General features: G+C 42.5%; 52 protein-coding genes and 2 riboswitches. Of the genes, 9 read left to right on the top strand and 43 right to left on the bottom strand.

Going from position 1 to position 57671, the window contains the following annotated elements:
- Window positions 1-223 precede the first annotated feature (223 nt).
- The 8 genes from ACSLGF_RS14500 to ACSLGF_RS14465 all read right to left on the bottom strand — a co-directional run bounded on the left by ACSLGF_RS14500 (window position 224) and on the right by ACSLGF_RS14465 (window position 6385).
- Entirely contained in the window at window positions 224-355 is a 132-nt protein-coding gene (locus ACSLGF_RS14500) for a hypothetical protein (protein ID WP_456006631.1), read from the bottom strand.
- On the bottom strand, window positions 345-1478 hold the full coding sequence (locus ACSLGF_RS14495) for a response regulator aspartate phosphatase (protein WP_456006628.1): 1134 nt from the start codon (window positions 1476-1478) through the stop codon (window positions 345-347). Before ACSLGF_RS14495 ends, ACSLGF_RS14500 begins: the two co-directional genes overlap by 11 nt.
- 246 nt (window positions 1479-1724) lie before the next feature.
- On the bottom strand, window positions 1725-2033 hold the full coding sequence (locus ACSLGF_RS14490; protein WP_456006622.1) for a hypothetical protein: 309 nt from the start codon (window positions 2031-2033) through the stop codon (window positions 1725-1727).
- A 79-nt stretch (window positions 2034-2112) separates the two neighbouring features.
- Window positions 2113-2358 carry a hypothetical protein gene (locus ACSLGF_RS14485; protein ID WP_456006619.1) on the bottom strand — a complete coding sequence of 82 codons (246 nt, stop codon included), beginning with the start codon at window positions 2356-2358 and terminating at the stop codon, window positions 2113-2115.
- Window positions 2359-2665: 307 nt separating this feature from the next.
- Window positions 2666-3310: a hypothetical protein gene (locus ACSLGF_RS14480; protein WP_456006616.1), complete on the bottom strand. Its 645-nt coding sequence runs from the start codon at window positions 3308-3310 to the stop codon at window positions 2666-2668.
- A 93-nt stretch (window positions 3311-3403) separates the two neighbouring features.
- Window positions 3404-3811: a recombinase family protein gene (locus tag ACSLGF_RS14475; protein WP_456006688.1), complete on the bottom strand. Its 408-nt coding sequence runs from the start codon at window positions 3809-3811 to the stop codon at window positions 3404-3406.
- Between the two features lie 221 nt (window positions 3812-4032).
- Window positions 4033-5415, bottom strand: coding sequence for a 23S rRNA (uracil(1939)-C(5))-methyltransferase RlmD (rlmD, locus tag ACSLGF_RS14470; protein WP_456006614.1), 1383 nt, complete (start codon window positions 5413-5415; stop codon window positions 4033-4035).
- A gap of 61 nt (window positions 5416-5476) precedes the next feature.
- Window positions 5477-6385, bottom strand: coding sequence for a diacylglycerol kinase (locus ACSLGF_RS14465; RefSeq protein ID WP_456006611.1), 909 nt, complete (start codon window positions 6383-6385; stop codon window positions 5477-5479).
- Window positions 6386-6565: 180 nt separating this feature from the next.
- Between ACSLGF_RS14465 and ACSLGF_RS14460 the strand changes: the two genes are divergently transcribed.
- Window positions 6566-7519: a nucleoside hydrolase gene (locus tag ACSLGF_RS14460; protein ID WP_099727351.1), complete on the top strand. Its 954-nt coding sequence runs from the start codon at window positions 6566-6568 to the stop codon at window positions 7517-7519.
- Window positions 7520-7549: 30 nt separating this feature from the next.
- Here ACSLGF_RS14460 and ACSLGF_RS14455 read toward each other — a convergent pair whose 3' ends face one another.
- The gene (locus tag ACSLGF_RS14455; RefSeq protein WP_456006608.1) at window positions 7550-10768 is read right to left on the bottom strand and encodes an efflux RND transporter permease subunit; all 3219 of its coding nucleotides are present in this window, start codon (window positions 10766-10768) and stop codon (window positions 7550-7552) included.
- A 131-nt stretch (window positions 10769-10899) separates the two neighbouring features.
- Between ACSLGF_RS14455 and ACSLGF_RS14450 the strand changes: the two genes are divergently transcribed.
- Window positions 10900-11745, top strand: a complete 846-nt coding sequence (locus ACSLGF_RS14450; protein WP_099727353.1) for a TetR/AcrR family transcriptional regulator — start codon at window positions 10900-10902, stop codon at window positions 11743-11745.
- Window positions 11746-11924: 179 nt separating this feature from the next.
- On the opposite strand, the gene gatB is transcribed toward ACSLGF_RS14450, so the two are convergent.
- The 3 genes from gatB to gatC are packed head-to-tail and all read right to left on the bottom strand — an operon-like array spanning window position 11925 to window position 15131.
- Window positions 11925-13355, bottom strand: coding sequence for an Asp-tRNA(Asn)/Glu-tRNA(Gln) amidotransferase subunit GatB (gene gatB / locus ACSLGF_RS14445; RefSeq protein ID WP_456006605.1), 1431 nt, complete (start codon window positions 13353-13355; stop codon window positions 11925-11927).
- A 13-nt stretch (window positions 13356-13368) separates the two neighbouring features.
- Window positions 13369-14826, bottom strand: coding sequence for an Asp-tRNA(Asn)/Glu-tRNA(Gln) amidotransferase subunit GatA (gene gatA, locus ACSLGF_RS14440; RefSeq protein ID WP_456006603.1), 1458 nt, complete (start codon window positions 14824-14826; stop codon window positions 13369-13371).
- A 14-nt stretch (window positions 14827-14840) separates the two neighbouring features.
- A complete protein-coding gene (gene gatC / locus ACSLGF_RS14435) occupies window positions 14841-15131 on the bottom strand; it encodes an Asp-tRNA(Asn)/Glu-tRNA(Gln) amidotransferase subunit GatC (RefSeq protein WP_191097643.1) in 291 nt (96 codons plus the stop codon).
- A 411-nt stretch (window positions 15132-15542) separates the two neighbouring features.
- Here gatC and putP point away from each other — a divergent pair, with 411 nt between their 5' ends.
- Window positions 15543-17024 (top strand): sodium/proline symporter PutP, encoded by a 1482-nt coding sequence (gene putP, locus ACSLGF_RS14430; RefSeq protein ID WP_456006601.1) that lies wholly within the window; start codon window positions 15543-15545, stop codon window positions 17022-17024.
- Window positions 17025-17193: 169 nt separating this feature from the next.
- Window positions 17194-17886, top strand: a complete 693-nt coding sequence (locus tag ACSLGF_RS14425; RefSeq protein WP_024424547.1) for an MgtC/SapB family protein — start codon at window positions 17194-17196, stop codon at window positions 17884-17886.
- Window positions 17887-18118: 232 nt separating this feature from the next.
- Here ACSLGF_RS14425 and ACSLGF_RS14420 read toward each other — a convergent pair whose 3' ends face one another.
- From ACSLGF_RS14420 to pcrB, 5 genes are all read right to left on the bottom strand, one after another.
- Window positions 18119-19126, bottom strand: coding sequence for a phosphotransferase enzyme family protein (locus tag ACSLGF_RS14420; RefSeq protein WP_456006599.1), 1008 nt, complete (start codon window positions 19124-19126; stop codon window positions 18119-18121).
- Window positions 19127-19254: 128 nt separating this feature from the next.
- Complete coding sequence (locus ACSLGF_RS14415) at window positions 19255-20442, bottom strand: CamS family sex pheromone protein (protein ID WP_456006597.1); 1188 nt, start codon at window positions 20440-20442, stop codon at window positions 19255-19257.
- 15 nt (window positions 20443-20457) lie between these two features.
- Window positions 20458-22464, bottom strand: coding sequence for an NAD-dependent DNA ligase LigA (gene ligA, locus ACSLGF_RS14410; protein WP_456006595.1), 2007 nt, complete (start codon window positions 22462-22464; stop codon window positions 20458-20460).
- 44 nt (window positions 22465-22508) lie between these two features.
- Window positions 22509-24731 (bottom strand): DNA helicase PcrA, encoded by a 2223-nt coding sequence (gene pcrA / locus ACSLGF_RS14405; protein ID WP_456006593.1) that lies wholly within the window; start codon window positions 24729-24731, stop codon window positions 22509-22511.
- A gap of 63 nt (window positions 24732-24794) precedes the next feature.
- Window positions 24795-25481 carry a heptaprenylglyceryl phosphate synthase gene (pcrB, locus tag ACSLGF_RS14400; protein WP_456006591.1) on the bottom strand — a complete coding sequence of 229 codons (687 nt, stop codon included), beginning with the start codon at window positions 25479-25481 and terminating at the stop codon, window positions 24795-24797.
- A 291-nt stretch (window positions 25482-25772) separates the two neighbouring features.
- On the opposite strand from pcrB, the gene ACSLGF_RS14395 reads away from it, so the two are divergent.
- Window positions 25773-26123, top strand: a complete 351-nt coding sequence (locus tag ACSLGF_RS14395; protein ID WP_456006588.1) for a DUF2283 domain-containing protein — start codon at window positions 25773-25775, stop codon at window positions 26121-26123.
- Between the two features lie 47 nt (window positions 26124-26170).
- Here ACSLGF_RS14395 and ACSLGF_RS14390 read toward each other — a convergent pair whose 3' ends face one another.
- The gene (locus ACSLGF_RS14390) at window positions 26171-26401 is read right to left on the bottom strand and encodes a hypothetical protein (RefSeq protein ID WP_456006586.1); all 231 of its coding nucleotides are present in this window, start codon (window positions 26399-26401) and stop codon (window positions 26171-26173) included.
- 137 nt (window positions 26402-26538) lie between these two features.
- On the opposite strand from ACSLGF_RS14390, the gene ACSLGF_RS14385 reads away from it, so the two are divergent.
- On the top strand, window positions 26539-28119 hold the full coding sequence (locus ACSLGF_RS14385) for an FMN-binding glutamate synthase family protein (protein ID WP_456006584.1): 1581 nt from the start codon (window positions 26539-26541) through the stop codon (window positions 28117-28119).
- A 248-nt stretch (window positions 28120-28367) separates the two neighbouring features.
- Here the strand turns inward: ACSLGF_RS14385 and ACSLGF_RS14380 are convergent, their stop codons facing one another.
- Together ACSLGF_RS14380 and ACSLGF_RS14375 are read right to left on the bottom strand one after the other, a co-directional pair.
- Window positions 28368-28682 (bottom strand): YerC/YecD family TrpR-related protein, encoded by a 315-nt coding sequence (locus tag ACSLGF_RS14380; protein ID WP_099727379.1) that lies wholly within the window; start codon window positions 28680-28682, stop codon window positions 28368-28370.
- Window positions 28683-29236: 554 nt separating this feature from the next.
- Window positions 29237-30979, bottom strand: a complete 1743-nt coding sequence (locus ACSLGF_RS14375; protein ID WP_456006581.1) for an adenine deaminase C-terminal domain-containing protein — start codon at window positions 30977-30979, stop codon at window positions 29237-29239.
- Between the two features lie 126 nt (window positions 30980-31105).
- On the opposite strand from ACSLGF_RS14375, the gene ACSLGF_RS14370 reads away from it, so the two are divergent.
- Window positions 31106-31327, top strand: a complete 222-nt coding sequence (locus ACSLGF_RS14370) for a YgaP family membrane protein (protein ID WP_034320223.1) — start codon at window positions 31106-31108, stop codon at window positions 31325-31327.
- Between the two features lie 33 nt (window positions 31328-31360).
- Here ACSLGF_RS14370 and ACSLGF_RS14365 read toward each other — a convergent pair whose 3' ends face one another.
- The 4 genes from ACSLGF_RS14365 to ACSLGF_RS14350 are packed head-to-tail and all read right to left on the bottom strand — an operon-like array spanning window position 31361 to window position 35345.
- Window positions 31361-32626 (bottom strand): peptidase, encoded by a 1266-nt coding sequence (locus tag ACSLGF_RS14365; protein ID WP_456006579.1) that lies wholly within the window; start codon window positions 32624-32626, stop codon window positions 31361-31363.
- Window positions 32627-32640: 14 nt separating this feature from the next.
- Window positions 32641-33306: a 3-oxoacid CoA-transferase subunit B gene (locus ACSLGF_RS14360; RefSeq protein WP_456006577.1), complete on the bottom strand. Its 666-nt coding sequence runs from the start codon at window positions 33304-33306 to the stop codon at window positions 32641-32643.
- Entirely contained in the window at window positions 33282-33968 is a 687-nt protein-coding gene (locus tag ACSLGF_RS14355) for a CoA transferase subunit A (protein WP_456006575.1), read from the bottom strand. The genes ACSLGF_RS14360 and ACSLGF_RS14355 overlap by 25 nt, the downstream gene beginning before the upstream one ends.
- Before the next feature lie 12 nt (window positions 33969-33980).
- Window positions 33981-35345 (bottom strand): aspartate aminotransferase family protein, encoded by a 1365-nt coding sequence (locus ACSLGF_RS14350; protein WP_456006573.1) that lies wholly within the window; start codon window positions 35343-35345, stop codon window positions 33981-33983.
- 191 nt (window positions 35346-35536) lie between these two features.
- On the opposite strand from ACSLGF_RS14350, the gene ACSLGF_RS14345 reads away from it, so the two are divergent.
- The gene (locus tag ACSLGF_RS14345) at window positions 35537-37195 is read left to right on the top strand and encodes a PucR family transcriptional regulator (protein WP_456006571.1); all 1659 of its coding nucleotides are present in this window, start codon (window positions 35537-35539) and stop codon (window positions 37193-37195) included.
- On the opposite strand, the gene ablB is transcribed toward ACSLGF_RS14345, so the two are convergent.
- The 19 genes from ablB to ACSLGF_RS14250 all read right to left on the bottom strand — a co-directional run bounded on the left by ablB (window position 37190) and on the right by ACSLGF_RS14250 (window position 56263).
- A complete protein-coding gene (ablB, locus tag ACSLGF_RS14340; protein ID WP_456006569.1) occupies window positions 37190-38035 on the bottom strand; it encodes a putative beta-lysine N-acetyltransferase in 846 nt (281 codons plus the stop codon). The two genes, ACSLGF_RS14345 and ablB, sit on opposite strands and share 6 nt — an antisense overlap.
- 15 nt (window positions 38036-38050) lie before the next feature.
- Window positions 38051-38245, bottom strand: a complete 195-nt coding sequence (locus tag ACSLGF_RS14335) for a hypothetical protein (protein WP_456006567.1) — start codon at window positions 38243-38245, stop codon at window positions 38051-38053.
- Between the two features lie 117 nt (window positions 38246-38362).
- Window positions 38363-39637 (bottom strand): phosphoribosylamine--glycine ligase, encoded by a 1275-nt coding sequence (gene purD / locus ACSLGF_RS14330; protein ID WP_456006565.1) that lies wholly within the window; start codon window positions 39635-39637, stop codon window positions 38363-38365.
- Window positions 39638-39649: 12 nt separating this feature from the next.
- Window positions 39650-41188, bottom strand: a complete 1539-nt coding sequence (gene purH / locus ACSLGF_RS14325; protein ID WP_456006563.1) for a bifunctional phosphoribosylaminoimidazolecarboxamide formyltransferase/IMP cyclohydrolase — start codon at window positions 41186-41188, stop codon at window positions 39650-39652.
- Window positions 41189-41203: 15 nt separating this feature from the next.
- Window positions 41204-41773, bottom strand: coding sequence for a phosphoribosylglycinamide formyltransferase (gene purN / locus ACSLGF_RS14320; RefSeq protein WP_456006561.1), 570 nt, complete (start codon window positions 41771-41773; stop codon window positions 41204-41206).
- Window positions 41770-42810 (bottom strand): phosphoribosylformylglycinamidine cyclo-ligase, encoded by a 1041-nt coding sequence (purM, locus tag ACSLGF_RS14315; RefSeq protein ID WP_456006558.1) that lies wholly within the window; start codon window positions 42808-42810, stop codon window positions 41770-41772. Before purM ends, purN begins: the two co-directional genes overlap by 4 nt.
- Window positions 42811-42905: 95 nt before the next feature.
- Complete coding sequence (gene purF / locus ACSLGF_RS14310) at window positions 42906-44336, bottom strand: amidophosphoribosyltransferase (RefSeq protein WP_099727392.1); 1431 nt, start codon at window positions 44334-44336, stop codon at window positions 42906-42908.
- Window positions 44312-46543 carry a phosphoribosylformylglycinamidine synthase subunit PurL gene (gene purL / locus ACSLGF_RS14305; protein ID WP_456006556.1) on the bottom strand — a complete coding sequence of 744 codons (2232 nt, stop codon included), beginning with the start codon at window positions 46541-46543 and terminating at the stop codon, window positions 44312-44314. Before purL ends, purF begins: the two co-directional genes overlap by 25 nt.
- Window positions 46527-47210, bottom strand: coding sequence for a phosphoribosylformylglycinamidine synthase subunit PurQ (gene purQ, locus ACSLGF_RS14300; RefSeq protein ID WP_456006554.1), 684 nt, complete (start codon window positions 47208-47210; stop codon window positions 46527-46529). Before purQ ends, purL begins: the two co-directional genes overlap by 17 nt.
- Complete coding sequence (purS, locus tag ACSLGF_RS14295) at window positions 47207-47461, bottom strand: phosphoribosylformylglycinamidine synthase subunit PurS (protein WP_003214349.1); 255 nt, start codon at window positions 47459-47461, stop codon at window positions 47207-47209. The genes purQ and purS overlap by 4 nt, the downstream gene beginning before the upstream one ends.
- Window positions 47454-48176, bottom strand: a complete 723-nt coding sequence (gene purC / locus ACSLGF_RS14290) for a phosphoribosylaminoimidazolesuccinocarboxamide synthase (RefSeq protein WP_456006552.1) — start codon at window positions 48174-48176, stop codon at window positions 47454-47456. Before purC ends, purS begins: the two co-directional genes overlap by 8 nt.
- Before the next feature lie 71 nt (window positions 48177-48247).
- Window positions 48248-49543 carry an adenylosuccinate lyase gene (gene purB, locus ACSLGF_RS14285; RefSeq protein ID WP_099727396.1) on the bottom strand — a complete coding sequence of 432 codons (1296 nt, stop codon included), beginning with the start codon at window positions 49541-49543 and terminating at the stop codon, window positions 48248-48250.
- Complete coding sequence (purK, locus tag ACSLGF_RS14280; protein ID WP_456006549.1) at window positions 49540-50682, bottom strand: 5-(carboxyamino)imidazole ribonucleotide synthase; 1143 nt, start codon at window positions 50680-50682, stop codon at window positions 49540-49542. Before purK ends, purB begins: the two co-directional genes overlap by 4 nt.
- Window positions 50675-51163, bottom strand: coding sequence for a 5-(carboxyamino)imidazole ribonucleotide mutase (gene purE, locus ACSLGF_RS14275; protein WP_050945777.1), 489 nt, complete (start codon window positions 51161-51163; stop codon window positions 50675-50677). Before purE ends, purK begins: the two co-directional genes overlap by 8 nt.
- Before the next feature lie 171 nt (window positions 51164-51334).
- Window positions 51335-51436, bottom strand: a riboswitch (purine riboswitch).
- Window positions 51437-51515: 79 nt separating this feature from the next.
- Window positions 51516-51716: an NETI motif-containing protein gene (locus tag ACSLGF_RS14270; RefSeq protein ID WP_099727399.1), complete on the bottom strand. Its 201-nt coding sequence runs from the start codon at window positions 51714-51716 to the stop codon at window positions 51516-51518.
- The gene (locus ACSLGF_RS14265) at window positions 51713-52267 is read right to left on the bottom strand and encodes a DUF2179 domain-containing protein (protein WP_456006547.1); all 555 of its coding nucleotides are present in this window, start codon (window positions 52265-52267) and stop codon (window positions 51713-51715) included. The genes ACSLGF_RS14270 and ACSLGF_RS14265 overlap by 4 nt, the downstream gene beginning before the upstream one ends.
- A 406-nt stretch (window positions 52268-52673) precedes the next feature.
- On the bottom strand, window positions 52674-53465 hold the full coding sequence (locus ACSLGF_RS14260) for a hypothetical protein (protein ID WP_456006545.1): 792 nt from the start codon (window positions 53463-53465) through the stop codon (window positions 52674-52676).
- Between the two features lie 214 nt (window positions 53466-53679).
- Window positions 53680-55005, bottom strand: coding sequence for an NCS2 family permease (locus ACSLGF_RS14255; RefSeq protein WP_456006543.1), 1326 nt, complete (start codon window positions 55003-55005; stop codon window positions 53680-53682).
- Window positions 55006-55149: 144 nt separating this feature from the next.
- Window positions 55150-55251: riboswitch (purine riboswitch) on the bottom strand.
- 115 nt (window positions 55252-55366) lie between these two features.
- Window positions 55367-56263: a LysR family transcriptional regulator gene (locus tag ACSLGF_RS14250; RefSeq protein ID WP_456006541.1), complete on the bottom strand. Its 897-nt coding sequence runs from the start codon at window positions 56261-56263 to the stop codon at window positions 55367-55369.
- A gap of 101 nt (window positions 56264-56364) precedes the next feature.
- Between ACSLGF_RS14250 and ACSLGF_RS14245 the strand changes: the two genes are divergently transcribed.
- A complete protein-coding gene (locus tag ACSLGF_RS14245) occupies window positions 56365-57552 on the top strand; it encodes an MFS transporter (protein ID WP_456006539.1) in 1188 nt (395 codons plus the stop codon).
- The last annotated feature ends 119 nt before the right edge of the window (window positions 57553-57671 follow it).

Genomic DNA, 57671 nt, shown 5'->3' with positions numbered 1-57671 from the left:
GAATGATCTTGAAAGGAAGCTATACAGGATCATCTATAATAAATATGAGTAGGTTCAGAAAAAAAACCTCGATGGAAGACCTAAAAATAATAAAGGTAAAGACGAACAATCTATAAGAAAAGTAGTTAAAAATCTTGTGTCAAGAAATGAACTGGCATGGGATAAAGAGAAAAAGGAATGGCGGTTCAAATAAAAAAGAAGCCCCCGAAAAGGGCTTTTTTAATTAAGCAAAATAACCGATACTTGTTGTATGCCCCCGTTGGGCTTCATTATGAGTTTGATTTAACGAAACATAACTAAAAGCACCTAACACACTGACAATTATTAATACGGCTGTTACTGACTTAAATTTCATAAAGACAGTCCCCTCTCTTAATTTGGTGTTGGAAATAAAGAATCTTCTCATAAAATTCGTTTGCGTGCTCTTTATCTCCTGCCTTATTATAATGCTTCGCTGCATCTTTCGATAAATCTTCAAGATTCGCATAAAAAGATTTTGATTCCAAATAAGCCATTGCTTCTTTTATACGACTAACATTGTTTTCTAAATATAATGATCTCAATATAGTGAATGTATTTATAAATATGTCATCTTTTAATTTTTCAGCTAATTCAATCCCGTTGTTTAAGGCATATATCCCTAAATCATTTTGATCAGTTTTAAAGTATGATTTTGTCAACATAACCATCGGATCAAGAATCTTATTTAAATGCTCATATCCTTGTTCTTTAAATGAGTGGATAGATTCATTGAAGTATTTAATAGCCATTAATAGTTCATCATTGTGGAAATAACTCAACCCTATATTATAAAGCGCCGATCCTTTTAATCTTTTTGTTGAGTTGTCAGCAGCTTTTTCTAGTGCGTATTCAAAATGAGGCGTTGCTTTTTCGGGGCAACCCATGTCAATATAATTTAATCCAATAACAAAAGAACACTGTATCTGCCTAACAGTATAAGTATTCTTTTCTTTGTAACAATCTATTGCTTGGGCTATATGGTGCATAGACATGTGGTTTTGCTTCATGTGGTAATAGATTTCTGCAATCTTGAAATTAAATTCGGCACGTTCAATATCATCACTTACAAGAGAAAGCTTTTTTTCTGCTCGTTTGTAGAAGGTAATGGCATTGAGGTATTCATAGTTTTCAATTTCATACATTCCATAGAAAAAATTAAAATAATAATCAAGTAATCCTGTTAACTTCTCTTGATCCTTTTTTATCTTCATTGCTAATTCTCTAATATCGGCACGCTCTTTTCCATTTTCCAATGGATTCAAATAATCCAGCATTAATTTATGTCGGAACTCCATGAGTGAGAAATATAATAATAAATCTTGGTTTTCCTCCATATTATTGAGCAAAGATTTTATTTCTTCTTTATATGCTTCGGCATCCGGTACGTTAAATCTTTGAATGTGATAATACCATTCATTAATTTTCAACCCGACATGAGAAGAAAGCACTTTCTCCATAAGACCCTACCCCTTCCTTTCTATTCCCTATAATGACATATATTATCATTTTCAGAATAATTCCACACCGAAAACAAACCGCAATTTATGTTTACATATGAAAATGACAAAAAGTCGAATCGTGGTTAAATTGAAAGGGAATTGACTAAATTAAGGGGATTTTAAGGTAATTTGGCTTGTTCACAATTCCTTTTATATGTACATTTGTAATTAAATAAAATGGAAGTAGATGGTAAATGAATAGCCCTATGACCACTTTTCGGGCATTTCCTCCAAAAAATTCAGTAGCTTAGGCTCATGAATTTCTGAAATTGCAAATTGAATGAAATCTATATCGTCAGTGCCGGGGAAACAAAATAGCTGGATACTATAATTTGATGTGTTTTCACCTAGTAAACTTGCTATTTTCAAAGCAATATCAACATTTTTATAATCAACTCGAAAAATTATTTTCCCCCCGGAAGTATGAAAGTCTTGAATTGCATTTTCAGTTTCTTTTTCTGGGTTCACCATTAAGTCGAGAAAAGTCTTTAATTTATTCGCATGTTTAATCATCTTTGTTTATTACCTCCTAAATTTTCTATGAATTATAACTCAAAAATAAACAGATAGTGTTTTATTGATTTTTAAAGCATTATAAATTTTCTATCAACTTATCCTCATCATATTTTAAATAAGAAAAATAGCTTTTTTCTTTCTCAGTCGTTGTAGAAATGTCCGTTTTTACTTCTTGGTTTTTATCAACTTTTTTATTTTTCTCAACTATACTAACCTTCTTTGGTGCTGGGATAGAATTCTGCATTTTCTCCTTATCAATATAAATCATGTTGGTATCTTCTTTATTTGGTAATTTTGGTTGGAGTGTCTTTTCATTTCCCATGTAAAACTTGCTCCAATATGATTGAGTTGGTAATGGGATATCATTATCAACTCACACTTTTTTGAGCTTATTATAAGGTACGTCTAATTCTTTTGCTGTTTTCGATATTCCTATTGACCAGAGTTTTTCATACAAATCCTTTCTAGCTATTGATAACATAATTTACTGCCTCCTAACACCCTTTATTTCATTTTATAACTACAGGAATTTCCAGTCAATTTAACACAAACAAAACTCATGCCATATTTGACATGAGCTCGTAAAATAATTAATTTAAACTCTCTTTTCACTCTATTGAGTATTAATCTTATATACCAAGATCACTTCTCATACTATCAATTAGATTTCTACGGGAAATATGAATAATATTATTTATCGGATCACTATCTTCTCCTGCATTTCGCCCCGATATAAACACATTATGAATAACCACCTCAAATTCTACAAGACGATTCCGTACCTCTTGTCCTGCATAAAGATCAAATGCTACTTTATCACCTTCACAAAAAAGCTTATACTTATCTCTAGCAACATAATATTCCTCTTTATTCTCTAATATCTTATTTTTTGCATATTCCCGATTTGATATTTGAATTTCAATATCACTTTTTCGTTCATAATCTATATTTACAGTATTTAATTGATTCTTATAATCTTCAATTTGATAATCTAGACTTCTTAGAACAGCATCATAGTATTCCATTGAATAATTTGGAGAATACTCAACATGTTTCAGAATATCATTCGGTGATGAACTTGGATAACGATTAATAATAGAAATTAATGTTTTATAAACATCACTTAAATTTTCTTTTTTGGATTGAAGTGTTTTTTGATGTGTTTCAAATTTGCTTCTAATCACTTCTATATAAACATTTACAATCAGAGCAACTATAGTCACTGTTAAAGTTGCACCTGCACTAATAAGAGCTGTTATCATTGTTTCTGACATTATAATACCTCCATGCTTTATTATCTCTTTGTTTTCGAACTATACTTACTACTAATAATAGCTGGATGGTTATTTTCAGATATATAATGTACTTCATGTTCTCCAGAGTTCAGCAATCTTACAACACATATATTTCTCATTGCTTAACATGACATCGATTGTTCTTTTGCTCCATTCCTCTTTTCCAGTAGGCGGTTTGATTCCTAGTTTTTCTAACTCTTTTTTTATGCCAATAATGCTATTATGTAAGTACAAATCAAAAATTAATCGTACATTTTCAGCTTCATCATCTTTAATAATCAACTGTCCATCTGTGTCATTTTCATAGCCATAACATTTTCGATTGTAAAGCTTAGAAGTTCCCTGGGCTGCATGGTGTTTATATCCACATTTAATATTTTCACTTCGAGATTCATTTTCTACCTGTGCAATGGATTCGATAATTGAAATCATTAATTCACTATCCGTATCAGCAGTATCTAATCCTTCTTGTTCAAAGATAACACGAATAAAATTTTAGACTAACCAACATTAAGTTCCTTTTAAGCAATGTTGGTTAGTCTAAATATATCACGCTTTATACCATTCATCTATTCTGTCAACTCAACCCTAAGTTTTAGCGTTCGGGAGCAATTGTTGCACATGGATTTACTTGATATTTTGATGTAAATAACTTCTCCCAAATAACTGAAAAACCTTATTCTTCAACACTTCAACTATCCTTACTCTTTCACCCTAGACATTGACGCTACCAACTCCACATGATTTGTATGCGGAAACATATCCACAGGCTGCACTTCCTCTGTCACATATCCACCATCTTCAAGAATACGCAAATCACGAGCAAGCGTCCCTGGGTTACAGGAAACATAAACAACACGATTTGGTTTCATCTTTAAAATCGTGTCAAGCAGTGCTTCATCACAGCCTTTTCTTGGCGGATCGACGACGAGGGTGTCTGCTTTGATGCCTTCTTTGTACCAATTCGGGATGACGGTTTCTGCTTCGCCAACTGCGAATTCAACGTTGTTGATCTCGTTTAAGGCAGCGTTTCGTTTTGCATCTTCAATCGCTTCTGGCACTATTTCAACGCCATATACTCTGCCTGCTTTTTGTGCAAGAAATAAGGAAATCGTGCCGATTCCGCAGTACGCATCGATGACGGTTTCTTCGCCTTGCAGCTCTGCATATTCAAGGGCTTTATCATAAAGAACCTTTGTTTGGGCTGGGTTCACTTGATAAAACGAGCGGGCTGAAATAGCAAATTTGATGTCGCCAATCGTGTCATAAATGTATTCTTCTCCCCATAAAACGGTCGTTTCATCACCGAAAATGACATTTGTTTTCTTTGAATTCACGTTTTGCACAATTGACCGAACGTGCGGGAAGCGTGCTATAATCTGCTCAATCACCTGCTGCTTTTGCGGAAAATCAGTCGTTCTTGTCACAAAAACAACCATCATTTCACCAGTTGCGATACCGTAGCGAACCATCACATGACGCAGCCAGCCTTTGTGCCGCTCTTCGTTGTATGCTTTTATGCCGAACGCATTGCATATGTCTTTTACTGCCTGTACCACTGCATCATTTTCCGACTGCTGGATCAAACATTTTTCCATATCAATGATTTCATGGGTACGCTGCTGATAAAACCCTGCAACAAGTCCGCCTTCTCGCTCGCCAACTGGAACTTGTGCTTTGTTTCGGTAATTCCATGGGTGTTCCATGCCGAGTACAGGATGAACTTTTACACGGCTCATATCAAGCTTGCCGATCCGCTCTAATACGTCCTTTACTTGTTTCTGTTTAAATTGCAGCTGGCCTTCATAGCTCATATGCTGAATTTGGCAGCCGCCGCACTGCTTGTAAATGGGACAAGGCGCATCTTGCCTGTGCTGACTTTCCTTTGTCAGCTCCATGAGTCGTCCAAAAGCAAATCCTTTCTTGACACGTGTGACTTTTATTTTTCCTTGTTCGTCAGGAAGGGCATTCGGTACAAAGACAGGGAATCCCTCAATTTTCGCTACACCTGCACCTTCGTGCGTTAAGTCTTCGAAGGTTACATTATAGTATTCATTCTTTTGAACTGGGGGTTTCATTTTCACCAATTTTATCACCTCATTTGCAAAGAAAAACTTGGTCGCCATAAGGAACCAAGTTCAATCTCTACCCTATTTTTTCAGCTGTTGCTTTTGGCATAATAAATTCAATATGGCGATACAGGTTTTCAAATTCACCTGGCAGCATGCCGCCGTATTCACCATCTAAATTGAGTTGCATTTTATCTTTTACATCTACTTTGACGCGATTCGCTTTTGCGTAGATGACATTGTTATCATGAATATGCTCGCCTCGAAGTGCAAGGCTGGCCACTCGAATGGCTTCTGCTAGATTGACCTTCTTTAAAATAATTAGGTCAAACATCCCATCATCTAGAATGGAATCTGGTGCTAGCTTTTCAAAGCCTCCTACTGAGTTTGTTAGTGAAACAAGAAACAGCATGATTTCTCCATGAAATAATTTGCCGTCATATTCAATTTCGACTTCTGTCGGGCGGATGGAAGGTAGCATCTCCATGCCTTTTAAATAATAAGCAAGCTGTCCAAGCATTGTCTTCAGCTTACTAGGCACCTCATATGTCAGCTCTGTTAACCGGCCGCCGCCAGCAATATTAATAAAATAATGGCCATTGACTTTACCGATATCAAGCGGCTTTGCTACACCATCAATCATGGCATCTGTTGCTTTTAAAATATCTTCTCTTGGAATTCCAAGTGCTCTTGCGAAGTCATTTGTCGTTCCAACTGGAATGATTCCTAATTTTGGTCTTTTATCAAGCGGTGCTAGTCCATTGACGACTTCATTGATCGTGCCGTCTCCACCTGCTGCTACAATTAAATCAAAATCTCTCTGTGCGGCTTTTTCTGCTGCTTGTGTCGCATCTCCTGCACATGTCGTTGCATGACAAGATGTTTCATAGCCAGCTTGTTCAAATTTTTGCAAAACCTGCGGTAAATTCTTCTTGAAGAGTTCACGCCCAGATGTCGGATTGTATATAATTCGAGCACGTTTCATTCATCATCATCCTATATTCATTATGCAATCTATTTTCACCACTAACAACCTTTAATTATACTATGAGTTTTGAAAATGGCAACAGAACAACCACCTAATATTTGAAATCTCAGGCACGTTTCCCTCAACAGATAAGCATTCTGATAAGATAAAAGAAAACGATGAAAAGGATGGTATGCCATGAAAAAGCCTGTCTATTTCAATCATGACGGCGGTGTGGATGACCTTGTCTCCTTATTTCTGCTCCTTCAAATGGAGCATCTGAAAGTCATTGGGCTGTCTGTGATTCCTGCTGATTGTTATTTAGAGCCTGCGCTGAGCGCATCTCAAAAAATCATTGACCGATTTAGCCCTTATGAAATTGAAGTCGCTGCTTCAAATTCTAGAGGCGTGAATCCATTTCCAAAGGAATGGCGCATGCATGCCTTTTATGTAGACGCACTGCCGATTTTAAATGAAAAAGGCGCTGTTGATACGAAAGTATCCAAACTTCCAGCACACCTTCATCTAATTGAAACTGTTAAAAAGGCAACAGAGCCTGTCACCCTGCTCTTTACAGGACCGCTCACAGACCTAGCACGCGCTTTAGAAGAGGATCCCTCGATCTCTAATAAAATTGAGAAATTGGTGTGGATGGGCGGCACCTTCCTTGAAAAGGGCAATGTAGAAGAACCCGAGCATGATGGAACAGCAGAATGGAATGCCTTTTGGGACCCTTATGCTGTCAGCACTGTTTTCCAGGAGCGCTTTCCTATTGAAATGGTCGCACTTGAAAGCACGAATCAAGTCCCGCTTACACTTGATGTACGCCAGCGCTGGGCTTCCCTTCGCTCTCATATTGGGATTGATTTTATCGGACAGTGCTATGCCTTTTGTCCGCCACTCATTCATCACGAAACGAACTCAACTTACTACTTATGGGATGTGCTGACGACCATCACTCTTGCTTCCACCTCATTTACCCGTTCAAAGGAGATGAATGCGATCGTTTACACCGAAACACCAAAGCAAGGTCGTACCGAAGAGCATCCAGATGGAAAATCCATTCAAGTTATTGACCATGTCGATCGTGATGCCTTTTTCCAAGCGTTTGAAGAACTCATGAGAAAAGCTGTTTGTCAGATTTCCACATAAAAAAGCCCCGCCAATGAGCGGGGCTTCCTCTTACTCTTCGTCTGCGAACTTTTTCTTACGTCTAAACTTGCTTAAGGTTTCATACACGATTGGAACGATGACCAATGTGAGAAGTGTAGAACTTGTTAATCCACCAATAACGGTTACACCAAGTCCTTTTGATACGATCTGGCTTCCGCCTTCAAAACCTAATGCGAGCGGCAATAATGCACCAATCGTCGCAAGTGCAGTCATTAAGATTGGACGTAATCTTATTGTACCTGCTTCAAGTAAAGCTTCTCTTGTTGATAGACCTTCTTGTTCTTTATGAATCACTCGGTCAATCAAAACGATCGCATTTGTCACAACGATCCCGATCAGCATGAGCAATCCAATCATGGCGTTTAAGCTGATGGTTTCTTTCGCTATAAACAATCCAGCGAGTGCGCCAATAATCGTAAATGGGAGCGAGAAGAGAATCGCAAATGGTGCAAGACCTCCGCCAAATGTGATGACGAGAACGAGATACACAATGGCAATGGCTGCAAGCATTGCTAGCCCAAGCTGTGTAAAGGATTCCTGGATATCCGCACTTACGCCGCCTGTGTCAATCGTTACGCCAGATTTCAAATCAAGCTTGTCGACTTTCTTCTGAACATCTTGTGTCACACTTGATACGTTGTCTGTTGTCATGTCACCAGACACTTCTGCGTAGATTTTTCCATCACGCTTTGTCACCGTATTTGCTGTTGAGCCATCCTTCACTTTAACAACATCACCAATTCGGACTTGTTGCCCTGTCGGTGTTGTGATCTTTTTATTTTCTAAATCTTTTTTGCTCTTATATTCATCTTTTTCCGTTTGAAGCTTCACATCAAGTTCTTTGCCGTCCTCTGTTACTTTCGTCAGTGTTGTTTCACTGTTTTGAGGAGCAATCGCCTGTGCAATTTGTGAAGCAGTTAGACCTAGCTTCGCCAGTTTTTCTTGATCTGCATTAAACGTATATTCGTCATATTTCTCAGATAAGCTTGTGCTGACGTTTTTCAGGTTTTTCTCATCTTTTAAAATGTTTTCGACATCTTTTACTGTGCCTTCAATATCACTTGCTTTATCACCGTACACATAGTACGTCACCGTATTGCTTGCGCCAGCAGAAGAGAAGTTTTGTGATTTCCATTCCCCTTTAGACGCTTTGTCTTGCAGGGCTTTGACCACGCGATCTTTTTCTTTATCAAAATTCGGTGTGTCCTCATCATATTGTATAAAGAATAACGCACCGTTAGAGTTGCCTCCTACACTTGCTGTGAGTGCATTTGAAGATCCTAGTGAATATTGAACCGTGTTAACATGGTCACGTTTTATTAAGTATTCTTCTGCTTTTTTCGTTTCATCTATTGCTTGTTCTCTCGTTTGCCCTGGTTCAGGTGTATATGTCACCATCGCCGTCTTTTCTGCTTCCTGTGGTAAGAAGCTGACACCGACAAGTGGTGCTAAGAATAAGCTTCCGACAAGCATGAGAATCGCAATTCCTGATGTGATCCATTTATGGTTGAGTGTCCAATTGAGTACACGTCTATAACCGCCGGCAAGCTTGCTTGGTTTATGTTCTTTTACCTTTTTCGCTTGTCCATACAGATTCTTTTTAAATAGACTGTGTGCCATCATTGGAACAATCGTAATGGCTACTACCAGTGAAGCAAGTAAAGCAAACACAATCGTTAATGCAAATGGGATGAATAGTTCACCAATCATTCCACCCACTAGTGCTAACGGTAAGAAGACCGCAATTGTGACAATCGTCGAAGACATGATCGGGATAAACATTTCTTTTGTGGCTTCTCTGACGAGTGCTTTCCCCTTTAACGGTTCATCCTTTAACGCCATTCGCCGATAAATGTTTTCTATGACCACTATGGAGTCATCGACCACACGCCCGATGGCGACGGTCATGGCACCAAGTGTCATGATATTTAGTGTGATATCCAGTTGATTTAATATTAAAACTGCAATCAACAGAGATAGCGGAATTGAAATAACCGAGATTAATGTTGATTTGATATCTCGAAGGAACAATAGAATGATAATGATCGCAAAGATCGCTCCGATGATGGCTTTGTTCAGCATTGTGCTGACAGACTCTTTAATCGGTTCTGCTTGATCATATGTGGTACTTACTTTGATTCCTTTGTTATCTTTTTTGAATTTCTCAAGCTCTTTTGTGACTTCTTCTGCCACACTCACTGTGTTGGCGTCAGAGCCTTTTACAATTTGCAAACCGATACTGTCTTTTCCATTTGTTCTAGAAATCGATTCTGCGTCCTTCACGACTTTAATATCCGCAATCTCAGAAAGCTTGATTGTCGGCAGCTCTACAGATTGACTGCTTGCTGAACCTCCACCTGTTTGCTGCTGAGCTGCTGCTTGCTGCTGACTTGCACTTCCAGCCTGCTGCTCCGCACTTTGCGCACCTGCATTTCCTGAGCCGTTAGAAGGTGCTCCAGCGCTTCCCGCACCGCCGCTAGCACCTGGTGTGACTGGAATTCGCATGTTTTTCAAATCTTTGACGCTTAAAATATTGCCGTCCACGACAACTGATTTTTGCTTGTTACCGAATGTGTATAAACCTAATGGTACATTCACATCAGAGCCTTTGATCATGTTTTGGACGGTCTCTTCATCTAAACCGTATTCTTTCAATTTCTTTTGTTTAAAAGAAAATTCTACTTCTTTGATTTGCTGTCCTGAAGCTTCGACAGAAGATACGCCATCTAATCCTTCAAGTGAAGGAACAAGGTCACCTTCCACCTTTTTCGTCAGTTCTTCTAATGATTCTTTATCACCAGATACACTGAGTGCCAATATTGGAACCGCATTGATACTAAAGCGTGCGATTTTTGGTTTTTCTGCATTTTCCGGAAAATTGATATTAGTAATGGCATCTTCAATTTCCTTCTTTGCTTCATCCATGTCTTTGTTGTAATCGTACTCGACCTGGATCGATGAGGCATTTTCAAAGGAATTGGATGTGACCACCTTGACCCCATTGAGGTTTTGAATAGACTTCTCAATTGGATCGGTCACCTTATCTGATACTTCGTCCGGCGTTGCGCCAGGATACGTTGTAGAAACCGTAATGACTGGAGTGTTGATATTCGGGATTGATTCTTGCTTCATATTCAATCCGGCATATAGACCAGCAACTGTTACGATAATCGTCATGAGCCATACAGCGAACTTATTCTTTAATACAAAATTGATGATCGAATTCATTATGTCCTCCATTTTCCTTTATGTATTGACTGACTGGTCATTCTATATCATAATAAACGGTGATATACAATGCCGTCAACCATTTCACTTGCGTTTGACGTAACATTCTAAAGCTGAAGGGGCCTTATTTCATGAACGAAAAAAAAGAAAAAATCATTAAAGCAAGCATCCAGTTGTTTGCGAAAAAGGGTTTTTCTTCTACGACCATTCAGGAAATTGCAGATGAGTGCGGAATATCGAAAGGCGCGTTTTATTTGCATTTCAAATCAAAAGAACAGCTTTTCAATCGAGCGTTTGAATATTATATCGACACTTCTATGCAAAGTATTGAAAAGATTCGAAAAGAAAATCAACATCTTGCGCCTAGAGAGATCTTTCAGAAACAAATCGCTGAACAGTTCCAGCATTTTGCCGAGAACAAGGACTTTATCATTTTGATCCTCAGCGAGAACATTATTCCGGAAAATCAGCAAATTAAAAAGCATTCTAAAACTGTGAAAAAACAAATGAATGATGAAATACAAATTTCCCTCTTGGCTACTTATGGACAACAGATTGAACCTTATATAACTGACCTGTCAGTCATGACCCAAGGGATCATTCAATCATATGTGCAGTTACTACTTTTACAAGATCATATCCAATTATCATTTGATGAGCTCTCTTCCTTTATTCTCGATCGGTTTGATGATTTGGTTCAAGGACTGCTTCGTTCTAAGACCAAGCCGATTCTGAATCAAGCCATTTGGGAGGATGAAGCGCCGAGTGCCGTTTCTCTTCAAGAGGAGCTTCGATTGTTAAAGCTTGAGCATCTTCTTTCTGACGATACGCTCGTATCTATCGAAGTGATTGAAGAAGAACTGGCGAAAGATGAGCCTCGTAAGCCGGTCATTCAAGGGATGCTGACAAATTTAGACATGTGTGAGGACCCTGCCGTCCTAAGAGTAGTGGAACAATTGAAGCTGTTTCTTCAATAACATTACGTGCCGTTTTTCAATTTAGTTCACCTTGATCCCCTTCAAATATGTCTTTCGCTTATGCTTCATTATAAGAAAAGAATCTCCGAATTGATATACGGCGGTGGTCTGAATCTATGATACGACCCTGTCATTTCAAGCAAAAAAACCGCCTCTTCTCTGAGACGGTTTTTTGCCATTTAGCGTTTTTTGATTTCTTCGAGAAGAATCTTGTTGACCATCGGCGGGTTTGCTTGTCCCTTCGATGCTTTCATGATTTGTCCGACTAAGAAACCAATGGCGCGGTCTTTTCCATTTTTAAAGTCTTCAATGGATTGCGGGTTGTTATCAAGTGCTTCTGTGACAAGTTTGAGCAGAGCACCTTCGTCTGAAATTTGGATAAGCCCTTTTTCTTTGACGATTGTTTCTGCATCTCCCCCATTTTCGATCAGCTCTTTGAATACCTTTTTGGCAATCTTAGAGGAAATCGTTCCTTTTTCAATGAGTTTGATCATGCCAGCAAGCCCTTGAGGCGTTAGTTTTGTATCGTCCAGCTCTTTTTGAGCAGCGTTTAAGTAGGCAGATACTTCACCCATCAGCCAGTTCGATGCTTGCTTCGCTTCTGCACCTTCTGAAATGGTCGCTTCAAAGAAATCAGACATTTCTTTTGTCAGCGTCAGAACCATCGCATCGTATGCAGGCAGTCCAAGCTCATCGATGTAGCGTTTGCGGCGCTCGTCTGGAAGCTCTGGGATCGATGCTCTGACGCGCTCTTTCCATTCGTCATCAATGTACAGCTCCACCAAATCCGGTTCTGGGAAGTAGCGGTAATCATCCGAGCCTTCTTTGACACGCATAAGGATCGTTTTTTTAGACGCTTCGTCATAACGGCGTGTTTCCTGCTCGATCAGACCGCCAGAAAGCAATACTTGCTCTTGACGTTTCTCTTCGAATTCAAGGCCCTTTTGTACGAAAGCGAATGAGTTCAAGTTCTTAAGCTCTGTCTTTGTACCAAACTCTTCACGGCCGATCGGACGAAGTGAAATATTGGCATCACAGCGAAGTGAGCCTTCTTCCATCTTACAGTCAGATACGCCTGTATATTGAATAATGGATTTTAGTTTTTCTAAGTAAGCATACGCTTCTTCTGGAGTGCGAATGTCTGGCTCAGATACGATTTCAACAAGCGGTGTGCCTTGACGGTTGAAATCGACTAGTGAATATCCGTCGCCTGTGTGCGTCAGTTTACCTGCATCCTCTTCTAAATGGAGACGGGTAATACCAATTCGTTTTGTTTTGCCGTCTACTTCAATTTCAATCCAGCCGTTTTCACCGATCGGTTTATCAAATTGTGAAATTTGATAAGCCTTTGGGTTATCAGGATAGAAGTAGTTTTTACGGTCAAATTTTGTGTCTGTTGCGATCTCGCAGTTCAGCGCCATTGCCGCTTTCATCGCAAAGTTCACCGCTTCTTTGTTCAGTACAGGCAGTACGCCAGGATAACCAAGATCGATGACACTTGTTTGTGTATTGGCAGCTGCACCAAAAGGTGTCGGCGAGCTTGAGAAGATTTTTGATTGTGTTTTTAGCTCTACGTGGACTTCAAGTCCAATTACCGTTTCAAAGTTCATTCTGGTTCACCCCTTACAGTTCAGGTTTTGCTTTATGATGATCTGTTGCTTGCTCGAAAGCGTGAGCCACGCGGTAAACTGTTCCTTCGTCAAAGTGCTTGCCGATGATTTGCAGCCCTAACGGAAGACCGTTTGCAAATCCACAAGGCACACTGATTCCCGGAACACCTGCAAGGTTAACAGGGATCGTTAAAATGTCGTTTGCATACATGGTAAGAGGATCGCTTGTCTTTTCACCAATGTGAAATGCAGGAGTTGGTGTAGTTGGTCCTACAATGACATCATACTTTTCAAACACATCTTCAAAGTCTTTTTTGATCAATGTACGGACTTTTTGCGCTTTTTTATAGTACGCATCGTAATATCCTGAGCTTAGAGCGAATGTGCCAAGCATGATGCGGCGCTTCACTTCGTCGCCGAAGCCTTCAGAACGTGTATTTTTGTATAAATCAATCAGATTGTCTGCGTTATCTGTACGGTAGCCATAGCGGATGCCGTCAAAACGTGCAAGGTTCGCAGATGCTTCGGAAGAAGACAGTAAGTAGTAAGTTGCAAGCGCATATTTAGAATGCGGAAGAGACACTTCTTCCCATGTCGCACCAAGTCCTTCTAATACTTTTAGCGCTTTGAGAACAGACTCTTTTGCTTCCTCGCCAACACCTTCTCCAAGATATTCTTTCGGCACTGCAATTTTAAAACCTTTGATGTCGCCAGTTAATGAAGAAAGGAAATCTGGTACATCAACATTTGCACTTGTTGCGTCCATTTGATCGACGCCAGAAATCGCTTGAAGAACATATGCGTTGTCCTCTACATTACGCGTAATCGGCCCAATTTGATCTAATGATGAAGCAAATGCGATTAAACCGTATCTGGATACACGGCCATATGTCGGCTTAAGACCAACAACCCCGCAGAATGATGCCGGCTGGCGAATGGAACCGCCTGTATCTGATCCAAGGGAGAATGGTACTTCACCTGCTGCAACAGACGCTGCAGAACCACCGCTTGATCCACCTGGAACTGTGTTCAAATTCCATGGGTTTTTCGTTGCTTTGTAGCCAGAGTTCTCCGTAGAAGATCCCATCGCAAATTCGTCCATATTTAATTTACCGATGGTGACAGCTTCCGCCTCTCTTAGACGGTTCACAACGGTTGCATCATAAATTGGATCAAAGTTTTGCAAGATTTTGCTTGATGCTGTTGTACGTAAATCCTTCGTCACGATGTTATCTTTCACACCGATCGGCATACCGAACAATAGACCAAGCTCGTCCTTTTCACCAACTGCCTCGTCCAATTCCTTTGCATACGCACGTGCTTTCTCTTCGTCCAGTGCAAGGAATGCTTGTACTTTCCCGTCTACTTCATTGATTCGTTTATAAGACTCGTTCACTAAATCAGAAACAGACAGTTCCTTTTTATGTAAAAGCTCTTTTAATTCAGAAATTTTGTGATCAAACAGTGACATGTCTCCGGCCTCCTTTAGTCCAAAATTGATGGCACACGAATATAGCCGTCTTTATGATCAGGCGCATTTTTCATGACTGCCTCAATTGAAAGACCTTTATTCGGAACATCTTCTCTCATGACGTTTTTCATTTTTAATACGTGTGTTGTTGGTTCAACGTTTTCCGTATCTACCTCGTTTAACTGCTCTGCAAATGAAATGATGCTATCAAGCTGTTCTGTAAACATCTCAGCTTCTTCTTCTGTAATAGCAAGCCGTGCTAAATGCGCAACGTGCTTTACTTCTTCTATTGAAATTCTTGACATGCAGGTTCACCTCCAAAAATGATACGTGTTGATAGTCATGATCATAAGTCATATACACTTTATCATATCAAATTTTACTGTTCTAAAGCAACTTTACGCGGGTGCGGTGAAAGGCCGTTTCTCTTGATACGTCATTGTCATCCAACCAGTGACTAAAATATTCATTAGGCGGCTTTTATTTTTTCAGAAAATTTTTACTTTTATTTATTTTTGTAAACGCTTACACATAAAGGCTTATCACCGATCCGTGCACTTTTTCATAAAAGTGGAGAGGTTTAAGAAGGTTGATCACTTGGGTATACTCTGATAGGTTAAGTAACCATAGCAGTGAGCAGACAGACCAATCGGATGTTCTGTGTATATTTTGAATGAGGTGATGTCAAATTAATACGAAAAAGGTGATATGGAAACATGAGTATTGAAATTGGAATATCTTTATCTATTTATTTTATTGGAATGCTTTCTATTGGCTGGTATGCATTTAGAAAAACAAATGACTTAAACGATTATATGTTAGGCGGACGCGGGCTAGGTCCTTATGTGACGGCTCTATCTGCTGGCGCATCTGATATGAGTGGCTGGATGCTTATGGGACTTCCAGGCGCTATGTATACAACTGGTCTTTCATCTGGATGGCTTGCTGTTGGTTTAATTAGTGGGGCTTACTTAAATTATTTATTCTTAGCTCCTCGCTTGCGATCGTATACAGAGGTTGCTGATGATGCGATCACCATTCCAGACTTTTTTGACAAACGATTTGAAGATTCATCTACTTTATTGAAAGTTGTCTCAGCAGTCATCATTATGATTTTCTTTACGCTTTACACCTCATCAGGTATGGTATCAGGCGGACGCTTATTTGAATCAGCGTTTGGAACTCATTATATGTTTGGCTTAATCTTAACCTCTAGTATTGTCATTTTGTACACACTATTCGGCGGCTTTTTGGCAGTTAGTTTAACTGATTTTGTTCAAGGCGCCATTATGTTTTTAGCATTAGTGCTCGTGCCGATCGTTGCCTTTACTCAATTAGGTGGACCTGTTGCCACGTTCCAAGAAATTCAACAGATTGACCCTAAATTGCTTGATATTTTTAGAGGAACGAGCGTCATTGGCACTATTTCCTTCCTCGCTTGGGGACTTGGTTACTTTGGACAGCCGCACATTATTGTTCGATTTATGGCGATTACGACTGTAAAAGATTTAAAGCCAGCACGTCGTATCGGTATGAGCTGGATGATTGTGTCTGTCATTGGCTCACTATCTGTCGGTTTAGTCGGTGTAGCTTATGTTCATGAAACAAGCACCACTTTGGCAGACCCTGAAACTATCTTCATTGTGTTTTCTAAAGTGTTATTTCATCCGTATATTACTGGATTTTTACTCTCTGCCATTTTAGCTGCGATTATGAGTTCAATTTCTTCTCAGCTGCTTGTCACTGCAAGTGCAATGACAGAGGATTTATACCGTACGTTCTTTAGAAGAAAGGCTTCTGACAAAGAGCTTGTGATGATTGGACGTATGTCTGTACTAGTCGTTGCAATTGTTGCCCTTTGTCTATCTCTAAACCCAAGTGATACCATTCTTGACCTTGTCGGCTATGCTTGGGCTGGATTTGGATCTTCATTCGGACCAGTGATCTTATTATGTCTATACTGGAAGCGAATGAATCATCATGGCGCTTTAGCCGGAATGGTTGTGGGGGCTGTTGTCGTCCTAGTGTGGATTTCAACAGGCTTGAATAACACAACTGGATTGTACGAAATGGTTCCAGGTTTTATTTTAAGTGGTTTGACTGCTATTACTGTCAGCCTCTTAACGAATAAACCGTCTAAAGCTTCTAAGAAGCTTTTTAGCAAAATGGAAAATCATCTTGAAGACGAAACAAAATAACAAGAAATGAAGAGTCATCTGCCTTATGCGGATGACTCTCTTTTTCATTTAAATAAAAAGCTTTTCTTTCTTTCGAATCTGAATAAAATAAAAGTTGTGCAGCCATATGGGCTGTGAGAAGATCATATACATAATGTGAAACGTACATGAAGTGAAAGGAGCGATACGCATGTTTTGGACAATTGAATGGGATACTGTCTTAAAATTAGCCGTGGCCACCTTAATCGGGTTGATCATTGGTCTAGAACGCGAGCTTAAGAAAAAGCCGCTCGGCTTAAAAACGTGTATTGTCATTGCTGTCAGCTCCTGCGTATTAACCATCATCAGCATTGATGCAGCCTACAATTTCCCTCGAGTCTCTAAGCTTCAAATGGACCCACTCAGGTTACCGGCGCAAATTATATCTGGTGTTGGTTTTATTGGAGCAGGTGTGATTCTGCGAAAAAGCAATGATGTCATCTCAGGTCTCACGACTTCCGCGATGATCTGGGGAGCAGCAGGACTTGGGGTTGCAACAGGTGCAGGTTTTTATAAAGAAGCCTTCCTCAGTCTTTTCTTTATTCTGATCAGTGTTGAATTTTTACCATGGCTCTTCCAGCGAATCGGGCCGATTCGCCTGCAGGAAAAAGAAATCCGCATCAGAATGTCACTTTCTGATCGAAACCGGATGACAGACATTTTAAAAGAAATGAAAGCACTCAATATTCGCATTCATTCTGTTCGAATTGATGATTTAAAGGAAAAGGACTATCCGATCATGGAAGTACGCGTTCGTGTGCATAAAGACCGATATACAACCGATGTGTACTTTGATATTAAAGATCTAGAAGGCGTTGTTGGCGTGAAGTGTGATACGGTATAGGAAAACCCCCGTTTGGGACTGACCCCATAAAGTGAGACAAATAAAAAACACCTTTAAGTTGAAAATCGGGTATAGAATACCTGAAAACAATTTGGAGGTGTTTTTCTATGGGCTCAAGAGTTAGTTATTCAATTGAAATGAAACAACCAGTCACCAAAAGAGTTTCGGCAACTGGCTGTTTCATAAAGATGTTTTGATTCCTGTCTCAAAAACGGGGGTCAGTCCCGTTTTTTTATTGGGCAAGCTGATGAAAATCAAAAGGCGTGATTGGTGTTTTTTGTTCAATTTCCTTTCGAAAACGTGTCAGCATAGCCTTTTCGTCAGAAGTCATTGTTTGGAGATCAAATGCTTGATGTAAAAGCCCATAAATAAGCATATGACGGAGCATGAGAAAATCAGGTATTGTTGCCAGCCACGCGTCATCAAGCTCATTCTCCTGTCGATAGCCTTTTAGAAAATGACTCATAAATTCTGCAGTAAATTCAGCTTTATCCCCATATGGAATCACCGGATACCAAAGAACATTGTATAGCAAAATACTAATATCATTGATAAACCAGTGATATCCAATATCATCAAAATCAAATGCAATAATTTCCTCTTGATGATAATGGAAGTTTCCGTGATGTAAATCGGCATGCACCAGTCCGTAGACATCCTTAGAGATTCGGAGCTGGTGAAGCTTTTGCATCAATTCATCTTTTCTCCGCAAAACAACCGTTTGATCAGAAGGAATATATTTATCAAGCTTTAATTGCTCCTCTTCATACCATTCTTGACGCTTATAGCGAGGATCTTTCACTTGATATCGTTTTGTTGTTTGATGCATGCGCCCTGTATAGGCACCTAACGCTTCAAACAGCTTCCCATTCCAATCTCCTTCATTCACTTTTCTACCAGGTGCTTTTTCATACACACGGAGTAAAAATGCGCCTCCGGCTTGATCAGGAATGGTTTCAACGTCTTTTCCTCTTGCTGATGAAATCGGTTTTGCTACTGAGATCCCATGATGAGATAGGTACCGAAGCCAGTCCATTTCTCCTAAAATATATGTGGGTGAACGACGAATGGTATGGGTGATTTTTAATATATAATTCTCCCCGTTCATTGCCTTATATTCATACACATAATTTTCTGCATCGGCTAGAAATGTGACTTGGTCTAGCTGAAAATCATACAAGTGAGCCGCTTTCTTTAAGACTTTCTGTTCATCATATCGTGCTTTTACTTCTTTATGCATGCTGATTCTCCTTTTATCGTCTTTTTAAATATTCATGACGGTAATCAGCATTATACGAGCATCAACATACCAGCCTTTCCTCTTGGATTCTACTTCTATTTTGACAAATGTTTAGAAATACCTTTTATTTAATCATATATATGGACAGTTGGCTCTTTATCTTCAGCATTTTTCGTGATCAGGGCTTCTTGTTGATCAGAAGACGTGATGTTGATTTCTATATTTGTGCTCTTATAGTAGTCCATCACTTCACCTGTTAAATATTGCGTGAAAGCCACGACTTCCGTTTTTCCGTAGAACTGCATTGGAATTTCTACTTTCATTTTTTGCAGATTTCCGTTTTTATAGAAACCTTTTCCTACCACTCCAGTGTAATTTGGGAAGTAGTCTTCTACCTTTGTCTTGAAGCGGTCAAATCGCTCTGAATCATCTTTGTAGTTACTTTTCGCATTATCTGAAGGGAAGAATACATTCTCTTCTTCGATCGTATCCCAATTGCCGATATCAGCTGAGCCTGCTTTCACATCGGTTTTGGCGATAAAGTTTCCTGGTACAATCGACGATTTTGGCGCTTGTTTATAAAGGGCAATCATGACAGGCACTTTTTGCAAACCGTCCATTTGACGAATTCGTTTGATCACTTGCTCAGCGATTTTTTCGCCCTCTGCTAAGAGCTTCTTTGAATTTTTCGATGAATCGATAGTCACCTCTTGCTGGGGATCACCGATATTTTCACGATAATAATAGACAGAGTTCAGTGCAAGACCAATGACGACTCCACCAAGCTGTAAGCTATTTTTGTCTTTTCGAATTAAGTAATTATGCTCTAGCATCGAAGCTAAGTATATTGGACTATTTTCGTTTTTTGACTTTGTTGAACCTGAGTTTGGAAGAGCAGGGTTTAAGCCTAGGTTCTTAAAGTCTTTATCTTCTTTTTCAGCTTTTTTCAGATCACTACCTGTTTTTTTGCGCGCGAGCCAGCTGAGAACGGTATCCTCATCTAAATGCTGTCCTTCTTGGAAAAGATAGTCGTTTGTATTAAATGACTCTGTTGCCAGGCGCATGAGTCCTATTTCAAATTCATCAATATCCAAGCGTGTATTGAGACGCTCTGCTGTTAATCCTCTTGCAGCCCCTTGTTTAAACGGCAGCACCATTTTGTAATAGGAGTCAGAGATATTGTACATCGGGATGATCGCTGTTTCCTTCGTTTCATCCGTTTTTTGTGTGACCTCTTCCTCGTCCTTTCCCCCAAAAGGTGCACACGCTGACAGTACCAGTGTGAGCATTGTCATCAGCAATAACAACTTTTTCAATAGAAAACACTCCTCTTATTTCTTTAGCTCCTCGAGCATTTTAGCTTCGTCCCAAATTTCAATATTGAGTTCTTCTGCCTTTGTCAGCTTACTACCAGCTGCTTCTCCGGCAATGACTAAGTCTGTTTTTTTACTCACACTACCTGCTAATTTGCCGCCTAATGCTTCGATTGCTGCCTTTGCATCGTTTCGAGACATTTCTGCTAATTTCCCTGTAAGCACGATTGTTTTTCCTGCAAAGTAGGAATCACTTTCTTCTGCTTTCACTGGCTTTGGCCCTGTGTAGGTCATATTGACCCCAAGTTCTTTAAGTTCATTTAGCAGATCCAGTATTTCTTCTTTCTCAAAGTAAGTGACGACTGCATCGGCCATTTTTTCACCAATTTCGTCAACTTCGAGTAATTGGTCTTTTGTCGCTTGCTTTAATTGATCGATGTCCTCGAAATGCATCGCCAAGGTCTTCGCCGCTTTAGAACCAATAAATCGAATGCCGAGACCAAATAGTAAACGCTCAAGAGAGTTTTCTTTCGATTGCTCAATCGAACGCAGTAAATTATCGACAGATTTCTCGCCCATTCGTTCGAGCTGAATGAGCTCTTCTTTCGTTAATCGGTAAAGGTCTGACACACGAGACACGAGCTGTTCTTTGAAAAGCTGTGTAATGACACGCTCGCCAAGACCATCAATGTTCATCGCATTACGAGAAACAAAGTGTATGAGTCCTTCACGTATTTGTGCGGGACATTCTGGATTGATGCATCGCAGGGCGACTTCCCCTTCGATCCTCACCAGCTCACTATGACACTCTGGACATTCAGTTGGCATGTGAAACGGCTTTTCTTCCCCAGTACGTTGATCGACAAGTACGCCTGCTACTTCCGGAATAATATCGCCCGCTTTCTTCACAATCACTTGATCAAATAGGCGAATATCCTTTTCTTTGATCAAATCTTCATTGTGAAGAGAAGCACGCTGCACGGTCGTCCCTGCTACTTTTACAGGCTCAAGAATCGCTGTTGGTGTGATAACACCTGTACGCCCCACACTCAGTTCAATGTCAAGCAGCTTCGTTACGACTTCTTCTGCAGGGAACTTGTACGCAACAGCCCAGCGCGGACTTTTTGCTGTAAAGCCAAGCTCTTCCTGCTGAGCCAAGGAATCGACCTTGATGACAATTCCGTCGATTTCATAAGAAAAATCGGCACGCTTTGTTTTCAGTGTTTCGATGAGATCAATCACTTCTTCAATCGTTTGGCACATCCGTCTTTCTTTGTTGGTTTTAAAGCCAAGTTCGTCGAGAAGATCGAGTCCCGCGCTTTGCGTTTCAACACCGATTTCATCAAGCTCCGCTATACTGTAGACGAAGATATCAAGGTTTCGTTTCGCTGCAATTTTCGTATCAAGCTGACGAAGTGAGCCCGCAGCCGCATTACGCGGGTTCGCAAACGGCTCTTCTTCGTTTTGTAATCTTTTTTCATTTAATGCTTCAAAAGAAGGTTTTGGCATAAATGCCTCCCCTCTCACTTCAATCGACAGAGGACGATTGATTTTGAGCGGGATGGAGCGAATGGTTTTTAGGTTTTCTGTAATATCCTCACCCGTTGTCCCATCTCCACGTGTGGCACCTTGGACAAACACTCCATTTTCATAACGGAGAGAAACAGCGAGTCCGTCAATTTTCAGCTCGACATTGTATGCGATATCGTCACCGACTGCTTGACGAACCCGGCGGTCAAAATCAAGAAGGTCCTGTTCATTAAACGCATTCCCAAGACTGAGCATCGGTGTGCCGTGACGTACTTTTTGGAAGGCATCTAAAACAGCACCCCCTACTCTCTGTGAGGGGGAATCGGCTGCTTTTAAATCAGGGTGTTCTTCCTCTAGAGAGATCAGCTCACGCATCCGCTCATCATATTCAGCGTCAGGAACACTTGGACGATCAAGTGTATGGTATTCGTAGTTGTATTGATTCAAAATCTGGTGCAGTTCCTCGATCCGGCGTTTCGCTGCTTCTTTATCCATCTGCTTCTTCCTTTCACTTCATCCGTTTTGTAAGTCCTTTGGTTTTATTGCTTCTCGATTGGCGCAAATGCTGCGAGGAGCCGCTTAATGCCTGTAGGGCTTGGGAACGCAATATCAAGCTCTGTGCTGTCTCCGCTGCCTTTCACACTCACGACCGTTCCAACGCCCCATTTTTTATGGGCTGCTTTATCGCCCACAGCCCAGCCAATACTGCCGGCACCTGTGTTTTGAATGGTTTGAGTTTGCGGACGAGAGACAGGGCCCCGTCTTTGCGGTCTTTCTCTTGTTTGACCAAACGGTGTTTTCGTTTCTTTTTTCTCATTTAGGTTGTCCAATAAATCGGCTGGTATTTCTCTAATGAATCTTGATTCAAGGTTCATGTTCGTCCGGCCGAATAATGTTCTCATCTTAGCACTTGATAAATAAAGCTCTTCTTCAGCCCGTGTGATGCCTACGTAAGCAAGGCGGCGTTCTTCTTCCATCTCTGCATCTTCCATTAATGAACGGCTGTGCGGGAAGACACCTTCCTCCATCCCCATTAAGAAAACAACAGGGAATTCTAGACCTTTTGCTGCGTGAAGGGTCATCAAGATGACAGCATCCTGATCTTCCTCCTCATTTTCATCCAGCTTATCAATGTCTGCAACTAAAGCGAGATCTGTCAGGAAGGTCACAAGCGCTTTGTCTTCATTTTGTTCTTCAAAGTTCTTTGTGACGGATAGAAACTCATCAATATTTTCTAAGCGGCTTTGTGCTTCAATCGTTTTTTCGACCTTAAGCGCTTCACGATAGCCTGTTTTCTCGAGGATTTCTTCTGTTAATTCTGTGACAGATAAATACTCCTGCATGTTCGTCATTTGATCAATGAGCTGTTTGAACTCATCAAGCGCATTGGCTGCCCTTGCACTCAGTCCAATGAAATCCACCTGACCAAGCGCTTCAAACATCGACAGGTCATTCATCTCTGCATATGCCGCAATTTTATCAACAGATGTGGCTCCGATTCCGCGCTTTGGCACGTTGACAATTCGCGCAAAACTAATATCGTCGTCTGGGTTTGCTACAAGTCGTAAGTACGCCAAAATGTCCTTGATCTCTTTTCTGTCATAGAACTTCGTACCGCCGACAATGTTGTATTGAATGTTCGCCTTCATTAATGTTTCCTCTATGACACGGGACTGAGCATTGGTTCGATAGAGGATCGCGAAATCGGATAATTTGCGCTTTCCGCTTTGATGAAGCTGACGAATCTTTCCAGCAACAAATTGACCCTCGCCGAATTCATTATCTGCACGGTAATAGGCAATCTTCGCTCCTTCATCATTTTCTGTCCAAAGGTTTTTTGGTTTACGATTCGCATTGTTTTGTATGACCGTATTTGCGGCATGCAAAATGCGTTTAGTCGATCTGTAATTTTGCTCAAGCAGAATCACTTCACTGGACGGATAGTCTTTTTCAAAGGAAAGAATGTTTGTGATATCCGCTCCGCGCCAGCGATAGATGGACTGGTCTGAGTCACCGACGACACAAATATTTTGAAAACGCTGAGCGAGCAGCTTCACAAGCATGTACTGCGCTCTGTTTGTATCCTGATACTCATCGACATGAATGTATTGGAACTTCCTCTGGTAATGCTCTAATACTTCAGGGATGCGTTCAAACAGACGGATCGTCATCATAATCAAATCATCAAAATCGAGTGACTGGTTTTTGAGTAATCGTTTTTGATAATCTGTATAGACGTCGCTGACCACTTGATCATAGAAGTCACCGGCTGTTTTTGCGTATTCCTCTGCATCAATGAGTTCGTTTTTTGCACTGCTGATTGATCCTAAAATGCTGCGTGGGTCGAACTTTTTAGGATCAATATTTCGTTCTTTTAAAATGTTTTTAATCACGGAAAGCTGATCAGATGTGTCTAATATGGAGAAGTTGCGATTCACACCAATGCGGTCAATATCGCGTCTTAAAATTCGGACACACATGCTGTGAAACGTCGAGATCCAAATGTCATCTGCACCAGGTCCTAAAATGGCTTGGACACGTTCACGCATTTCACGTGCTGCTTTATTCGTAAATGTAATCGCTAAAATGTTCCACGGAGCGACATGCTTTTCTGCCATTAAGTACGCAATTCGATGTGTGAGCACCCGTGTTTTTCCACTGCCTGCTCCTGCCATCAGTAATAGCGGACCGTCTGTTGCTTTGACCGCTTCCTTCTGCGCGTCATTCAGCCCTTCTAATAGATGATTCGATATTTCATTCATTCCATTCACCGCCAATTCGAACTTATGTTCTATTTTAACCCGTTTCGTCTCGTTTGACTATGATCACTTTTTGACTGCGTCGACTGTCTTTAACGCTTCTTTGAAATTGTCATAAATGACGTTTCCTACAACGACCACGTCTGCATGCTGTGCAAAGTCTTTTGCCTGCTCCGCGTTCTCAATGCCGCCGCCATAAAAAAGAACCGTTTCGTGAAGCACTGCTTTTGTTTCTTTGACAAGCTCTATATCTCCAAGCGTCCCGCTGTATTCTAGATAAAAAATGGGCAGTTTCATCAAATGCTCTGCCACTCTTGCATATGCCCTTACATCATCTATATCCAACGCAGTATTTGCCTCTGTGAGCTTGGCCGCTTTACAATCTTCGTTTAAGATCACATATCCTTCTGGCACAATCTCTTCCATTGACATCAAATCACCGTATTCCTTCATCGCATCCTTATGAAGCCCAACAATCCAATCAGGATGAGAGCTGTTTAATACGGCCGGGATGAAATACAGATCGAAGCCCGGCACAATCATCTCATGTGTTGAGATTTCAAGCGCACATGGCACAAGAAACCGGCGAACCTTTGACATCAATTGGAGCACGTTGTCCTCTGTCACATTGTCACTGCCGCCAATTAATATGGCGTCCGTACCAGATTCGCAAATCGCTTCTAGCTGTTCATCGGAAATCTCTTTATTTGGATCGAGTTTAAAGACATGCTTCCACTCGGTAACATCATACATGAAAAACGTTCCTCCATTCGTTTCATTCCATTTAAATATTATAACAAAATCAGTGACCGCAAAAAACGGGTAACCTCCTTTAGCTAAAAGTTTCATTCTTTTGAAAATAGGTGAGACGAGACAGCTTGAGAGCTGATAAAAAACCCGTTTTTATGGCGATACATGCGTATCGTTATGTTTTATGACACTTCACTTGATATGAAAGTTGTGTTGTATCGTCTCATGATACTATACAATAAAGGATGCTATTGCTAGTTTTGACCAAAAACCATCTATTAAGCAGGTGACTCTATGAAAAGAAAAATCACATATGATCAAACAATAGACATCGGATACATCTATATCACCCCGCCCGCGGAGAATGTGAAGATTAACGAAACAATTGAGTTAGACATCAATGAATGTGTCAATGTAGATATCGATCAAAAGGATCGAGTGGCTGGCTTGGAGTTATTTGCAGAAGAAGCCGAGGTCCTGCGGCACGCACCAGTTCATGAGGATGAGTATTCTTTACGTTTTACGGATCAAGATGTTCTCTCAACCTATCATTTGTCAGGCATTGAATTTCAATTCTCGACGCCTGATCATAAAGGGCTGATCGGTTTTCAGATTGTTGATCCTCTTAAATATAACGTATTGTGATAGGCAAGAAAAAAACCGTTTTGATCATTCAAAACGGTTTTTTAAAACTATTGTCTCACTTCATTATAATAATGGACGGATGTCATGGCCCCTTCATCGACCATCTTGTTGTCTTGGATATCTAATGGATCGGGGTTACCGGCTTTTTCAGGAACCTTTTCATTTGATCGGAACATGCTTGCCCATTTTTTCAGATGCTGTTTATTTTTAACCGCTAATAACACAGCACCTCCAACCCCTAATCCTGCAAGTACATACGTATTTGGACGCTTATTCATATATGTTCCCTCCCCTTGTCAGCTTATTTTTAAGTTACCCCGCCTCTTCATTTCTAAACGTCACAATATGTTCAGGTGGTTTCTCTTTGAAGGAAAAGTGGAATAACAACAGCAATGAAAGAGAAAAGAGGGATGACATGACAACTACTTTAATTGTCATAGCCGCACTGCTAGTGATTTGTTTGATCGTACCCATCATTTTATTGATATGGATTTGGATAAGGGATGAAAAGCAAGAAGAACATTCTGTCCTGCGAAATTATCCGGTCATTGGAAAACTACGGTTCATTTTTGAAAAAATAGGACCTGAGCTTCGCCAATATCTCTTCCTCAATGATCGAGAAGAGCTTCCTTTTTCGAGAAGAGAATACGAGCAAGCCGTCATGTCTGGAAAGTACAACAGCCGGACGATGGGGTTTGGATCAAAACGTGATTTTGACAAGCCTGGTTATTACATTCGAAACGTCCTGTTTCCAAAACAGCGAGATGAATTGCGCATCGATCAATCCGAAAAAATAAAAACAAAAGTGTATCAGATTGATCAAGATAATTTACTGCGAAGAAGCGAACATATCAAAGAAGTCGAAGCAAAACCTTATTATCTTCATGAAGAGGATGTACAAATCATTGGAGAAAAGACGTGTCGGAAACCTTTCCATGTAAAGGGACTGATTGGTCAATCCGCCATGAGCTATGGCTCCTTAGGCGACCGGGCGATTACGGCTCTATCCTCCGGATTAAAAATGGCCGGCGGCACGTGGATGAACACAGGTGAAGGCGGACTTTCCCCTTATCACCTCAAAGGCGGCGCCGATATCATTTGCCAGATTGGTCCAGGTCTATTTGGTGTCAGAACAGAGGATGGCGCATTTTCCTTCGAAGAATTTAAGAAAAAAAGTGAACATGAAGAAGTCAAAGCCTTTGAACTTAAGCTGGCACAAGGAGCGAAAACACGCGGCGGTCACATTGACGGAGAAAAAGTCACAGAAGAAATTGCGCATATCCGTAAATTACCGCCCCACCAATCGATTGACAGCCCGAACCGATTTGAGATGTTCAACTCCATTCCTGACATGTTTGATTTCATTGAACAGCTGCGAAGTATAGGCGGAAAGCCAGTTGGAATCAAGCTTGTTGTCGGACATAAAGAAGACATTGAAGAGCTTGCCAGCTATATGAAAAAAAGCGGAAAGCACCCTGATTTCATTACAGTGGATGGCGGAGAAGGCGGCACAGGAGCTTCCTTTCATGAATTGGCGGATTCCGCAGGCCTGCCGATTTTCACCGCACTTCCAATGGTTCATCAAATATTGAAGGAATATGGTGTCAGAGATCAGGTGAAACTCTTTGCTTCTGGCAAACTTCTCTCACCTGATAAAATTGCGATTGCCCTTTCAATGGGTGCTGACTTTGTGAATATCGCAAGAGGACTCATGTTTTCAGTCGGCTGCATTCGCGCGCAAGTATGTCACACGAATAAATGCCCAGTAGGAGTCGCCACGACTGATCCAAAGCTGCAAAAGGGGTTATCGATTGAAGAAAAGAAATACCGAGTATGCAATTATATCCTGTCTCTTAGAGAAGGTTTATTTAACTTATCCGCAGCTGCTGGCATTGAATCGCCCATTCATTTTCAAGAAAAACATATTATCTTTAGACAAGAGAATGGCCAAACAAGCGAAGTGCCTATGTTCTCAGGCACACAGCCGTCTGTCTAGCTTTAAAAGGTGCGGAGACGCACCTTTTTTCATTGATATTCCTGATCAATCACGTATAAACAACATAGAGAAGTGAATGGAAATGGGGAGAAAGAGTATGCGTGAGAAAAAGGTGGTTTATGGGCGAGCTAAAGTAAAAGAACAGGGACCACTTCATCAGTCCCTGTTCGTCGTTTCACAGCGCTTTCGATAAAAAAACTGCAAACAAATCCATTTCGGAAAAAGGATTGTTTACAGTGAAGGCTGCTTTATTTTGTTTCGTCTTTTGCTTGTTGCTCTGCTACGCGGTCAAGTGCCATCGTATAGGCATCATTTCCATAGTTCAAGCAGCGTTTGACACGTGAGATGGTCGCTGTACTCGCACCTGTTTCCGTTTCGATTTTATGATACGTGTTTCCCTCACGAAGCATACGCGCTACTTCAAGACGCTGTGATAAAGATTGGATTTCATTGATGGTACACAAATCATCAAAAAATCGATAGCATTCTTCCAGGTCTTTAAGGGATAAGATGGAGTTGAATAATTGATCTAAGCTTTTGCCCCTTAATTTATCAATTTGCATCTTTATACATCTTCTCCTTTACTATTGGCACACCGCTTCGCACGACATTTTTCCGAGAAAGCGGTATCTTTCCTGACTAATTTTTTTCAACCTCAGCAATGAGCTTTGAACGAATCATGACAGTTTGGTTCTACGCTGAAAATGCCGTCAGGTTCTTTCGTAAGCCGAAGCTTCTTTATCGTAAACAAATTCGACAAGCTTTGTCATTTTCCTTGTACGACAATCTGACAAACTTGTTTGCTTCCGATATGTAGATCACTTCTGCTCGATTAGGTCTGCCCTAAAATACAGGTTGTGTGGAAAGCACGGCGAGACAACAAACAAGCGTCCCGCCTTGCTCAATCATTCAAAATATGTTGGTCGGCCAGCGTAACCGACAGATTCATTTTACAATTAGGGCACTTCACTCGTCATGTCAAAGCCCTCTGCTTTGTCAACATCCCACATAAGATCATTTTCACTTACATGGCAGCGAAGAGACACATTGCTCATTTCTGCCCTATAACAGCTGTCAGAAATGTGGCAAAGGTGATACAGCTCCACTCTGTTATATTTTAACGCATTATAGACGGAAAGAGTACAGTTTTTTTCATGACATCAAATATTCCTCTTGGTGTCACGCGAATATATGGCAAGTGTGTACTTTGGAAAAAGACGAGTGTATCAATTGGACAGTCAAATGGATATCCTCGCTCAATGAGCAGCTCGCGTAATGTTTGTACCTGCTGAAGAACAGTCTCAAACGGTTCAGCCGATGCACAGCCTGATAATTGCAGCGGTATTTCATGCAGAATTTTTCCGTTCTCTGTGAGTACGATTCCCCCGCCGATTTCTTTCATACGCTTATGTGCCAGCATCATATCATCTTTATTTTTCCCGATCACTAAAATGTCACCCGTGAGCGAAAATGAGCTGACAAAGCCTTGCACTTTGTTTGCAAAACCTTTTAGCACGGTATTCACACGCCACTCGCCTTTTCGGTCAATCAGGCTAAAGAAGCTTTGATCATGGTCACATGACAGCTGGTTCACGGAGTTATCAATTTCCACTGTATAAGGCTCCATGATGACGGCATTCCTCATTTTGACACCAAGAGGCATGGAGAATTGCAAATCGCTCATCGTCAGGTCATAGCCTAAGTCTAGTGGAACAAGCCCGCCATTTTCCCATTTTGTTTCTTGAAATTGATGCTGGTTCTCACCATCTAATTTGAGAATAACCCCTTTAGAAATAACCGTTTCAGGATTTGGGTTCATCGGATCATCTAAAATATTCAAAGAAGCCAATCGACCTGGTCCGACAACGCCTAATAAGTCATCCATTTGATAGTATTTTGCCATGTTAAATGTCGCCATATTGTACGCATCAATCGTGGGCACGCCTTCTTCAAGGGCAATTGAAATTAAACGATTAATCATGCCTTCCTCATAAAAGTGAGGGGCAGCGCCATCTGTTGTATAGAAAAAGTGGTCATAGTGCCTAAAATCGCGCTCATGTAGTTCTCTTAAAATGTTCACTAAATCTGGGCGGATGGAAGAATGCCGCAGTGAGACATAGTAGCCAAGAGACAAGCGTTTTAGCACATCATCTGCATTCATTGCTTCATGATCACTGTCCGCTCCAAACAGCTTCATTTTTGTTAGCGTTTTCTCTGAAGCGCCGGGAAAATGCCCTTCAATTCGTTTTCTCTGCTTCTTCGTTTCTTGCATGCAATATAAAATGAGATCATCACCGTCCATCAATCTTGGCCAGCTTGTTAATTCGCCGCCTTGAAGGACGTCAGGATGATCAATCCATTCCTTGCGATAGTTGATTGGAAGCATTTCATCTTCATATCTTACTTCAGTCTGAAGATCGTATCTGGACCACCAAAAATACTGAAATGGCTGCTTTTTTAATTCACATAGAGTGGAAAGCGCTTTCTTTTCATTGCTCTGCAAAAGAAGAAATAAGTTATCGCTGACCATTGTTGTTGTGCCAAATTGAGACACATATTCTGCAAGTGATTGGGGATTATAAATATGGAACGGATGCGCATGAGGCTCAATATACCCTGGCACAATGTATTTCCCTTCACAATCAATCACACGTTTGGCTGATTTATTTTGAGGAAGCTCTGCTCCGACATAAACAATTCGATCATCATGTATCCAAATATTTGCCTTCACCCATTGCTTCAAAAAAGGGTTTAGCACGAGTCCATTCGTTAAAAGGAGTGTTGGAACTATTTTTGAGTCGACTACATCGATTTGTGTGCGGATGTCATTGTTTCTCCAATTAAAAGTACGTTCGGACATTCACATACTCTCCTTCATTTGTATTAGCCCTATCGTAACATAACGAACCACGTTACGCATTAATGAAACGTTACAATTTCTTGAAATCACACTTAAAATAATTTTAAAAAAGGAGATTCACCTTCAATGAAACCTAATCTTGGCTTAATGGAAGCGCTCATTAGAATTGCCTGCGGAATGACAATATGTACTGTGGCTGGGTCCTTGTATGCTAGAAAACCATGGAGTAAAATGCTTCTTTTCAGCATCATGTTTGGCGGTATGAAACTGGCATCTGGCATTCTTCGTTTTTGTCCAGTGACATATATGTGTGAGCAGCAGGACACACATAAAGAGAAGGCTGAGTGAGACAGCCTTCTTTTTTGTGATCAATTTTTCGCATCATTCTGCTACTTCGCACCATTTCACCATCGTACCCGCGATAATTTCAGCTGCTTCGATCACATGCTCAATGTCGATGGATTCATTCGGGTAATGGGCAAGCTCCGTTGTTCCAGGTCCGAACACAATGATCGGAATACCCGCCGCCTGTGACAGTAATCCGCCATCTGTTCCCCATGGGGCGGCTTCAACCTTTGGCGGCTGCTTTAATACCTCTTCATATTGTTCCTTCAATAGACCTAGAAGCGGATGACCCGCATCGATTGACCCAGGAAGCCACCTTGCTCCAAACCATTCGACCTCTACAGGATGATCTTGGAACCATTCATCCTTTTCCCCGAGTCCCGCCATCCAATTTTCTAATTCCTCCTCTGCCTGCTCAACTGTCTCACCAGGCATCACGCCAAGTCTGCCTTCCATTATGACAAGGTCTGCTACAGAGGACGGCCAATCACCGCCTTGAATTTTCCCAATGTTGATCGGGACCGGAATGGGGATATGCTGAAACAGCGGCTCGGTGATTCGCCGATTTCTTTCTTCTTCTAGTGCCGCTATATGTGAAAGGACAATGGTGCTTTTTTCAATAGAGGAGACGCCGTGATATCTTGTTCCGCCATGAGCTGCCCTTCCTTTAATATGCAGTCTGAACCACTTAGACCCCTGCTGAATCGGAAAAATTTTCATATGACTTGGTTCCGGTATGATGGCAGCATCTGCTGTATACCCTCTCAGTATCGCTGCAAGTGTGCCTGCCCCGCCGCTTTCCTCTTCGACCACACTATGGAACACCACATCTCCTTTCAGCGGAATCTGAAGCTCATGCAGCGCCTCAAGTGCGAAGAGTAAAGAAACATTCCCGCCTTTCATATCTGTTGCCCCGCGTCCATAAAGTCTCCCGTTTATGATATGCCCGCTGTAGGGCGGATATGTCCATTGATTCGTATCTCCTTCTGGGACAACATCCACGTGACCATTTAATAAAATGGATTTGCCGTCCCCTTTCCCTTTCAATCGTCCAGCGACATTGGGACTTCCTTTAAAAGAACGCCGCGGAGAATAAAAATAAGGATGTTCCAGCAAGTCAGCGCCGCCGATTTCCCATACATCTACATCAAAGCCAATGGCTGAAAGCTTATTTGCTACGATTTGCTGTACTTCTTGTTCATTTCCTTGGGTACTGTCACATTGCACCATTTGCTTTAGAAGCATAATGGCTTCATCCTGGTGCTCTCTCATCCAGTTTCTGATACGTGTAATTGGCTGCAAGTCGGTCATCCTTTCTACACAACAGATTTGACATCAGGCGCTAAAATGAGGGGTGCCTCTGTCGCCCTCATGACATCTTCCGGCTGAAACGGTGGCATGACTTCACGCAAAATGAGCAGCTGCGACTTGACCTCAATGACCGCCATATCCGTGATAATCAGATCCACACAAGATTTAGCGGTTAATGGCAGCGTACAGGCGGATTTCACCTTTGATTGTCCGTGTTTATCAAGGTGGCTCATCACCACCACAACCTTTTTCGCCTTTTGCGCCAGCTCAATCGCTCCGCCCATTCCAGGTACTCTTTTTCCTGGCACAATCCAATTCGCAAGGTCACCCTGACTGCTTACTTCAAGTGCACCTAAAATCGTCATATCCAGCATGCCTTTTCGAATGATGCCAAAAGCGGTCGTGCTGTCCATATATGAGCCGCCTTTTGTTAACGTAATTGGAAAACCGCCGGCATTGCACAAATTTGGATCTTCTTCACCTTGTACAGGTGATGCCCCTGCCCCCATAATGCCGTTTTCTGCATGCAGCCACACCCGGTAATGTACTGGGATGTACTCGGCCGCAAGGGTCGGGATGCCGATCCCAAGATTCACGATCATGCCATCTTCAATTTCCTGCGCCGCTCGTTTGGCAATGCGGTGTCTTAAATCGATGTCTCCCATGCCCATGTCCAGTTCACTCCTTTTGATTGCACGATCTGGTTCACAAATACACCCGGTGTCACAATTTCTTCTGGGTGAAGCCCGCCCACCGGCACAATCTCTTCTACTTCCGCAATGGTCCAGTCTCCTGCCATCGCTACAATCGGGTTGGTATTCCGTGCACTTTTATCAAAAATTAGATTTCCTGCTTCATCTGCTTTGAAGGCATTCACGATGGCAATATCCGCTGTCAGCGCAGGCTCAAGGATATAGTTCTTTCCATTGAGCGGAACCAATTGTTTCTCACCGAGATTCAGGCTATCCATGCCGACATCTGTGACAATGCCCGCTAGCCCCATCCCGCCTGCTCTGATCTTTTCTGCTAGGATGCCCTGCGGGTAAAAGAGAACGTCTAATGTACCCGCCTGCATTTTCTGCCCGGCAATGGGATTTGAGCCAATATGAGAAGCAATGATTTTCTTGACTCTCCCTTCTGTGATGAGCCGGCCAACACCAATTTGCGGGAAGCCTGCATCATTTCCAATCAATATCAGATCTTTGATATTTGCTTCTAAAATGGCATCTATCAATGATGGCGGTGAACCCACGCCCCCAAACCCGCCAAACATGATGGTCATGCCGTCTTTAAAACGCGCGATCACTTCATCAAAGCTCGCTGTTTTGTTCATATTTTTTCCTCCCTACATGGCAGATGGGAAAAACCCTCGATTGATGACTTCTTGTTCGACCTGCGTGATGGTCTGCCCGAATAGATGAATGAGTTCATCCATCTCCTGCTGCGTAATGGAAAGCGGCGGTGCAATCATGACAGCTGCGCCTCCCACTCCATCCTCTCCAGCGCTTGCTGGATAAACGAGCAATCCATTTTGCTTTGCCGTCTCAACCACTAGATTGGTCATCTGAGCATGTGCAGGAAATGGCGTTTTGGATAATCGATCTGCGACAAACTCTATACCAATAAGCAGTCCCTTTCCTCTTACATCCCCGATGATGCAATGGTTTGTTTGCAAATCCTTTAAGGCATTCATTAAATATCGACCGGACAGGTCAGCTCGTTCATGAAGCTGATGTTTTTTCATATATCGAATGACGGCCAGTGAGACGGCTGCTGAAAGCGGATTGGCACTAAACGTATGACCGGCCATTACAGAGCCTGAGCCACTGAGAATTGGAGCGATCACATGATCCGCTGATACGGTTGCCGCAATTGGTGAATAGCCGGCACTCATTCCTTTCCCGAGAACCATGATATCTGGTACGACACCCCAGTGCTCCATGGCAAACATTTTCCCAGTTCGTCCAAAGCCTGTCATGACTTCATCTGCAATCATTAAAATGTCGTTTTCCTCACAGACCCGCTTCATCGCCTCAAAATATCCATCTGGCGGCACAAGTGCCGCTCCCGCTGCTCCAACAATTGGCTCAGCAATAAAGGCTGCAATCCTCTCTTTTCCTATACGCTGGATGACGGTTTTCAATTCCTGAACATACCACTCGACCTGTTTGCTTTCTTCTTTTGGCAGCCATGACCGGTAGCTATACGGCGGAGACAGCACCGGGTGTTTATCGAGCAGTGGTTCAAAGCGCTCTCTTCTTGCAATATGACCTGACATCGACAGCGCACCAAGCGTGATGCCGTGATAACTCATCCATCTTGATATGATGTGATTCTTTTCAGTCTTCCCCTGCTCCTGCCAATGCTGTATCGCGATTTTCATCGCTGTCTCTGTTGCCTCTGATCCGCTTCCGACAAAAAAAGACCAGTTCAGATTGCCTGGGCAAAGCGTACTCAATTCATAGGCAAGTTCTTCCGCTGGTTCATTTGTGAATTGTGACCTGTACGTAAAGCTCACTTTTTTTGCTTGTTCTGTCATGGCATCAATGATGTCTTGTATACCATGTCCAATACTCGCCGTGACCGCACCCGATGATCCATCTACATATTTATTTCCGTCCCGATCATATAAATAAATCCCCTCTCCTTTCACAGCCACAGGATAATCCTGATTTAACATCGGTTTGATTAAGTAATTCCGGGTTTCCACTTTGCCATTCCTCCCTCTCTCGTCAGCAGCTGCATCTTTCTTTTTACATGAATCGCAAGAAAATTTCGTATACTTGTTATAAGATTAGCTTAATCAAGAGGGCAGTCATCCTCCATTCGCCACATGCCCGAATTTCACACACATTTTTTATACATCGTGTATAAAAGTGTTCAAAAGGAGGTCATGAGTCTATGGCGATTCTCGTCAAAGACGCACTCTCGCTCGATATTATGAAGGAAACAAAACTGCTTGCTGGAGAAAATGGACTGGACCGCCTCATTCAGTGGGTGACCATTGTGGAAATTATCGAGGACACTTCCAGGGTTTCAGAAGGGGAACTACTCGTCACAACCGGATTTGGGCTTGCAGAAAATAAGGAAAGACGCATACGGCTTGAAAAATTGATTCAATCTCAGCGTCTATCAGCCATTGCGATTTATAAAGACGTGTACTTAACGGAGATCCCAGCATCACTGATTCAAGCGGCCAAAAACAGCGGCATTCCGCTCATTGAGATTCCTTCACATGTCAATTTCTCAGACATTACAAAAGCCGTCCTAGAGCAAATCGTCAGCAGTCAGCTCCATCAACTCAAATATTCTTCAGCGATTCATCAAAGACTGACTCATTTAAATGTGAGCAATAAGAATGTGACGCAAATTACGGATGAGCTGGCACATCTCACTGCGGCGAACATCGTCGTGCTCGATGTCTTTTTGCATCAAAAGGCTGCTCATCTTGTAAAGGATGAAGTGACGTATTCTCCTGCTTTTGGCTTTCTGACAGATCGTGAACCAATTGAAACCACTCCTCTTCTCAAGCAGGCAGAGGAGAAAGGGCGGCTCGTCTATGACACGTGTGGTGCGTTTGTCCTCGCTGCGTGCCCGGTAATTGCGATGGGCGATATTTTCGGGTTTATTGTGTCTTTAAAGAAAAAGGAGGCGTGGCACCATCTCGATGCGATCGCGATCGAGCATGCCGGGGCAGTGTATGCCATTGAATGGCTGAAACAAAAAGCCGTTCAAGATACAGAAAACCAAATGCAGGGTCATTTGTTAGATGATATGTTACAGCAGCAATACACAGAAGAAAGCTATGTGGTCGAACAAGCAAGAAAGCTTCAATATGATATGAGCGATGAACAAGTGGTCATCTACTTTCAATTTCAGCATCAGCACACACAGCTCGATCACCAGATGGTGCAGCGCCTATCTCAATTACTCACATCGATATTTGAACGCAGACATATCCCTTTTTTACTAAAGGCAAGGCTCGATTCCGTTTTTGTGCTGACACCAGCAGGAAAAAAGACGTTTCAAGAAACGGAGTGGTATAGGGCATCAGAGGAGTGCCGGAGCACTTGGTCTTATTTTTTCCCCCTTCATCCGATTGTGATTGGCATTGGCAGAGCCTATGATCAGATCATTCTCTTTGCAAAAAGTGCAAAGGAAGCCCAGTATGCAGCAAAACTTCTTCCTCTTTTAAAGACAGACGAGAGCATCATTCATTATCAGAAGCTCGGCTTATATGGTATGCTCCTTGAAATGAACGAAGCCGGAATGAATTTGCATGACTTTTACGTGGAGCTGTTAAGCCCTTTGCTTTATACGAAAAAACAAGGGGCTGATCTGATCCATACACTCGAAGTGTATTTAGCACACAATGAAAATATTCAAAAATCTGCGGGGGAATTGTTTATTCATCGGCATACATTAAGCTATCGCTTGAAACAAATTGAAACGAGAACAGGCTGCAGCCTCAAATCCACTGATGATCGGATGAAGCTGCAGCTAAGCATCATGGCTTACCGCCTATCTGGTCTGCTTGATCAGATGAGAACCATTTCATGATTCATTCGGCGTTTTCACCCATAGATTCATATCTTCCATTTTGTCAAAAATATAGCAGTTGTTTTGGAAGCGCCCGGTATACGTATACCCAAGCTGATAAAACACTTGATTCATCCCATAGGAAAGTGCACGTGCAAGAGAATAAAAGACATAGATATGCATCGATTGAAGCTCTTTTTCGAGTGCTAGAATTAAATGATGCATGAATCCTAGTTTTCTGTATGATGGAAGGGTTGCACAATCTGTTAATTCCGCATGTCCATACGGTGCATTGATTTCAGCGGATGCTGCACTCACAATGTGACCGTCATGTTCAACGACATAAAAGACTGTCCCTTCCTCCATCACCTTTTGGATGTAATCTGGCTCGTTCATTGGCGTGGGATACGTTTCAAAGACCGTATCATAGAGCTTTGCCAGCTTGTGAACATCCTTCATATCGGCTTCCCTCATCACATACTCATCCGGCCACGTGCCCTGGTCTTTTTTGATCGGCTTTTCTTGAATAGACGCAACCATTTCATCTTCCTTCAGCCAATACGGACTGTTCATCCGATCCTCTGTGAGAAAGAGCGACATTCCGTACGCATCACTTCCGAGGAAATAATGAGAAAACACCCCTTCAAGCCGAAAGCCTTTTTCTAAAAAAAGCGGCATATGCTCACGCCTTACTTTTACAATGACTTTAGACGCCTTGCAGTCCGCCGCTTCCTGAAGCACTGACTGAATCACATCACGCACACTGCCGCTATAGTCATCCAAACGAATTCGCTCATTAAAGGAATCCATACAGATCGAAGCAGAAAAACGCTCGTTTGCAAGTTTCTTCAATTGCACCATACACTCATTCCTCTCTTAGCTAATGAAAAACTTCCAAATTAAAAATGAAGAAATAGCAATGCCAGAAAAAATTGAAATGATCATATAACTAATGGCTAAGCCTTTTTTCAATTTATTCTGCTTAATGGCAATCAACATGATGTTATTTATTGCTATGAGAAATAAAATGAGCATGAATATTGCAAAGATAATAATTGCCTTAATTTCCATGTTGCCTCCTTGTGAATGGGTAATCCTATAACACTTCTCCATATTCGGGCTTTATCCCTTCTAATCATCAAAAGAAGAAAACACCTTTCTATCCCATCAGATAGAAAGGTGTTTGGATTAAACCGTTTTTCCCGCAACCTTCAGCGCACGGGCGCCAATGTCACGGCGATAAAATAGACCTGGCTGAATGATTTCTTCAACGGCTTCATATACTCTTGATCTTGCCGCTTCAAATGTATCGTCAAATCCGGTCACATTTGCTACACGACCGCCATTTGTGACGAATTGATCGTTTTCCTTTTTTGTTCCTGCATGGAAGGTCACGACATCAGAGACAGTTGTTTGCAAAGCACCGATTGGCGTGCCTTTTGCATAGTCCTCTGGGTATCCTTCTGAAGCAAGAACTACACTTACAGCGGCAGTGTCTTTCCACTGTAAGTTCACATCTTTTCCATCTAAAATATCGAGGAATACTTGAACTAAATCCGATTCAAGACGAGGAAGCACAACCTGCGTTTCAGGGTCGCCAAAGCGTGCATTAAATTCAATGACCTTTGAGCCTTCTGGTGTCAGCATTAAGCCCGCATATAAAATGCCTGTAAACGGACGTTCTTCCTGCACCATCGCGCGAGCCGCCGGCTTCACCACTTCTTCCACCGCTTTTTGCACCACTTCATCTGAAATTTGTGGAACCGGTGAATAAGCACCCATACCGCCAGTGTTCGGCCCTTTGTCATCTTCAAAAGCCCGTTTGTGATCCTGTGCGATCACCATTGGGTACACCTTTTCTCCATTGACAAAGGCCATCAGAGAAAATTCTTCCCCTGTTAAAAATTCTTCAATCACAACAGATGCACTCGCATCACCAAACTTTTCATCCTCTAAAAAGTCATGCAGGCAATCGATCGCCTCTTCAAGTGTCATGGCAACTGTCACGCCTTTTCCTGCTGCAAGACCGTCTGCTTTAATCACAATCGGCGCACCCTTTTCTTCTACATATGCCTTCGCTTCTTCAAACGATGTGAAGGTGGCATAAGCGGCTGTCGGGATATCGTAATTTTTCATTAAGTCCTTTGCGAATTCCTTTGAACCTTCAATGACTGCCGCTTTTGCATTTGGTCCAAATACCTTTAGACCTGCCTTTTCAAATGCATCCACCACACCTGCAATTAAAGGAACCTCTGGCCCAACAATCGTTAAGCCGATCTCGTTTTCTTTTGCAAAACGAATTAATGCCTCATGATCGCCTTCGTCGATCGGTACAAGCTTTGCAGCGCCTGTCATTCCATCGTTGCCGGGTGCGACAAATACTTGGCTGACAAGTTCACTTTGATTCACTTTCCATGCGATGGTATGCTCTCTTCCGCCTCTGCCGATAATTAATACGTTCACGCTGTCATCCCCTTAATGTTTGAAATGTCTAACGCCAGTGAAGACCATGGCGATGCCGTATTCATCTGCCTTTTGAATCGATTCTTCATCACGAATCGATCCGCCTGGTTGAATGATCGCTGTCACGCCTGCCTTAGCAGCAGCTTCCACTGTATCGCCCATTGGGAAGAAAGCATCAGAGCCTAGTGCGCTTCCTTTCGCCTTTTCACCTGCTTGTTCAATCGCAATGTTAGCCGAGCCGACACGGTTCATTTGACCAGCACCGATACCTGCTGTCATTTGATCTTTCGCAAGGACAATCGCATTTGATTTCACATGCTTGACCACTTTCCATGCAAGCTTTAAATCTTTCCATTCGTCTTCAGTTGGTTCTCTTTTTGTTGGAATGGAGATCGTTGCTTCCTCTAAGCCGTAGGTGTCGATATCCTGAACGAGCAGTCCGCCATGGACACTAGTTAGCTGCTTTTCTTTCTTCTCGAGATCAGCTTCGACATCGAGTGTTAAGAGACGAAGGTTCTTTTTCGCTGTTAACACCTCAAGTGCTTCTTGGCTAAATGATGGTGCGATGACAATTTCTAAGAAAATCGTATGAAGAACTTCTGCCGTTTGTTTGTCTACTTCACGGTTGAGCGCAACAATGCCGCCAAAAATAGATGTTTCATCTGCTTTGAATGCACGGTCAAATGCTTCAGCAATGGTTTCCCCTGTACCGACACCACATGGGTTCATGTGTTTCACAGCGACAGCTGCTGGCTCCGTAAATTCACGTACGATTTGGAGAGCTGCATCAGCATCTTTGATATTGTTGTATGAAAGTTCTTTTCCATGTAATTGCGTTGCTGTTGCCAAAGAGCCTTTGCTTGGAAGAGCATTTTCATAGAAAGTAGCCGCTTGGTGCGGGTTTTCTCCATAACGAAGGGATTGTTTTTTCTCAAACGTAACAGTGAACTGTTCTGGCTCCGTTTCGCCAACATGGTTCGTTAAATAATCCGCAATGAGGGCATCGTAAGCAGCTGTATGACGGAATACCTTTGCCGCAAGCTCACGTTTTTTCTCTAGCGACACGCCGCCTTCTTTGATTTGCTGAACGACTGCATCATAATCACGAGGGTCTACAATGACCGTCACGTCCTGATGGTTTTTAGATGCAGCACGAAGCATACCCGGCCCGCCAATATCAATGTTTTCAATCGCTTCTTCATACGTCACATCGTCTTTTGAGATTGTCTCTTTGAATGGATAGAGATTCACGACAACAAGATCAATCGGCTGAATGCCGTGCTTTTCAATCTGTGCCATGTGCTCATCGTTTTCTCTCACTGCTAATAGTCCACCATGAATGTTTGGGTGAAGTGTTTTGAGTCGTCCGTCCATGATTTCTGGGAATCCAGTCACTTCAGAAATCCCAATGACATCAATGCCGTTCTCTTGAAGAAGCTTGTGTGTACCTCCAGTTGAGATCACTTCAACACCCAGTTCTGTTAATTCTTTCACAAAAGGTACAAGATTCGTTTTATCGGAAACACTGATTAATGCGCGTTTGATCGTCATGCCTTTGTCACCTCATTAAGATAATTCTAAAAGTGATTTGATCACTTTTGGATATAGTGTGTGTTCTAGTTCGTGCATTCTTTTTTCAATCGATTCAAGGTCTTCGCCTTGCTCAATATGAATCGCTGCTTGGTCAATTATCGGGCCCGTATCCATGCCTTCGTCAACATAATGGACAGTGATGCCTGCTACTTTGACTCCTGCTTGATAGGCTTGGCCAATGGCATCAAGCCCTGGAAAGGCTGGCAGTAAGGACGGGTGGATATTCACAATTTTTCCTCTGAATGCTTCAAGTAATGTCGGACCAATCAGTCTCATATACCCAGCTAAGAAAATCCATTCCACTTCATGCAGCGTAAGCTGTTCAATAATGGTTTGTTCAAAAGCGGCTTTGCTTGGAAAAGCCTTGGGCGTAAAAGCAAAGGAGGGAATGCCCTCTTTCTCAGCACGCTCCAGCACCTTCGCACCCGGTTTATCACAAATCACAATGGCGGCCTCTGCCTGCCACTGTTCTTCTTTTAACGTATCTATAATGGCTTGAAAATTCGTCCCGCTTCCAGAGGCGAAGATCGCAAACTTTTTCATGAGAGGCTTCCACCGCCGAATGTGACACCTTCTCCTTTTTGAACACGACCGATGAGAAATGCTTTTTCTCCGTCTTGTTCAAGCCCGCTGATCACATCAACTAAATCATTCTCTTTTACCGCTAAGACAAAGCCAATGCCCATATTAAACACGTTGAACATCTCTTCTGACTTTAACTGACCCTTTTCTTGAATAAAGGAGAAAATAGGCGGTACTGGCCATGAACCGTTATCAATCTCAACGCCAAGTCCCTCAGGCAGCATACGTGGTAAATTCTCAATAAAGCCGCCGCCCGTCACATGTGCCATGCCGTCAATTTTACCGGCTTTCACTTGTTTGAGAACAGGCTTTACATAAATTTTCGTCGGTTCAAGCAGCTCTTCTCCAAGCGGTCTTGTAAAAGGTGCATACGTTTGATGAAGGTCAAGACCAGCGTCTTCCAGCAATACTTTGCGAACGAGAGAGTAGCCATTGCTATGAATTCCGCTTGAGCTGAGTCCAATGAGCAAATGCCCCTCTTTCATACCGTTTCCTGTCACGATTTCATCCTTTTCAACGACGCCTACAGAAAAACCAGCAATATCATATTCATCTTCTGTGTAAAGACCTGGCATTTCTGCTGTCTCTCCGCCGACAAGCGCCGAACCAGACTGCTCGCAGCCGTCAGCCACCCCTTTGACAATGGATTCAATTTTCAAAGGATCTGCTTTTCCGACGGCTAAGTAATCTAAGAAAAAGAGCGGTTCTGCACCTTGTGCCAGCACATCGTTGACACACATAGCGACGGCATCTACACCGATTGTATCGTGCTTATCCATTAAAAAAGCGAGCTTTAATTTTGTGCCAACACCATCTGTTCCTGAGACAAGAACAGGCTTTTTGTATGACAGCTCAGATAAATCAAACATACCGCCAAATCCGCCTAGAGCACCCATGACGCCTGCTCGTTTTGTATGTTCTACGTGTGTTTTCATTCGCTTGACAGCTTCGTATCCTGCTTCGATGTCGACACCGGCGTTTTTATATGCTTCTGACATCCCATTCACTCCTTTTATCTGCTTTCTTCCATGTATTTTCGGCAGAATGAAAGAGCAGCATATCAAATCATCTTGACTGCTGCTCCATTATTCGATTATTTCGTCAGGACTGTTTCCTTCACATGCGGAAGGACAGTATCTTCATAAATTTCAGTCGGGTATTTTCCAGTAAAGCATGCTAAACACTGACCACGCTGCGGATCATCATACGTTCTGCCAATCCCGTCCATTAAACCGTCTACAGATAAAAATGCAATGGAGTCTGCACCGATTTCCTGTCTAATTTCTTCAACTGAATGAGAAGAAGCAATCAGTTCTTCGTGTGTGGACGTATCAATTCCATAAAAACACGGATGAGCGATTGGCGGTGAACTAATGCGTACATGCACTTCCGTTGCACCCGCTTCTCTTAGCATCGTAACAATTCGGCGGCTCGTTGTTCCGCGTACGATCGAATCATCCACCATGACAACACGCTTTCCTTCGACAACCCCGCGCACAGCAGACAGCTTCATACGCACGCCCTGCTCACGCAATGCTTGAGACGGCTGAATAAATGTCCGGCCGACATATCGGTTTTTAATTAAACCAAGCTCATACGGAATGCCTGTTGCTTCGGCATATCCAATCGCTGCAGAAATACTAGAATCTGGTACCCCTGTGACAACATCTGCTTCCACATGGGCTTCTTCTGCAAGCTTCTTGCCAAGATTCTTTCTCGCACTATGCACGTTGATGCCATTGATGTTGCTGTCAGGTCTTGAGAAATAAATATATTCCATGCTGCACATGCTGCGGTTAATGTTCATAGAGAAGCGCTCAGATTTTAATCCTTCATCATTAATGATCAGCATTTCGCCAGGCTCCACATCTCGTAAATACGTTGCGCCGACGACATCAAATGCACATGTTTCAGAAGCGACAACATAAGCGTCCCCAAGCATACCAAGTGAAAGTGGACGTAAGCCGTTCGGATCAAGCGCCACAATCATTTCTGTTTCCGTCATAATTAAGAAAGCATAGGCTCCTTTAAGCATAGACAGGGCATTTTTGATCTGTTCCTTCAATTCAACATACCCGCTTCGCTTAATTAAGTGAGCCAGCACCTCTGTATCAGAGGAAGTTTGAAAAATGCTCCCTTGGTTCTCAAGCTGCTGCTTTAATTGCGTTGCATTCACTAAGTTCCCGTTATGAGCAAGGGCAAGACTGCCGTTATTTTGCGAGCGAAAGAAGAGGGGCTGCACATTTTCAAAGCCGCCTCCGCCTGCTGTCGCATACCGAACGTGTCCGATCGCTCCTCTTCCCTTTAAATCCTTTAGCTCACCGTTTTGAAAGACTTCCGTAATCAGTCCAAGGCCTTTGTGTGACGTCAGGTTTTCACCATCTGTTGCAATGATTCCCGCACCTTCCTGTCCTCGGTGCTGAAGGCTATGCAATCCGTAATATGTGATTTGCGGGGCTTCTTCGTGTCCCCAAACCCCAAAGACACCACACTCTTCGTTTAAGCCTCTGATTTCAGCAAGCATGGGATCGCTCCTTTCCATGCGCGTTCAAGCTCGTTGACCGCCGCATGAATCCATTGTTGTCCTTCTTGATTTTTGACGATAAACACACCATCATTTGTAACCGTTCCGACTTCTTTTGCATCCTTCACAGCCGCAGCAAACGCTTCGCGGTGCTCTGGCTTGACTGTCACAACAAAACGTGACTGCGATTCACTGAATAATGATGCTTCGCTGTTTAAATCGATTTGGATATCAGCACCAAGGCCGTCTGTTCCAAACGTACTCTCAGCAAGTGCCACACCAAGTCCGCCTTCAGTTACATCATGCGCTGATTGAACAAGTCCGTTTTGAATCGCCGCTAGAAGGGCTTCCTGACGCGTGAGCTCGACATCCAAATCAATTTCAGGTGCTTTTCCGTAGATACGGCCTTCTGTCATCTTTTGAAGCTCACTGCCTGCAAATTCTTCCTTCGTCTCACCAATGACGAAAATCACGTCGCCTGCCTGCTGGAACGATTGAGTTGTAATATGAGCTGTATCTCTAACCAAACCAACCATCCCAATGACAGGTGTTGGGTAAATCGCTGTTCCATTTGATTCGTTATATAAAGAGACATTACCACCGATAACCGGTGTGCTTAGCGTACGGCATGCTTCGCTAATGCCGTCAGCAGACTTTTCAATTTGCCAGAAAATTTCTGGTTTCTCCGGGTTACCGAAGTTCAGGTTATCTGTTACTGCAAGAGGACGAGCGCCTGAGCAGACAATGTTACGTGCTGCTTCTGCGACTGCGATTTTCCCGCCGACCTCTGGATCAAGGTAGAGATAGCGTGCGTTACAATCTGTTGTCATCGCCAGGGCTTTTTTCGTTCCGCGGATTCTTAAAACGCCCGCATCAGAGCCCGGTGCAACGACTGTATTTGTTCGAACCATATAGTCGTATTGATCGTAAACCCATTCTTTACTTGCAATCGTTGGCTGCTGGAGGAGCTGCTTTAACGTATGTGCTGCATCTGTAATGTCAGGTGCTTCGACTTTTGTTTCTAAGAACTCACGATAGTAAGCAGGCTCACTTGACGGCTTGTGATAAACCGGTGCTTCCTCTGCAAGTGCATCAACAGGAAGCTCACAAACTACTTCTCCTTGATGGAGTAAACGAAGCATTTTATCATCTGTCACATGACCGACTGATACAGCTTCAAGATCGTATTTTTCGAAGATATCAATGATTTCTTGTTCGCGGCCTTTTTCAATGACCAAAAGCATTCTCTCTTGCGATTCAGACAGCATCATTTCATAGGCCGTCATGCCTGTTTCACGCTGCGGAATGAGGTCTAGGTTCATCTCGATACCAGAACCTGCTTTACTGGCCATTTCCGCACTTGAGCTTGTTAAGCCAGCTGCTCCCATATCTTGAATGCCAACGAGCGCATCGTTTTTGATGACTTCAAGGCACGCTTCAAGCAATAGCTTTTCCATGAACGGATCGCCCACTTGAACAGCTGAACGTTTTTCTTCTGATCCATCAGAAAATTCTTCAGAGGCAAATGTTGCACCGTGAATCCCGTCACGTCCCGTTTTGGCACCAACATACATGACCGTATTGCCAACACCCTTGGCCTGCCCTTTTTTGATGTCCTCATGATTGATTAAGCCAACGCACATCGCGTTAACAAGCGGGTTGCCTTCATAGCTTTGATCAAAATGAACCTCTCCGCCGACTGTTGGAATACCGATACAGTTTCCATAGCCTGCGATCCCTGCCACTACTTCTTCAAACAAGTACTTCACGCGCGGTGAAGTCAGTTCACCAAAACGAAGAGAGTTTAATACAGCAATTGGACGCGCACCCATAGAGAATACATCACGGATAATCCCGCCGACACCTGTTGCCGCTCCTTGATACGGTTCAATCGCAGATGGATGGTTATGTGATTCGATTTTAAATACAACCGCTTGGTTGTCTCCAATATCAACGATTCCAGCGCCTTCCCCAGGGCCTTGAAGAACATGTTCTCCTTTTGTCGGGAATTTGCTTAAAACAGGCTTCGAGTTTTTATAACTGCAATGCTCTGACCACATCACAGAAAAGATACCCGTTTCTGTGTAGTTTGGCAGCCTGCCAATAATGGATTCGATTAAAGCGAATTCTTCATCACTCAATCCCATTTGCTGATACAATTTCTCTTCTTTAATTTGCTTGTGACTTGGTTCAAGCAGTAGTGACATGAGTGTCCCTCCAATTTTTCACGATAGATTGAAACAATTTAAGTCCGTCTGCGCTGCCTAGTAATGAATCAACCGCGCGCTCAGGGTGCGGCATCATGCCGAGTACATTGCCCTCTTCATTCGTTACACCTGCGATTCGATTGACACTGCCGTTAATATCGCCTCCGTAAGTGAAAGCGATTTGGCCTCGTTCAATCAGCTTCGCTAAAGTGTCTTCGTCACAGTAGAAGTTGCCTTCACCATGTGCTACAGGAATCGTAATGGATTCGCCTTTTTGATAGCCGCTTGTAAATTGCGTTTCGTTGTTCTCTACAATGAGTTCAACTGGACGACAGATAAATTTCAGGTCTTTATTCCGTCTCATCGCACCTGGAAGAATGCCAAGCTCCTGAAGAATTTGGAACCCGTTACAAACACCAAGAACAGGTTTTCCTTCCTCAGCTGCTTTTTTCACAGCCGGCATGATGTTAGAGAAGCGAGCAATCGCACCACATCTTAAGTAATCCCCATAAGAGAAACCGCCTGGTACGAGTATACCGTCAAATCGGTCAAGACTCGTTTCGTCGTGCCATACATATTCAACTTGTTCACCTAACTCATCTTGAATCGCATGGTACATATCGATATCACAGTTAGAGCCAGGCAAGACGATCACTGCAAACTTCACTGTGCGACAACCTCCTCCACCTCATAGCGGTAATCTTCAATCACCGTGTTGGCAAGTAATTTTTCACACATTTCTTTTACGACTGTGTCTAAATCACGATCTGATTTTTCAATGACAAGCTCCATGTATTTCCCGATACGGACATCCTTTACTTCCTGATAAGACATGCTGTGCAAAGCGTGCTGCACGGCACTTCCTTGTGGATCAAGAACGCTCTCTTTTAAGCTGACAAAAATTTTCACTTTATACATGTTTATGGCCTCCAAGTCTTTTGAAAATTTCTTCGTATGCATTCGTTAAGCCGCCCAGGTTTCGTCTGAACACGTCTTTATCAAGCTTTTCGTTTGTGTCTTTGTCCCAAAGCCTGCACGTATCAGGTGAAATCTCATCAGCCAGCAAAATACGATTCTCGTGATCTATTCCGAATTCAAGCTTGAAATCAATTAAATTCACATGGCAATCTGAGAAGATTTGCTTTAACTCTTCATTCACTTGTCTTGTGATCTGTTTCATTTCCTCCACCTGCTCAGGTGTCGCTGCATGTAAAATGCGAATATGATCTTCTGTAATGAGCGGATCACCGAGTGCATCATCCTTGTAGTAAAACTCGATCAAAGGTGTGTACAGTTTCGTTCCTTCTGGGATTCCGAGGCGCTTTGACATACTGCCTGCCACAACGTTTCGTACAACCACTTCAAGCGGAACAATCTGTACCTTTTGAATGAGCTGTTCTGTTTCAGAGAGACGTTTCACAAAGTGATTGTTGATCCCTTTCTCATGCAGCATTTGAAAGATTAAGCTTGAAATTTCGTTGTTCAGTCTGCCTTTGCCTTCAATTTCTGCTTTCTTTTCACCGTTAAATGCTGTGGCTGAATCTTTATATTCGACATATAAAATATGGTCGTCATCGGTCTGATAGATTTTTTTCGCTTTGCCTTCGTAGAGAAGTTCTTGTTTCACAGTCATTCAGGTTGGCCTCCTAATTTGAATGTTGGCAATTTTCAGGATTGGCGCCTGACGAGCAGGCGGCCCATTTCTTACGCAAGACCTAGACGTTCGAAAATCATATCGACATTTTTCAAGTGATAGTTGTAATCGAAGCAGTCAGCGATTTGTTCAGGTGTTAAGCGCGATGTGATTTTTTCTTCCGCTTCTACTAATGAACGGAAATGCACTTGCTTTTCCCAAGCTTCCATTGCCTTTGGCTGAACGGTGTCATAAGCTTCTTCACGTGCCATGCCTGTATCGATTAACGCGAGAAGAACACGCTGTGAGTAAATCAAGCCAAGTGTGCGATCCATGTTGCGTTTCATGTTCTCAGGGAAGACCGTCAAGTTTTTCACGATGTTTGAGAAACGATTCAGCATATAGTTCAGTGCAATCGTTGCATCTGGTAAAATGATGCGCTCAGCAGATGAATGAGAAATATCACGCTCATGCCAAAGCGGTACATTTTCATAAGCTGTCAGCATATAACCACGGATGACGCGGGCAATCCCCGTCATGTTTTCAGAGCCGATTGGGTTCCGTTTATGCGGCATCGCTGATGATCCTTTTTGTCCCTTTGCGAAGAACTCTTCTACTTCGCGTGTTTCACTCTTTTGGAGACCACGAATTTCAACAGCAAATTTCTCAATGCTTGTAGCCACTAAAGCAAGGGTTGCCATGTAATCTGCATGACGATCACGCTGCAAGGTTTGGGTAGAAATTGGTGCAGCTTTGATGCCAAGTTTCTCACATACATATTGCTCAACAAACGGGTCGATGTTCGCATATGTGCCAACAGCACCAGAGATTTTACCGAATTCGATGCCAGCTTTTGCTTGTTTAAAACGTTCTAAGTTACGCTTCATTTCTTCGTACCAAAGAGCAAGCTTCAGGCCAAATGTTGTCGGTTCAGCGTGTACACCGTGTGTACGGCCCATCATGACGGTATATTTGTGCTCTTTTGCTTTTTCTTTTAGTATGTCAACAAATCTCTCAATGTCCTTGAGCAAAATATCGTTCGCCTGTTTTAATAGATATGAAAGCGCCGTATCCACTACGTCTGTAGAGGTTAACCCGTAATGAACCCACTTTCTTTCTTCTCCTAGAGATTCAGATACAGCACGCGTAAAGGCAACCACGTCGTGGCGCGTGTCTTGTTCAATCTCTAAAATACGTCCAATATCAAAGCTTGCATTCTTGCGCATTGTCACAACGTCTTCTTTCGGAATGATGCCAAGTTCTGCCCAAGCTTCACAAGCGAGAATTTCTACTTCAAGCCATGCATTAAATTTGTTTTCCTCTGTCCAGATTGCTGACATTTCTGGTCGTGCGTAACGTTCGATCATTTACCGTTTCCTCCATCTCTTTCAGTCCATATGTTTGTGATGTTTGTCATCCATTCATCATCGAGCTTTTTCATAAACGTCATATGCCCCATTTTGCGGCCGGCTTTTACTTCATGCTTTCCATATAGATAAAGCTTCGCTTCCTTTAGAAGCTCAGGATGCTCTTTTGGGATGTCTACTTCATCGCCTAATAAGTTCACCATCATGCCCTCTGATAAAAGGGATGTACCGCCAAGCGGCAAACCACATATCGCACGGATGTGCTGTTCAAACTGACTCGTCTCACATAAATCGAGTGTATAGTGACCAGAATTATGCGGGCGAGGTGCCAGTTCATTGACGAGCAGCTTTCCTTCGTTTGTCAGGAACAGTTCTACAGCAAGTGTACCGACTAGCCCTAGCTTTTCAGCCAGTGTCGTTGCCAGCTCTTTCGCCTTTTCCTCAATGCGGTCATCTACCCTTGCAGGCACAATGCTTTGGAATAAAATATTGTGCTTATGAATGTTCTCAGCGACTGGGAATACCGCAATTTCTCCATGAACAGACCGCGTGACGATGACTGAGAGCTCCATTTGAAATGGGACCCAGCTTTCTAAAATACAAGTTCCGTGAGTGAGGAGTGCAGCAGCTTCATGAAACTGCCCTTTCTCTTTGATCACGTACTGTCCTTTTCCGTCGTAACCGCCCCTGCATGTTTTCAGTACAGCAGGCAATCCAAGCACGCCCGCTGCGTCTTCTAGCTCCTTTTCATCATGAATGATGCGGTAAGGTGCTACTTCACAGCCTGCGTCTTCAATTCCTTTTTTCTCGCTTTCACGGTTTTGAGTTAACAGAAGAAGTTCGCTTCCTTGCGGTAAATACGCCTCTTCCTTCAGCTGATTAAGTGCATCATAATCAATATTTTCAAACTCATATGTCACCACATCGCTGATTTCCGCTAGCTTTCGAATCGCTTCAAGGTCACTATATGCGGCTGTGATTTCAGTATCAGCAACCTGTCCACATGGAGATTGTGTGACTGGATCTAGGGCAGCTGCCCGGTACCCCATTTGCTTTGCACTGACGGCCATGTATCTCCCAAGCTGTCCTCCGCCGATAATACCGATGGTTGCGTTCGGAAAAATGGTCTGCTTAGCCAAGCTGATCACTGCTTTCTAGTACAGTCTGTTTTGTTTGCTCTCTTCTTTCTTCAAGACGAGCTGCAATAGTTTCATCAAATGCTGAGATCATTTGTGCGGCTAGCAGGCCTGCATTTGTTGCACCGGCTTTGCCAATAGCCACTGTCGCAACTGGCACACCGCCTGGCATTTGAACGATGGATAATAACGAATCCAGCCCATTTAATGCTTTTGATTGAACGGGCACACCAATGACCGGCAGTGTCGTTTTTGCTGCGACCATCCCCGGTAAATGTGCTGCGCCTCCAGCACCGGCAATAATGACCTTTAGTCCTTTACCTCTTGCTTCAGTCGCATATTCAAACATCAAATCAGGTGTCCGATGTGCGGATACAACCTGTTTTTCATACGGAATGTCTAATTCCTCTAAGATATCGCACGCATTTTTCATTGTTTCCCAATCAGATGTACTTCCCATGATGACACCTACAAGCGGCTTCATTTTGTCCCCACCTTTAAGCTGATATTCGATTTTGTATCGTTTGACACGCTCCCCAAACCTAAGCAGCTTGTCAAACGCCGAACAAAAAGACCCGATTTGCATTGCATTGTTAGGAAGCAACACAAACCGGGCCATGGTAAGCGCTGTTCGCTTTTTTTAAACGCCATGTCAGTTTTGTTCACTATCCTGCATAGTCCAGTCATTTACGGTAACTGGGTAGAAACTTATGGGCCATATTCCCAAGATTATATGAGGTTCGTGTTTTGATTTCATGTTTATCTTAACAACGGATGTTCATGATGTCAACGGATTTATCGAACAATCTATGAAGTCGTCGTTTTAATGTTCGTGTTTAGACTATTTTTCCTTCAAATACGATTTTTTTCCCAATCGGAATGATCTGAATCGACCCATTTTCCTTCTTTTCCTGAAAGATCGGCTCCTCCATTCGACGGACAGGCGAATAGCCTTCTTCTGCCATCTGGGACAACACTTGGTCGATCGTCATGTTGTCTTCCACGTAGAATTTCTTCTTCTTTGGTTTTGCGGTCATTCTTTAATTCTCCTTTTCTTCACAGCCTTCACCCAGAAGCCGCCGTGAATCGATTTGGGCTCATATGAGATGATAAACGCCTTTGAATCAAGCGTTTTAATCGTTTCATATAATTGCAGTTCATATTTTCTCGGTGTTAAAATTTGCATTGCTGACCGGTCTCCTTCAAGACCGCCTGCTGCCCAGGTGGTGACACCATATCCTTTTTCCCTCAGTTGTCTTGGGAGATCAAGATCCAATTCTTTTGTAATCACGTTCACAGTAATGTAGCCAAGTGCCAGCTTCTCTTCAATTTTCATCCCGACAATGATCCCAATCCCATAACCTAACGCATAAGCAATGACATTTTGTACTTGATCTAAGTTATCGAGCACGATACTTAACCCAATGACATAAATGAGCATTTCGACTGTACCAGCAAAGGCAGCTGCGTATCGTCTGCCTTTCATTGTTAAAATCAAACGCATGGTGGAGAAAGAGACATAGACAATATTAATCACTAAAATGATCAAAACCATGGTGAACGCATTGGATAAAAGTTGTTGAAGCACGATTCGAACCCCCTGCACTAAAAATCAAATAAAGCACCACATATTCTACTAGAGAACAAACCTTGATACAATCAAATTTGCGCGAGAAAAACACATATATCTTTCGACAACAAGGGTGGCCTTTGTTACCAAGAGTTTACCCGTTTTTTCCTCTTCTCAACATGAAAACCTCCTTTTCGAAAAAAGGAGGTTCAGCGTGTAGACAAACCCTCGCATTCTTTGTCAGTCCTGCGTGCCGGTGCTCACGAATGTCAAATTCGCTCCGCTCCGGTACTCGTCCTTCCTAGACTTCAAAGGTTTTCTATCACGCTGAAAAGAAGACAAAGGGCTAAAATAAAGTTCATTTTAGCCCTTTGCCAACAATCTGAAACCTCCTTTTCGAAAAAAGGAGGTTTTCACAAATATTTTATCCAAACCGGACAGGAACAAGTGATGGAATCAAATACTCTCCAACAATGCTCCACAGCAGTGCAATGATGATCAGCTCAACCAATAAAAATGCCCAGCCGGCATACATCAAATCTCCACGTACGGCTTCATGCTCCGATTGAATGGAACGAAAGAGCACAACAGCTATTAACTGGAGACCAAAAAACATCATTACAGATAACATGACGGTCACATATGGAATATTCAGCATGGCAAATACAAGCCAAAGAATGGATAAAAGAAGCACCGGCACAAGCGCTGCCCCAAATTTCATGATCACTTCTTTCAGCGATATGTTCCCTTTCAGCATGTACTTCCCAAGCACCCAAACCGTGAGCATCATCAATGTCAACAAGATGAGTGTAAAGACGGCTACCCTCAAAAAGGCGTCGCCAAAAGAATAATGAATGCCAAAGCCTAATAAACGGGTCTTTGACGCCTTTAATTGAACATAGTTACCTAAAGCAAAAAACACGCTGAATAACACAATTGAAATCCAGGCGTACTTCATGCGCAGTGTTTCCGCTTGATTTATCGCTTGACTCGGTGATTTTAACATCGCAAGTCCATATGAGCCATAGCGCTTAAAAGCGCCGCCTACACCTCTCATGATGCGCTGAATGGCTGAACGCTCATCATCAGCTGGCTTGGAGGTTCTCCCTCGTTTTGCAGCGCTGCGGCTGAGGCGGGATTGCCTTGTTTCTTGATCTATTGATGACTCTTCGTTTCTCGTTTCAGATGTGACCTGCTCTTGATCTTTCTCTAACATCTCATATCAACTCCTATCCCAATCCGTACAGGCTCAGGTGAATGACCTGTTCGGATGACTCCTATTAAAGTAGCGGAGTCTCTCTATTCAGTCAAGATTCCTTGACCTTCATACGAATAGACGGATAAAAGACCGCAGAGGTTTTAAAATGGCAAGAAAATAAGACAAAACAAAAAAACAGCAGCTTCCATGAGCTGCTGTTTTAGGCGAACAATTAATGATTTAAGAACGCAAAGTAAAGAATAAAGATGACAAACAATCCGTACATAATTGGATGCACTTCTTTCGCTTTCCCTTTAAAGATCATGGTGATCGGGTAGAAAATAAAGCCAACCGCAATCCCTGTTGCAATACTGTATGTCAGTGGCATCATAATCATCGTTAAGAAAGCTGGTACAGCAATTTCAAAACGATCCCAGGCAATTTTCGCTAGCGGAGCTACCATCAATGCACCGACAATGATTAAAGCAGGTGCTGTCACATTTTTTGTAACAATTGATAATAGCGGCGAGAAGAACATCGCAAGCAAGAAAAAAATACCTGTTACGACAGCTGCAAAACCAGAACGAGCACCAGCAGCAACACCTGAGCTGGATTCAACATAAGATGTCGTTGTAGATGTTCCAAGAACAGACCCCACAACAATAGAAGAAGAATCCGCCAGCAATGCTCTTCCTGCACGCGGTAGCTCATTATTTTTCATTAAACCAGCTTGGGTTGCCACAGCCACAAGTGTACCAGCTGTATCAAAGAACCCAACGAATAGGAACGTTAAAATGACAACAAGCATTTGGATCGAGAAGATCTCTGGCAAGTGAATCAAGGCTTGCCCAAAGGTTGGAGACAGACTTGGAATGCTTCCCACAATTTGAGATGGTACTGGCACAAGACCAAAGATCATTCCAGCAATAGCTGTCACAAGCATCCCAATGAAGACACCTGCATTCACACGAAGAACCATTAAAATGACAGTCACCACAATACCAAACACCGTTAACAGCACAGGACCACTATGAATGTTCCCGATAGAAACGAGCGTATTATCATTATTGGCGATAATGCCAGAGCCTTGCAGACCGACAAACGTAATGAACAAACCAATACCAGCACCAACCGCCAGCTTCAGCTCAGCCGGAATGGCGTTGATGATTTTTTCACGGAAACCTGTTAAAGAAAGGGCAACGAAAATCAATCCTGAAACAAAAACACCTGATAATGCTGCCTGCCATGAGATTCCCATGCCAAGAACAACCGAGAAAGCGAAGAACGCATTCAGACCCATACCTGGTGCAATCGCAATCGGATACCTGGCGATCAATCCCATCAGGATACACCCTGCAGCAGAGGCTAACGCTGTTGCTGTAAAGACAGCCCCCTGATCAATTCGTAATTTATCTGGAAAATCCGGTACTGCCACTAAAGCAAGTGTGATCGGATTGACAAACAAGATGTAAGCCATCGACAAAAATGTCGTTAAACCGCCGATGATCTCTCTGCGATAATTCGTTCCTAACTCATCAAACTGAAAAAACTGTTTCAAAGCCAACTGACTCCCTTCATGTCCTTTTGCTTTAGTCTGTCCCATTCACAAGTCAAATAAAAAACGCCCCAACAGTTTGGGACGCTTGACTACAATTGTGAATTCAGAACGTGACATAAAACAAGAACAATGCATGATTTATATCAAACGAGTGTGAATTGACGTAGTCAAGCCATTTACGGTAGCTTGGTAGAAACTTGCGGGCCATATCCCCGCGATTATACGACTTCTATCTATTTGATTTCTGTGTCTATTGTACCAACTTCATTTTTAAAACACAATACGAAAAGCGAACATTTTTCAAAGAAATGTCCGCTTTATTCGTCTTATTACACGAATTTGGAAAATCGTATCTAGTTCTTTATACACCCTTCTCCGAATTCCTCTCCTTTGTAAAAACCGTCTCGGCTACATGGAAAAACTCTTTCACTGCAGGGGAAGCTTGGGAGAGAGATGGACAGGCGAGCGCAACCTCACGATGATGTGACACATTCAGCTGACTAATTTGCACATGCTGCTGCGTTTTCAAAAATAGCTCAGGGCCTATCGTGACACCAAGTCCTTCCCCGACCATACGGGCAATGGTCGTACAATCATGTACCTCAAACAAAACAGATGGCTTCATTTGCGCCTCCGAAAAAATATCCTCTACATGTGATTGATACATACCAGTCGGCATAATAAATGGTTCATCCGCCAAATCTATTATGTCTACAATGGGCTGCTGCTCAAAACGATGATTTGGGTGATAGGCGACCACCATCTCATCTTTCATGAGCGTCAACAAATCAAAAGTTTCATCTGCATTGCCTTTCACAACAAATCCAACATCAATGATGCCAGAATCCAGCCACTCCAATATTTCTTCATACGTCCCTTCATAAAACTTGAATTCAATCTTCGGATGCTTTTTCTGATAGCTCACAAGCAGTTTAGGCAATAAACAAGCGGATGCACTGGCAAATGTCCCGATACGAATCAAGCCCATTTCGATATTTTTCGTTAAAGCAATTTCTTGCTGGATCTTCTCCACTCTATTTAACACTTCTCTAATATGCGGGAGAAGGGTTTGACCAATGTCCGTCAGCATAATGCCCTTTTTCCGGTCACGAATGAATAAAGACACACCCCACTCTGACTCTAAACTAGCCACTGCATGACTCACGGCGGACTGCGTCATATTTAATGCCTCAGCTGCTGCTGTAAAACTGCTAAGCTCAACCACTTTCGCAATAATGTCATAACGAACAAAGCTCATGAGTATTTACTCATCCCCTTCATGAAAAACATCAATTTTACTTATGTTAGCACGGAATTTAAACTAAACACAACGTCTTAAAATGAAGGAAGGATTCAAAAATGAAAAACACATCTCATCAACTATTGATTATTCTTTTAGCTGTCGGTTCATTTGTCACAGGCACTTCAGAATTTGTCGTGTCAGGTATTCTAGACATCATTTCTGTTGATTTACACATCTCCATTCCTGCTGCCGGGCAGCTCATCACGGTCTACTCTCTCTTTTATGCAGTAGGCGCCCTCTTTTTAGTTATGGCAACGTCGAAATTGAACCGAAAAAAGGTTTTGTTATCGGCTATTTTTGTGTTTATTTTAGGCAATGTGGTCGCCTTTTTTAGCCATCATTTTGTGCTGCTCATGCTTTCTCGGGTCATCATGGCCATGAGCGGCGGTTTATATATTGTGGTCGCCACAAATTATGCAGCGCAGATCGCCCCGCCAGAAAAAAAGGGAAGTGCGATGGCGACTGTCATCACTGGGTTTACAGTTTCGTTGGTACTTGGTGTGCCAATCGGGACATTTTTATCAGCACATGTGGATTGGCATTATATTTTTCTCATCATCGCTCTAGGTACCGCTTGTCTCTTAATCCTTCTTTATCAATTATTACCTCGCATGAAGGGACATTCTCATGTGCCATTGAAACAGCAAGTTCAAATCCTTCAAGATCGCAGGGTGATCAGCGGCTTAGCAACGACAGCCTTTTGGATCTTAGGCTACACGATGGTATTCGCTTATATCTCTCCATTATTACGACAAACCGCTGGCTTTTCTCTTGAAATGACAAGTATCGCATTACTCGTTTTAGGGATTTCTGCTTTTATTGGCTCACGCTTTGGCGGCTTCGCTGTTGATCAATGGGGGCCAAACCGAACCATCTCGATCAGCATCATGATCCAGATGCTCGCTCTATTCACCCTATTTTTTACACAATTTTCTACAATTAGCGTCTTGATCACATTAGCCATATGGGGCATCGCCACATGGACGACAACGCCCGCGAAGCAGTTTTACCTCATCTCTCTAAAACCCCAAGCATCAGAAACCGTGCTGAGCTTTAATACAGCGATTATGAATATTGGCATGATGCTTGGATCGTCAATGGGCGGCGTGATCATCCAATATACAAAGATCACATATTTGAGCTGGATTGGCGGGTTAGCCAGTTTTGTTGCGTTGATGTTGATTCGGTACTCGTTCAATCGTAATCGACTGGTGCATCAACAGACAAAAAGCGAACATGTATAACCATGTTCGCTCAGATTGTAGAGAAACTCATGTTTTTCTACAATCTTTTTTATTTTCAACGTAAGTATGATGGATGAGATTTAATGAAAAAGGCCTCCCACACACCTAGCCTAGCTTCG

It is taken from the genome of Bacillus sp. A015 (assembly GCF_053851875.1).
The sequence above is the reverse complement of the archived record's forward strand: the minus strand, read 5'-3'. Positions and strand labels throughout refer to the sequence as shown.

Bases quoted from the DNA above. Each gene is read 5' to 3' on its own strand.
- ACSLGF_RS14500 (WP_456006631.1), bottom strand. From the start codon at position 355: ATGAAATTTAAGTCAGTAACAGCCGTATTAATAATTGTCAGTGTGTTA.
- ACSLGF_RS14495 (WP_456006628.1), bottom strand. From the start codon at position 1,478: ATGGAGAAAGTGCTTTCTTCTCATGTCGGGTTGAAAATTAATGAATGG.
- ACSLGF_RS14490 (WP_456006622.1), bottom strand. From the start codon at position 2,033: ATGATTAAACATGCGAATAAATTAAAGACTTTTCTCGACTTAATGGTG.
- ACSLGF_RS14485 (WP_456006619.1), bottom strand. From the start codon at position 2,358: ATGGGAAATGAAAAGACACTCCAACCAAAATTACCAAATAAAGAAGAT.
- ACSLGF_RS14480 (WP_456006616.1), bottom strand. From the start codon at position 3,310: ATGTCAGAAACAATGATAACAGCTCTTATTAGTGCAGGTGCAACTTTA.
- ACSLGF_RS14465 (WP_456006611.1), bottom strand. From the start codon at position 6,385: ATGAAACGTGCTCGAATTATATACAATCCGACATCTGGGCGTGAACTC.
- ACSLGF_RS14460 (WP_099727351.1), top strand. From the start codon at position 6,566: ATGAAAAAGCCTGTCTATTTCAATCATGACGGCGGTGTGGATGACCTT.
- ACSLGF_RS14455 (WP_456006608.1), bottom strand. From the start codon at position 10,768: ATGAATTCGATCATCAATTTTGTATTAAAGAATAAGTTCGCTGTATGG.
- ACSLGF_RS14450 (WP_099727353.1), top strand. From the start codon at position 10,900: ATGAACGAAAAAAAAGAAAAAATCATTAAAGCAAGCATCCAGTTGTTT.
- gatB (WP_456006605.1), bottom strand. From the start codon at position 13,355: ATGAACTTTGAAACGGTAATTGGACTTGAAGTCCACGTAGAGCTAAAA.
- gatA (WP_456006603.1), bottom strand. From the start codon at position 14,826: ATGTCACTGTTTGATCACAAAATTTCTGAATTAAAAGAGCTTTTACAT.
- gatC (WP_191097643.1), bottom strand. From the start codon at position 15,131: ATGTCAAGAATTTCAATAGAAGAAGTAAAGCACGTTGCGCATTTAGCA.
- putP (WP_456006601.1), top strand. From the start codon at position 15,543: ATGAGTATTGAAATTGGAATATCTTTATCTATTTATTTTATTGGAATG.
- ACSLGF_RS14425 (WP_024424547.1), top strand. From the start codon at position 17,194: ATGTTTTGGACAATTGAATGGGATACTGTCTTAAAATTAGCCGTGGCC.
- ACSLGF_RS14420 (WP_456006599.1), bottom strand. From the start codon at position 19,126: ATGCATAAAGAAGTAAAAGCACGATATGATGAACAGAAAGTCTTAAAG.
- ligA (WP_456006595.1), bottom strand. From the start codon at position 22,464: ATGGATAAAGAAGCAGCGAAACGCCGGATCGAGGAACTGCACCAGATT.
- pcrA (WP_456006593.1), bottom strand. From the start codon at position 24,731: ATGAATGAAATATCGAATCATCTATTAGAAGGGCTGAATGACGCGCAG.
- pcrB (WP_456006591.1), bottom strand. From the start codon at position 25,481: ATGTATGATGTTACCGAGTGGAAGCATGTCTTTAAACTCGATCCAAAT.
- ACSLGF_RS14395 (WP_456006588.1), top strand. From the start codon at position 25,773: ATGAAAAGAAAAATCACATATGATCAAACAATAGACATCGGATACATC.
- ACSLGF_RS14390 (WP_456006586.1), bottom strand. From the start codon at position 26,401: ATGAATAAGCGTCCAAATACGTATGTACTTGCAGGATTAGGGGTTGGA.
- ACSLGF_RS14385 (WP_456006584.1), top strand. From the start codon at position 26,539: ATGACAACTACTTTAATTGTCATAGCCGCACTGCTAGTGATTTGTTTG.
- ACSLGF_RS14380 (WP_099727379.1), bottom strand. From the start codon at position 28,682: ATGCAAATTGATAAATTAAGGGGCAAAAGCTTAGATCAATTATTCAAC.
- ACSLGF_RS14375 (WP_456006581.1), bottom strand. From the start codon at position 30,979: ATGTCCGAACGTACTTTTAATTGGAGAAACAATGACATCCGCACACAA.
- ACSLGF_RS14370 (WP_034320223.1), top strand. From the start codon at position 31,106: ATGAAACCTAATCTTGGCTTAATGGAAGCGCTCATTAGAATTGCCTGC.
- ACSLGF_RS14360 (WP_456006577.1), bottom strand. From the start codon at position 33,306: ATGGGCATGGGAGACATCGATTTAAGACACCGCATTGCCAAACGAGCG.
- ACSLGF_RS14355 (WP_456006575.1), bottom strand. From the start codon at position 33,968: ATGAACAAAACAGCGAGCTTTGATGAAGTGATCGCGCGTTTTAAAGAC.
- ACSLGF_RS14345 (WP_456006571.1), top strand. From the start codon at position 35,537: ATGGCGATTCTCGTCAAAGACGCACTCTCGCTCGATATTATGAAGGAA.
- ablB (WP_456006569.1), bottom strand. From the start codon at position 38,035: ATGGTGCAATTGAAGAAACTTGCAAACGAGCGTTTTTCTGCTTCGATC.
- ACSLGF_RS14335 (WP_456006567.1), bottom strand. From the start codon at position 38,245: ATGGAAATTAAGGCAATTATTATCTTTGCAATATTCATGCTCATTTTA.
- purH (WP_456006563.1), bottom strand. From the start codon at position 41,188: ATGACGATCAAACGCGCATTAATCAGTGTTTCCGATAAAACGAATCTT.
- purN (WP_456006561.1), bottom strand. From the start codon at position 41,773: ATGAAAAAGTTTGCGATCTTCGCCTCTGGAAGCGGGACGAATTTTCAA.
- purM (WP_456006558.1), bottom strand. From the start codon at position 42,810: ATGTCAGAAGCATATAAAAACGCCGGTGTCGACATCGAAGCAGGATAC.
- purF (WP_099727392.1), bottom strand. From the start codon at position 44,336: ATGCTTGCTGAAATCAGAGGCTTAAACGAAGAGTGTGGTGTCTTTGGG.
- purL (WP_456006556.1), bottom strand. From the start codon at position 46,543: ATGTCACTACTGCTTGAACCAAGTCACAAGCAAATTAAAGAAGAGAAA.
- purS (WP_003214349.1), bottom strand. From the start codon at position 47,461: ATGTATAAAGTGAAAATTTTTGTCAGCTTAAAAGAGAGCGTTCTTGAT.
- purC (WP_456006552.1), bottom strand. From the start codon at position 48,176: ATGACTGTGAAACAAGAACTTCTCTACGAAGGCAAAGCGAAAAAAATC.
- purB (WP_099727396.1), bottom strand. From the start codon at position 49,543: ATGATCGAACGTTACGCACGACCAGAAATGTCAGCAATCTGGACAGAG.
- purE (WP_050945777.1), bottom strand. From the start codon at position 51,163: ATGAAGCCGCTTGTAGGTGTCATCATGGGAAGTACATCTGATTGGGAA.
- ACSLGF_RS14270 (WP_099727399.1), bottom strand. From the start codon at position 51,716: ATGACCGCAAAACCAAAGAAGAAGAAATTCTACGTGGAAGACAACATG.
- ACSLGF_RS14260 (WP_456006545.1), bottom strand. From the start codon at position 53,465: ATGTTAGAGAAAGATCAAGAGCAGGTCACATCTGAAACGAGAAACGAA.
- ACSLGF_RS14250 (WP_456006541.1), bottom strand. From the start codon at position 56,263: ATGAGCTTTGTTCGTTATGACATTATTGCGAAAGTGGTTGAGCTTAGC.
- ACSLGF_RS14245 (WP_456006539.1), top strand. From the start codon at position 56,365: ATGAAAAACACATCTCATCAACTATTGATTATTCTTTTAGCTGTCGGT.